This window comes from Brevibacillus sp. LEMMJ03, assembly GCF_007197875.1.
Taxonomy (GTDB): Bacteria; Bacillota; Bacilli; order Brevibacillales; family Brevibacillaceae; genus Brevibacillus; species Brevibacillus thermoruber.
The window spans coordinates 1-56,882 of the sequence record NZ_VKJN01000002.1; the positions used below are offsets into that span (position 1 = coordinate 1).

Genomic DNA, 56,882 nt, shown 5'->3' on the forward strand with positions numbered 1-56,882 from the left:
GAAGAGACCATCGCCAGCCATCAAGCCAGAGAAGCCGAATGGAATGAGACGCTGCTGCAGGTGAACCAGCAATTGGAAGCTTACCGGAATGCAAACGAACTCTCCGAAGCCCTATCCCAACAGCTTGAGGCCTACAAGCAAAAAGAAGCAGAATGGAATGCCGCGCTTGAAGAACTGCGGCAGCAGCTTGAATCTTCCCGGCAAAACGAGGAAGCGCTGACGCACTTGCTTCACCAGCGCGACGAAATCATCGCCCGCCATCAAACCCAAGAGGCGGAATGGAGCGACACCCTGGAAAAGCTGAACCAGCAGGTGAAGGCGTATCAACAAAAAGAAGCCGAGCAGACACAACTTCTCAGGCAGCAGGAAGAGACCATCGCCAGCCATCAAGCCAGAGAAGCCGAATGGAATGAGACGCTGCTGCAGGTGAACCAGCAATTGGAAGATTACCGGGATGCAAACGAACTCTCCGAAGCCCTATCCCAACAGCTTGAGGCCTACAAGCAAAAAGAAGCAGAATGGAATGCCGCGCTTGAAGAACTGCGGCAGCAGCTTGAATCTTCCCGGCGAAACGAGGAAGCGCTGACGCACTTGCTTCACCAGCGCGACGAAATCATCGCCCGCCATCAGGCCGATGAATCAGAATGGCAGCAGCAGATCGATGAATTGCAGCAAAAACTGATGCACGTATCGAATCAATTGGAGCGGGATGAAAAATACCAGCAGCAGCTCATGGAGAAGGAAGAAGCCATCTCCCGCTTGCAGGCGCAGGAAGCGGAATGGCAGCAGGAACTCCGGGAGTTGAAGCAGACCGTCAAAGAATTGCAGGAAAAAGAAGAAAAATACCGGCAGGCCATCCACGATTACCAGTCACGCGAATCGCGAAACAAAAAGGGGATGGAATCCCCCGCCAATACCCAGCAACAGCATCGGGCCGCAAGCGGCATGCCGGTGTTGAGACTGCCGTCCAGCAGCGCCCACGCCTCTTTTCTCAAACCGCACAACACGCCCGGATTCACCGCCTTTAATCCCTTTAAAAACGCGTAACCACGCTGCCAGACCGCCCGTCTTCCCCCCGACTGCACCCCGATGTGCAACCGCCGTTCCCTTCGTTTCCGGCGACGAATAAAACATAGTATACGTCGCAAAGAAAGGAAGGGATTTCCATGACACCGGATCAGATCCGCGCACTCTACAGACAACGGCAAACGAGGCCGGTTCAAACGCACCCCCATGTACCCAGCTACGGTCAGCCGCACGTTTCCCATCCAGGACATCCCGGGTGGAGCAAATCGCACATCGTCAAATCATTGCCGCAGGGAAAATCAGGCGGATGCTGCGGGAGGCGTTTCAAGCCGTAATCCTGCAGAGATCGTACTGTCGATGGCCGGACATGTGTGGCGCGAGATGGTCGTCCACTGCACAGCCGAACAGCCCTATGAAGCATGCGGGCTGTTGTCGGGAAGATGCGGACGCGCAGAGACCATCTGGAAGATGGAGAACGCCGATAGAAGCCCCTTTTCGTTTTCCATGAAGGAGGAGCAGATACGCAAGGCCTTTCTTCAAATGGAACAGAGAGGGGAACGCTTAGTTGCCATCTACCACTCTCATCCGGCCGCACCCGCCTATCCGTCGCCGCACGATATTGAACACGCCTATTATCCGGAGGCCGCCTATCTGGTCCTGTCCCTTGCCGGACAACAGCCGGTTCTGGGCTGTTTTCGCATCCATGGCAGACAGGTGACGCCGCTCAGGTGCATCCTCTATTGAGTGACGTTGGTCCTGATCGACCGGGCATGTCCCATCTCTTCACAGTCGCGAATCGGTACATGGAAAGAGAAAGAAGCGGGAGCGCTGACTCCCGCTTTTTTGTCGTTACGAAAACGGTTCCGCTTTCGTGAGCACGTCCGCTTTTTCCCAACTGACGAAGGTGTCCTCCCAGATCACCTGGTACCATTCCCCGTTCACCGCGATGACGATCCCTCTGGCCCCGTCGCGGGCGTAGACAACGCGTTCCCCCGGCTTAAACATGCTCCACCGTCCATTACCCCAGTCTGAAGATGATGCCGTGACCGCCCTTCGGGTATTCCCATCTGATGTTTTCGTACGGACAGCCGATCCGGCAGCTTCCGCACTCGTGACATCCCTCGTATCCCACATGCATGCGCACCTCTTCCCACTTGTACACTTCGGCCGGGCAAAAAATCGTGCACAGCTTGTCGGGACACTTGGTGGCACAGACGTCCGCATCCAGCACGTGCAGGTGCGACTTGGTGTCCGCCTTGAAGCGGACGAGGTACTGCTTTTCCTCGATCGATTGGCCTTTGGGCAGCTCTTTCATCACTTCATCACCCTCCATGCCTGCATCAGATCGCGGGCCATCTTCCATTTCTCCCTGGCCGTACCCAGGTCGCGCCAGATTTTCTTCTGCTTCTCCCACTTGGAACTGCCGTCCACGGTAAACATCTGGCTGGCCGCCCGGTTTATCATGGAGATGTACCGTTCGAAATACTGCGGAGAACGTTCGAAGTGATGCGTGGCGTCCTGGTACTTTTTCAGGTCCTGGCCGACGAAGCTGTCCAACAGCTTTTTGCGGTACGTATCCAGCGTCTTCTCCGAATAGTCTCCCGCCTCTTTCGCCTCCAGGATCGCTTCCGCCGCCAGCACACCCGAGGTCATCGCCATGTTGGAACCCTCGCGGTGGATCGCATTGACCAATTGGGCCGCGTCCCCTACCACCACCACGCCGTTTCCGACGATCTTGGGCATGGAGCGGTAGCCGCCCTCCGGGATGAGATGGGCCAGGTACTCCTGCTGCTCGCTGCCCTGGATGTAGGGGCGGATCATCGGGTGGTTTTTGACGTAGTCCAGCAGCGCGTGGGGCTTGAGCTTATGCTTGATCAGACCGGACAGCATCGCTCCCACGCCGATGTTGAGGCTGTCCTTGTTGGTGTACAGCCAGGCGGTGCCGAGAATGCCTTTGGTCGAGTCGCCGAAGATTTCGATGGTACAGCCCTGATCCCCTTCCAGGTTAAAGCGGTCCTCGATGATCCTGCGGTCCAGCTTGAGCACTTCCATGACGGCGAGGGCCACTTCGTCGGGCCGGAACTCCTTGTGGAAGCCGAGCGACTTGGCCAACAGCGAATTCACGCCGTCGGCCAGCACCACCACGTCGGCGAACACCTCCCCGTCCGGCCGGTCGGTGCGGACCCCCACCACGTTGCCGTTTTCCACGATGCACTCCAGCACGACCGTCTCGTTTACCAGCAGGGCCCCCTGCTGCACCGCCTTGTCGGCAAACCACTGGTCAAACTTGGCGCGCAGCACGGTAAAGTTGTTGTACGGCTCCTCGGCCCACTCCAGCCCCTTGTAGCTGAACGTCAGCGCCGATTGTTCGTCCAGCATCATGAACCGCTGCTCCACGATCGGCCGCTCCACCGGCGCTTCCTTGTAAAAGCCGGGGATGATGTCCTCCATCATTTTGCGGTAGAGCACCCCGCCCATGACGTTCTTGGAGCCGGGATATTCGCCCCGCTCCAGGAGCAGGACGCTGACGCCGGCCTTCGCCAGCGTGTAGGCGCACGCCGTGCCCGCCGGTCCGGCACCGACCACGATTGCGTCAAACTTTTCCGCCATACTGCACCTCCTTGTCCGATTCCGCCTGGAGCGCCTCGATCAAGAGCGGGACGATTTCAAACGCGTCGCCGACGAGGCCGTAGTGGCACGCCTGAAAGATCGGCGCGTCCGGGTCCTTGTTGATTGCGATGATCAGCCCGGAGTTCTGCATCCCGACCAGGTGCTGGATCGCGCCGGAAATGCCGATGGCAAAGTAGAGTTTCGGCGTCACCGTCACCCCGGTCTGCCCCACCTGATGCTGGTGGTCGATCCATCCCGCCTCGACGGCGTCCCGGCTGGCCCCGACCGTCGCGCCGATCGCCTCGGCGAAGCGGTGGATCAGTTGAAAGCCCTCCTTGCTGCCCATCCCCTTGCCCCCGGCGACGATGATGTCCGCCTCGTCCAGCCGCACTTTTTTGCTGGTTTCGCGGACGATTTTCAGCACTTTGGTGCGGATGTCTTCCTCCCGCAGGTGAATCCGCTCCTCCACGATCTGGCCGGAGCGGTTGGGATCGGGCGGCAGCGCTTTCATTACCTTGGGCCGGACGGTGGCCATCTGCGGCCGGTGCTTTTTGCACAGGATGGTCGCCATGATGTTGCCGCCGAACGCCGGACGGCTGGCTTCCAGCAGACCCGTCTCCTGATCCACGTCAAGCAGGGTGGTATCGGCGGTCAGCCCCGTCTCCAGATCGGTCGCCACGGCGCTGGCCAAATCCTTGCCGGTCGACGTGGCCCCGTAGAGCAGGATTTCCGGCTTGTGCTTCTGCACGCATGCGATCACGGCACGCATGTAGGACTCGGTCCGGTAGTCGCGAAAGATCGGGTCGTCGTAGAGATAGACGACGTCCGCCCCGTACTGGAAGGCGTCCGCCGCCAGTTCGCGCACCTGGTCGCCGATCAGCACGCCGGAAAGGGGCACGCCCCGCTTGTCGGCCAGCTTCCGCCCCGCGCCCAAAAGCTCCAGCGACACCGGTGCGATCCGGCCGTCCTGCTGTTCCAAAAACACCCAGACGCCGCGGTATTCCGCCAGGTTCATGCCCGTCCCTCCTTCGCCCGAAACAGTTCCTTCTTCTCCGCCAGGATTTCCATCAGCCGGTTCACCTGCTCGCGCGCGCTCCCCTGCAGCTTTTCGCCTCCCTTGGGCTTCTCCGGCGGCCACACCTTGGCGACGATCGTGGGCGAGCCTTTCAGCCCCAGCAGGCTCCGATCCACGTCCTCCAGGTCGTTGACGGACCAGATGACGGGCTGGTAGCGGGCGGCGCGCAGCATGTTGGGCAGCGGAGAGTACGGCACCTCGTTGATCTCCTTTTCCACGGAAAACAGACAGGGCAGCGTGGACTGGATCACTTCGTACCCGTCCTCCAGCTTGCGGTGGACGATGGCGTATCCCTGCTCCTTGTTGATCTCCACCACCTTTTTCACGCTGGTCAGTGGCGGCATGTCGAGCCGTCTGGCGATGCCCGGCCCCACCTGCCCGGTGTCGCCGTCGATCGTCATCTTGCCGCAGATGATCAGATCGATCGGCTTCTCCCTGGCGATTTTTTCCAGCGCCTTGGTCAGCGCATAGCTGGTGGCCAGCGTGTCCGCCCCGGCGAACGCCCGGTCGGTAATCATGTAGCCCTCGTCCGCCCCGATCTCGATGCACTTGCGAATCGCCTTGACGGCCGGCGGCGGCCCCATCGTCAGCACGGAAACGGTGCCGCCGTAGCGCTGCTTCAGCCGGACCGCCTCTTCCACGGCGTGGGCGTCATACGGGTTGAGAATCGCCGGAGCACTGGAGCGGTCCATCGTGTTGGTCTTCGGGTTCATCTTGATGATCTTCGTGTCCGGCACCTGCTTGATACAGGCGACGATATGCAGCATGCACAAATCCCCCCTCGCTGCCAGGTGCGGTTGGCATCGGAGTCCCGCACGGGTTGTCTCTTTTTTGGCGCTTCTCGGGCAGCGTGTTGTTCATGGTTATAACGTATTGCGGGGAGACGTCACTTAGACCTGGGAATGGGGGACACGGACGAAACATTTACACCGGATTGACAAAAGTTCAATTCAGCTATATATTTTTTCTGTCAAACAGCATATGTGATCGGATGAACCATTCAGGAAAAGATTGGAAACGATCTACCGACGGGGCAAGGGAGCTCATCCCGAAACTCTCAGGTCTTGGCAACAAGTGAAACTGAATGGGGACGAACCTCTGGAGAGACCCCCCTTTCCGCATCGGCGAGGGGCACGGGCACCGAAGGAGCAAATTCGCGCGGCGTACGCGAATGAATCTCTCAGGTAAAAGGACAGAGCGGACGACACTCACAAGACGACCGGAATGGCGGTTTGGCCGTGTGGATCCAAAGGCCCCCCATGAACGGGCCGTTTTGCGTCCATGCCCGCTCCAGAAACATTTCATCCGCGATGAAATGTTTTTTTCTTTTGTATGCACAAACAAGGAGGAACCAACATGGACAAGCTGATGCAGTGGCTGGATGTGATCAACGGCTACGTATGGGGACTGCCCACACTGGTGCTATTGGTGGGTACGGGCGTGATGCTGACGGTGAGGCTCAGGGGGCTGCAGTTCCGCAAGCTGTGGTATGCCTTGAGGCTGGCCTTTGGCCGGCAGGAGAGCGGCTCCGCCGGGGATATCAACCACTTTCAGGCGCTGATGACGGCGATGGCCGCCACCATCGGGATGGGCAACATCGCCGGCGTCGCCACCGCCATCGCCACAGGGGGCCCCGGCGCCCTCTTCTGGATGTGGGTCACCGCCCTGTTCGGCATGGCCACCAAGTATGCCGAAGCCATTTTGGCGGTCACATACCGGATTCGCGAAGCGGACGGCCGGTATTCCGGCGGCCCGATGTACTACCTCGAACGGGGGTTGAAGCAAAAATGGCTGGCCGTGCTCTTTGCCTTGTTTGGCACGCTGGCTTCGTTCGGGATCGGAAACATGGTGCAGGCCCACTCGGTGGCGGAAGCGCTGCAGTTGAACTTCGCCGTTCCCCCGCTCGCGACCGGCGCGGTGCTGGCGCTGTTCACCGCTTTCGTGGTGCTGGGCGGCGTGCAAAAGATCGGCCAGGTGACCAGTGTTCTCGTGCCGTTCATGGCCCTGTTTTACATCGCCGCCGGCCTTTGCGTCGTCCTGTTCCACCTGGACCGGGTGCCGCAGGCCGTATCCATCATTCTCGACGGGGCCTTCAACGGAACGGCGGCCACGGGCGGCTTTTTGGGGGCCACGGTGGCGATGGCGATTCAAAAAGGGGTGGCCCGCGGCGTCTTCTCCAATGAGGCGGGGCTGGGCAGCGCCCCGATCGCGGCCGCTGCCGCCAAGACCGACATGCCGGCCAAACAGGCGCTGGTCTCGATGACCGGCACCTTTCTCGACACCATCGTCGTCTGTACGATTACCGGTCTGGCCCTGGTGACGACCGGCGCGTGGGAAACGGGCAAATCGGGAGTGGAGGCGACGACCTACGCGTTCCAGACCGTATTTGGTCCGGCCGGCAGCTACGTGCTGGCCGTCGCCGTGATCCTGTTTGCCTACTCCACTATTCTCGGCTGGGCCTACTACGGCGAAAAGTGCTTTGAATACCTGGCGGGCAAAGGTTCCGGCCGCTGCTACCGCCTCGTCTGGGTGGCGATGGTGGGCGTCGGCGCGACGCTGAAGCTGGACCTCGTCTGGACGCTGTCCGACATCATGAACGGGCTGATGGCCGTCCCCAACCTGATCGGCCTGATCGGCCTCTCCGGCGTCGTCGTGGCGGAAACCCGGCGCTTTTTGGAACAGGAAGCGTCCGGCACCGCAAAACGAAAGCTGGCTGGCTGACTCGCTCCGCCCGTTGCGTCATGGACCTCGTTCACGAAAGAAACGAGCCGGTTACCCGCCGCTCGTGGTCGAGCAGCCATTCCTTGCGCCACAGCTCCCAGGCGTAGCCGCGGAGGCTGCCGTCGCTGCCGATGATGCGGTGGCAGGGGATGACGATGGCAAAGCGGTTTTGCCCATTGGCGCTGCCCACCGCCCTGACCGCTCCGGCCCGGCCCAGGCTGGCGGCAATGTCCCGGTAGACAGCCGTCCTTCCAAACGGAACCGTCTCGACCCGGCTCCACACCTGCCGCTGGAACGGCGTGCCGGTTCGTTTCAGCGGCACCTGAAACGCCGTTCGCTTTCCCTGGAAATACTCCTCCAACTGGCGAAGACAGATGTGAACGGCGTCGGCTGCCGTATCTGCCGCCTCCTCGGCGCGCGCGACGAAGCGGATGGAGGTCACCTCGTCGCGATCCCCCCTCACCTCCAGCAGTCCGATGGGGGAAGCGAAGTACCCTACGGCCATTCCTGTTCATTCCTTTCCGCACACGTGCGATATTGCGTCGGGGTTTGCTTTGTCTGTTTGTGAAACACGTGGGCAAAGTATGCCCCGGTCCGAAATCCCACCTGCATGGCCACCTCGGCGATGCTCAGCCGCGTATCCGCCAACAGCCTTTTGGCCGCCTCGATCCGCGTGTGGACGAGATACTGCGCCGGGGAGCAGTTCATGAGGCGGGTGAAGCACCGCTGCAGGTAATACGGGCTGACGTGCAGGCGCGAGGCGATTTCCCCCAGCGTCAGCGGCTCGGGAAAACAGTCGGCGATCAACTGCTTGACGCGCAGTGCGAGCTCCTCGTCGGGAGAGCGCCAATCCGCCCTGTGCGGCTGGCAGCGCTTGCAGGGGCGCAGGCCGGCGTGCAGCGCTTCGTCCGCGCTGGCGAAGATGCGGACGTGCTCCCGTTTGGGCGTCCGCGACTTGCACGAGGGCTTGCAAAAGATGCCCGTGGTCAGCACGCCGTAGAAAAAGCGGCCGTCACAGGACGGGTCGCACTCGACGATGGCCCGCCATTGTTCATCGTTCATCGCGCCTACCTCCTTCTCCGCGCATCTACCGACAGTATAACCTCGTCCGGCGCGGCACGGTAGGTGCGGGAAATGAGAGCGCAAGATTGCGAAAAAAGCCTCCCCGTTTCACACGGGAAGGCTTTTCGCACAGGTCAGGCCGTTTTCGGGTTCCGTTTGAATACGGTACGGGGGACCCTACTCGGCTGCCGTCGTCAGCAGCTTTTCCAGCGCCTCCAGCGCCTGCTGCTCGTCAGGTCCGTCAGCGGTCAGGGTCACCTGCTCACCCTGGGCAACGGTCAGCGACATGATGCTGATGATGCTTTTTCCGTTTGCCGTCTTTCCGTCTTTGCGCAAACCGATGTCACTGGCAAAAACGGAAGCCGTCCGGACGAATGCGGACGCGGGACGGGCATGCAGTCCCTGGGGAAGGTTGACGATCACTTGTTTTTCCATCATCGATGAATCCACTCCTATCTCTCTTTGCAGGCGTTACACGTGCGGCAGGGCGGCGATCAGCTCTTTCACCTGGTCCGTCCTGGTCAGCCCGGTCGCCTTGTCGACGATGGAGGTATAGATGTGCGGAATCACTTGTTGGACCCCCTCCTCCAGGCAGGTTTCCACCACACGCCGGATGGAGGATGCGTCGATGCCTCCGGTCGGTTCGAACACGGACAATCCGCAGCGGACCGCCGCGCGGGCCATCGCCCTCAGTTCGTCGAGGCGTTCGCATCCGTTCACCGGGTAAAATTTGACCGAATGCACGCCGATCTCCGCCAGCATCGCCGCAGCCGCCTCGCAGGAGACGGTCTCCTGCCAGGTTCCGCTCACGGGGCCGGTCGAGACGATGACCCGCCCGGGTGTGCCGCTGGGGGCGATCAGCGCGTTGACGAGTGTGTGGCCGCTCCCCGCCTGCTGCAGGCGGCCCAGCGTGTAGCCGGCGGCGGGAAACACCTGGTTGACGTGGGCCGGTTTTGTCCGGGCGGCCACCTCGGCCACCTTTTTCCACTGAGTCGGATCGCCGGCCCCCAATCCCACGGAGACGGGCACGTCGGCGCGCTGGAACGATTCCACGGCGGCAGCGGCGGCGTCCGCGTCAGGATACGCTTTTACCATCACGCCGATCAGCACCCGGCCGTCGGCTGCTTCGACGATCTCCCTGGCGTTTTCCACGTGTTTGGCGAGGACGTTGAGTCGGATGGTTGGCTTGTTCGTTGACACGGTTGCTCCCTCACTTCCTGTTGGTCCAAATCTCCCGGAGGCGGGCGGCGATGATCGCCTCCTGTCCGGGGCGCAGCGGTCTCGGGTCAAAGGCGATCACGCCGGTGTTGGCGTAGTGGTTGCGGGTGAAAATGGCCGGGTCGCCCGCTTCCAGGAGGCGAATCAGCTCCTGGGCCGTCATCCCTGCCGTCCGCTCGTCCACCTTTACCTGGGCGCGGTAGATGGCGCGCCCCGCTTCGTCCTGCACCACGGCGGCATGAAGCCCGGGCAGTTCGTTGATCGCCGCGACGAGCCGTTCGACCAGCCGAAGCTGCTCCCCGGCGTCGCCGCTGGCCGATTCGTACCGCTCAAGTGCAGCCAGCAGGCCGACGATCGCCTCCTTGCCCACCTTCATCGCCCGGCCGATGCCTTTGTACTGGGCGCGGCAGGCTTCCATCAGCTCGGCTTTGCCGCAGACAAACCCGGAGGTGGGACCGCCGATCGCCTTCCCGCCGCTGTAAATGACCGCATCCGCTCCCTTGGCGATGTACAGCCGGAGGTCTTCTTCAGCGGCGGCGTCCACGATGACGGGCAGTCCGTACTCCCTGCCCAGGGCGATCATCGTCTCCAGCGGCTGCATCCCTTTCTGCACGGCGTGGTGAGACTTCACGTACAGGAGCGCCGCCGTGCGGTCGCCGATCGCTTCGCGCAGGTGCGCTTCTTCCACATGGTTGGCATGGCCCGCTTCCACCACCTTCCCGCCGCCGAGGGCGATCATCTGCCGGACGGATGCCCCGAAGTGCACGGCATGCCCTTTTTGGATCACGATCTGGTTGCGCAGCCCCTCCGAGTCCGGAAGCTGTTCGATCAGGCGCAGGCTGCGGCCGGCGATGACGGCGGCGACGGCAATGGCGATGCCTGCGGCCGCGCCGGATGTCGGACACCCGTCCTCCGCTCCCGTCGCGTCGGCGATTTTTCGGCCGGCCGCTTTCATCAGCTCGGCGATTTCCACGTAGTCCATGGCCGCCTCGCCCATCGCCTGGGCGACGGAGGGATGGACGGCGCTGGCTCCGAGCGCCGTCATTTTGCCGCTGGCGTTGATCACCTGTTTAAGTCCGTATGATTGGTAGATGCCCATTTGGTTGTGGCACCCTCCTTCCCGGTGTGTTGTGCCCCAGGCGTCACTGCGGCGGGATGGGGAACATGGCTCCCAGAATCATCGCGCCGATGATCGCCCCGCCGGCAATCGGTTTTTTGAAGTAGTAGAAGACGGCTGCCCCGATGGTGGCACCGATGCCAACCGGAATGGACGCCATGATGGCAGAGATGACGATCAGCGGACCGAGATAGCGTCCGGCTGCGTTGCCCGCCCCCATCATCACGTCGGCGCCAAACGTGGACTGGGCCGCGTTGATCGTAAACGTGCGGATCAGGATGATCACCGCGCCGATGATCAGTCCCAGCAGCGCTCCCGTCGCCAGTGCCAGCGGGAACGAGAGCAGCGGGGCCGTCATGCCCGCACTGAGCATCAGCGCCGGAACGCCGATGCCGATGCCCGTCTGCAGCGATCCGCCAATGTCCAGGATGCCGACCAGCGGCCCTTCCAGGACGCGGGCGAACAGGAAGCTGGCGCCAAACGCAGCAGCCGCTCCGTACCCGCCGCCTTTTATCCCCGCTTCCAGCATGGCGACGATGGCGATGTCGTTGAAAGCTCCCACGTGATACACATAATACAGATGAGTCCCGGCAAAAATCCCGGAAGACAGGCACGCGACAAAGAGCGGAAACGCCCATTCCGAATACCAGAAGCCTTTTGCCTGACGTTCGTTCATCACTTTTTCACCACCGATCCAAACATCTCATGCAGATCAATCAACCACTGCGGAACCTCCACCTGGATGCTCTTCAACAGCGCCACGTCAAACGCGCGGAAGAACCCGCTCAGGATAAACAGCAGCACCACGGCCGTCACCAGGGTTTTGGTAATCCGGTTCCATCCGCTGTCGTCCAACCCTTTTCCGATCAGGATGCCGAGCACAATGCCCGGTACGGCGTTGCCCATGACCAGGTGGGAAAACCCGCCGAGGACGGTGCCCCAGACGCCGGTTCGCTTGCCCGCGTCCATCGCGGCCATCCAGAAGACGATCGGCATGATCGGATTGATCAGCCAGTTGGCGGCCGGAACCAGGACTTTCGTCGCCACGAGCTGCATCGACTGGGGAATGGCCGTCGCCGTGGAGTTGAGCAGCGTCACGACGACCGCGCCGACGGCCGCCCCGACGATCGCCATTTTTTTCGGGTCGTGCAGCGTCTCTTCCACGTTTTTGTTTTTCCACAGCAAAAGGGCGGCCGCCCAGTTGGGCAAAATCCGGTGGTCCACATCCTGGGTCAGCGCGCCAGCCCCGACCACGGACGCCCAGGCGTTGAAGAAGAAGCCCAATCCGAACGAAAAGTGGGAGATCGGGTCGCCGGCGCAGGCGTTCAGTTCGCCAAAGGTGCGAAACGCCCCCATTCCCTGCACGTTCGGCGCGTGAAACATCCGGGCCGCCCCCGCCCCCACGCCGAAGCCAACCAGCGCGCCGATCACCATCGATTTCAACGCAATCATCCATGTCACCATGAACGTTCCCCCTGTTTCTTTCTATCGCTGACCGAGCAGCTGCTTCACGCCGGTCGGCTGCTCGCTTTGCTGCCGGAACGGGATCTCCTGCAGCCGAACCAGTCCCAGCCGGACGCTTACGTCTGCGGTAATCTCGTATCGCGTGCGGGTGCGCGGGAAAAAGAGGCCGAACAGCCGCTCCCGGTACGACGTCTCCGTCGCGGACACCACCTCGACGGCGAGCGGCTCGATCCGCACCACCAGATCGGACGTCTCCCGCGCGATCGCGTGCTTGATCTGGGCGAAAATCTTGTTGAACGCCCCTTCCTTGGTCTCCGCGCTCCCCGTCAGTCTCAGCGTGCGAGTCACTTCCGTGTACATGCGCTACCTCCCCGCCAGTTTGATGAATTCTTCGGTCATCCGTCTGCCCAGCTCTTCCGTGTCCATAAACCCGAATCCGATCACCTTGCTGCCGTTTCGAAGCGCGGTAATGCCCGCTTCCACGGACCTGAGCCCGTATTCGACCGGGTAGCCGTACTTCGTCTTCGCGGTCAGCGCCCCTGCGCCGCCGCTGCCGCAAAACGACAGGCCGAAATCGGCGTTTTCCCGGTACATCACGTCCCCCACCTTCATGTCCGCGCCGACGCCGGGAATCAGGATCGCCAAGCCTCCCGCCGCTTCCACGCCTTTGGCCACGTTGTGTCCCTTGCCCAGCCGGTCGCCAATCACCACTTTTACCTTTGCCATTCGCATACCCTCCTCCATGTTCTACGGTTGTTCCTGCTGCAGCGCCCGTGCCGCTTCAAAATGGACGGCCATCAAAAACACTTCCGCATCCCCGGCCTCCCGTTCCGATCCGGCGGCGGCGAGCACGCGTCCGGCGAGATGCAGCATCTCGGGAGGGATCTCCGCATACAGCTCCTTCTCCACGGGCGGCAGCGTTTCTCCGCTCCGCATCCGCCGCAGAAATCCCAGCATGTGCACGCCCATCGCCAGCCACCTGTCCCGGGGGACCGTTAATCCCAAACGGGTCGTCTCGGCAAGGGCTGCCGTCATCAGGTTATTTAATTCAGAAACTTCAGATAAATTCGCATCCAACTGTTTGGCCACTTCTTGCACAATCGCGTTGATCATCTGCATGTCAGTACCTTTCCTGCTTTAATCGTCAGCTTGGCTGTGACCGACTCCTCCGCCGTGAGCTGCTCTCGTTCCGAGTCTGTCAGGACGACGGGGACGTTCGTCAGCTCCAGCAGGCTCAGATCGGCCACCGCACCCGGTCGCAGCGTCCCGATTTCATCCGTCATCCGCAAAACGGCGGCAGGCGCTGCCGTACAGGCGGCGATCACCTCCTCCAGCGAAAAGCCGAGCGCCACAAACTTCGTCATCGTGGTCGTCAGGCTGTGCACCGGTCCCGCCGCGTTCTGCCGGTAAATGTCGGTGCTGATCGTATGCGGCGCCAGGCCGAGCGCCCGCGCCTGCCGCATGGTGCGGAAGCTGAAGCTGGACGTGCCATGCCCCACGTCAAACAGCACGCCGCGCGCCAGCGCCTTTTCCGCTTCCGGAATCAGCCGGCCCCGGTCGTCCAGGATGCCGCCCGTTTTTCCGTGAAACGCGTGGGTCACCACGTCGCCGGCATCCAGCTCGCGCAAAATCTCCGGCAGGGCCGGCGGCGCGTTGCCGATGTGCACCATCAGCGGACAGCCCGCTTCCCGGGCCGCTTCCTTGGCGACGAGCAGCGGCTTGATGCCGTTTTCCCTGACGACCGACGCACTCATTCTCGCCTTGATGCCGCGGATCAGCGGCTGCTCCCGGATGAGCGCTACCGCTTCCCGAGGCGTGAGCCGGTCCATGTCCGCCAGCTCGGACAGCCCGCCGCACAATCCTTCCCCGGCGATGTTGAGAAACGCGAGCACGCGGGTCTCGGCCGGTTTGACGGCTTCGTCCAGGAAGGCTGCGAACGTGCGGGCACCGGCGCTGCCCGCGTCCACCAGCGTGGTCACGCCCTGTTCGACCCCTACGCGGTCCGCCTCGATGCCGAGCGGCGTCCGCCTCGGAAACACGTGGGCATGCAGGTCGATCAGTCCCGGGGTCACGATGGTTCCCGAGGCATCCAGCGTCTGCCTGGCGCCGCCGATTTCCGCCGGCAGCCGTCCCGGCTCCGCCAGCGCCGCGATCCTCCCGCCGCTGATCGCAATGTCGTACCGTCCGTTGATGGACTGGGAGGGATCAATCACCCACCCGCCCTGTATGAGCAAATCCGTTGTCACTCTCTGTCACCCCTTTCCCCGAAAAATATCGCATGATTGCCGTAATCTCGCTCTCCGGCACCGCAAGCCCGGCTTTTTCCACGAGGGTCTTCAGCGTTTTGCGCCATGCGGCGTAGTCTTCGCCCTCCGGCTCCGCTTCCGCCTGCCACTCCACGTAGGTGGAGCCGAACGTCAAGCGGTTGACCATCAGCAGGATGTGGAGCATAAGACCGCCTGCCGCCTGTTCGGTCAAGTGTTCGCGAAACGCCGCCATAATCGCTTGGCTCAGCTCGAATCCCTTGCAAATCACGTCCTGCGACAGCCGCTCCACCACCGGCAGGTCACGCTCGTGGAGGTCGGCGCAGAGATCGCTTCGCCACTGTCCTCCGCCTCCTCGGGACGCGGCCGAGTCGACCGGCGGGTGTGCGGTGATCGTTTGCAGACAGCTTTGAATCTTTTCGAGATCGTGCCGGGTGGGCAGGGCGTTGACGACGACGACCGGCACGTCCGCCTTTACCGGCAGAACGCTGACGATCAGGTCCACTTTGCGGCTGGCCAGGTACTTCTCCACCTCCAGGCTGCCGCACAGGCCGACGACGCGCAGCCCTTTCAGTTCCGCCTCCAACTGGGTTTTCAGGAAGCGGGACGTGCCCCGTCCGGTACCGCAAACGACCAGCGCGTTCACCTTTTTCTGCTCCATCCAGCGGTCCCAGGCGGCCTGAAAGTGCAGCACGATATAGGCGATGTCCGCGTCGAGAAGACAGATGCCGCTCGGCCACAACACGTCCTGGCAGGCCCGCTTGACCGCGGCGAACATCCGCGGGTACGAGCGGCAGATCTCGCCGGTCAAGGGATTGGGGTACAGCACCCCCTGCAGGTAGCGCATGATCCTGTCGTTCAGGTGGGCAAACAGGTGCTCGCGCAGCTCGGGATCGTCGGCAAACGGCACCTGCATCGCCTGGCTGACCGCTTCCGTCAGCCGGATGGTGACGTCGTAGATGTCGGGGGCCGGTCTGCCGCCGCCCACAGGCGTCAGGGGGTAATCCGCCCCCAGCAGGGGAAGGCAGCCGTACGCCAGCTCGTCGGGAGTGACCGCCAGTCCCAAGGCAGCAAACAGCCGGTTGGCCGTCTGCGCGAACAAGGGGTAGCCTCTCCACCCTTGCGCGGTTTGGACGGTTGTTTCATCGGCAGGCAGGACTCTCCCCTTGCGCACCCGGTGCACGAGAATGCACAGCCGGATGTGCAGGCTGATCAGCGTCCGGTCCGTCACGGCAAACGACAGCTGCGCCATCAGCTCTCGCACCGCCTGATCGATCAGGCGGATCTCCTCTTCGCCGAGCAGCCGCTGTTCCACGAGGGGGCCGGCTTCATCGGCTGCAGCGGAGTCCGTCGCACCGCCCTGCACCCGCCGCACCAGCCGGAACATCTCGTCACCTTCCGAGAGATCGTGCAGGAGACATTCCAGGGCAAAGCGCACCGACCGCTCTTCTCCGAAAATTCTGACTCCGTAGCGCGGCCTGCTGATCAGCTCCAGTCCCCATCCTGCGAGAAAACTCTCTGCTTCCCTGAGGTCGGATACCACCGTATTGCGGCTGACCGCCATCCGGTCCGCCAGATCGTTCAGCCGCACGTACCCGTCGGCGAGCAGCAGCATGAGCGCCAGGTGTTTGGCCCGTTCCTTCTGATGCAGGATCAGGTCGCTCCGCCCCCATCCCTCCAGGTGGCGGCGCAGGTCGGCCCGCTTTTCCTCGTTTTCGCTGATCCAGATGCCCTTGTTCGGCTGGGAATGCAGGGTGACGTGGCGCTCCTTCAGCCACGTGCGGATTGCTTCCAGATCGTACTTGATCGTCCGCTCGCTGACGCGAAAATCGCGGGCCGCTTCCCGGATTTTCATCGGCCGCGAGCTGTCCAGCAGCACTTTCAGCAACGCGCGGGAACGCGAGGTCAACTGCACCTTTCCTCCCCCTTCCCGTCGAATCTTGTCAGCGTTGGTTGAGTTCATTATAAGAAACCGTTTTCTTGGGGTAAAGCACGATTCTTTTCCCCATCAGATCGTGCAATTTTTGCAAGATTCCGTCGAACAAACGCGAAAAACCCCCTTGAACCCGTCAAGGAGGCCGTCCCTGACAGGACGGCCTCCTCACACGTGTCCCTTCGCCTTATTCAAAAATGTTCATGCTCAGATACCGTTCGCCCGTATCCGGCGCGATGCAGGCCACCCGCTTGCCGGAACCGAGCCGTTTGGCAACGGCAATCGCGGCAAAGACGGCGGCTCCGGCGGACGGTCCCACCAGGATCCCCTCTTTGGCGGCCAGCTTTCTCATCGTCTCCAGCGCCTCTTCATCGGCGATCTGCACGATCTCGTCGTAGATGCTCGTGTTCAGGATGGGCGGGATGAACCCCGGACTGGTCCCGACCAGCTTGTGCGGTCCCGGCTTGCCGCCGGACAGGACGGGCGACCCTTTGGGCTCCACCACGGCGATGTAGAGATCGGGGAGCTTCTGCCGCAAGGTTTCCCCCGTCCCCGTAATCGTCCCGCCCGTTCCCGCGGTGGCGACAAAGGCATCCAAACGCCCGTCCATCTGTTCGAGGATTTCCACGGCCGTCGTCGTCCGGTGGATGTCCGGATTTGCCTTGTTTTCAAACTGCTGCGGAATGAAACTGCCCGGAATCTCCTTTTGCAGCTCCAGCGCCTTGGCGATCGCCCCCGGCATGCGCTGCTCGCTCGGCGTCAGCACCACCTCGGCGCCGTACGCCTTCAGCAGGTTGATCCGCTCCTTGGACATGTTGTCCGGCATGACCAGAATCGCCCGGTACCCTTTGGCGGCGGCGTTCATCGCCAGGCCGATCCCCGTGTTGCCGCTCGTCGGCTCGATGATCGTGTCCCCCGGCCGAATCAGGCCTTCCGCCTCCGCGGCGGCGATCATGTTGTACGCCGCGCGGTCCTTGACGCTTCCGGACGGGTTGAACTTCTCCAGCTTGACGTACACCTCGGCCGCGCCGTCCGGCACAATGCGGTTGAGGCGGACCATCGGCGTGTTTCCGATCAGTTCGGTAATCGATTGATAGACGCTCATACAGACCTCCCGCTCCCTCGTTGTCGCACTCACGATGAATCGATCCGCGTTGCGAAAAACTAAGTAATACAGTAAGAATACTATATTTTTTGATTTCCGAGTAGGTTCAGTTCGTCATCTCTACCCTCTCCCCCCCATCTCCAGCCGTCATTCAAAAATGAAAGGCGATGATTCAAAAGTGAATAGAACTAGGCCGTTCGATTCTATTTTTCCAAAAATACAAATTGGTATAATATTTGCATACTTAAATCAAGCGCGGCACAACAGCAAAGGAGGAAACGTCGATGCAGCATGATTGAATCAGGTTTCGAGGTGTATGACACATACCAACAGAGGGGGTATCCATATGGCCCAACAGCATAGCAACACCTTGCAAAAAAAGCTGAAACCGCGCCATTTGACGATGATCTCGATTGGCGGGGTGATCGGTGCGGGATTATTTGTCGGCAGCGGTTCCGTGATCAATTCCACAGGTCCAGGTGCCATTCTCTCGTATGCCTTGGCCGGGCTGCTCGTGGTGCTGGTCATGCGCATGCTGGGAGAAATGGCCGTCGTCAATCCGGACAGCGGCTCCTTCTCCACCTACGCCCATCAGGCGCTGGGGCCTTGGGCAAGCTATACGATCGGCTGGCTGTACTGGTTTTACTGGGCCATCGTGATTGCCATCGAGGCGACGGCAGGCGGCGCCATCGTTCACGGCTGGATTCCGTCCGTGCCGGTCTGGTTGTTGAGTCTCATTCTTACCGTGTTGTTGACCGTTACCAACGTGCTGTCCGTGAAGTCCTTCGGCGAATTTGAATACTGGTTCGCCATGATCAAGGTGGTGGCGATCAGCCTGTTCATGTGCATAGGGGCTGCCATTCTGCTCAATCTGGTCCCCGCCATCCCCTCGCCGGGATTGTCCAACCTTTTGGGACAGGGCGGATTTTTGCCGAATGGCGCCTCGTCCGTATTCGTCGGGATCGTCGTCTGTGTCTTCTCCTTTTTCGGAGCGGAAATCGCGGCCATCGCGGCAGGCGAAACACCCAACCCGGAAAAATCCGTCGTCGTCGCCATCAAAAGCGTTGTCTGGCGCATTCTTCTCTTCTACATCGGCTCTGTCGCCATTCTGGTGATGCTTCTGCCCTGGAATGCCGCCGACCTGTTGAAGAGCCCGTACGTCACAATGCTGGACATGCTCGGCATCCCGGCTGCCGCGCAAATCATGAACGTGGTCGTGCTCGTATCCGTTCTGTCCTGCTTGAATTCCGCGCTGTACACCAACTCGCGGATGCTGTATTCCCTGGCGCGCAAAGGGAATGCGCCGCGCTCTCTCCTGCGGGTGAACAAAAACGGGGTTCCCGTTCGCGCCGTCCTGGCGAGCACCTTTTTCTCCTATGTCTGCGCGATTTTTCACTTTACGTCTCCGGACAAGATCTTTCTCTTTCTGGTCAACGCGTCCGGCGCCATCGCCATTCTGGTGTACCTGGTCATCGCCGTGTCGCACGTGCGGATCAGAAGAAAACTGGAGAGGGAAAATCCGCAGGCCCTCACCCTGAAAATGTGGGCGTTTCCCTATCTCACCTACCTGACGATGGCCGCGATGGTTCTCATTCTGGTGTCGATGCTCTTCCTGGAATCCATGCGATCCCAGCTCTACCTGACGATGCTGATCACCGTTCTCGTCGTCGCCTCCTACTTCCTGTTCAAGCGAAAACCCGCCGATACTACTCTGGAAGCCAGCGAGCAGGAAACGGGACACGAAAACCAGAGCGCCTCGTAATACCCAGCAAAAAATCCGTTAGCGCCCCGAGCGTTAACGGATTTTTTCACGCCAGGCCGCGGCATGCGCACATACCTGACCCCCACAGAAAAAACCAGCCGACACCTGCATGCAGGCATCGGCTCGTCCTCGCTGTGGGTATGAAATTGGCTGGTCGATTGCTACAGGCGATGAAAAATCACCAGTTTGCTTTCCGTCATCTCTTCCACCGCGTACCTGACGCCTTCACGGCCCAACCCGCTTTCCTTTACACCGCCGTACGGCATGTGGTCGACGCGGAAGGTAGGCGTATCGTTGATGATGACACCGCCGACCTGGAGCTTTTCGGCAGCCTCGAACGCCGTGTGCACATTCTCCGTGTAGATGCCCGCCTGCAGCCCGTACCGCGAATCGTTGACCAGCTCGATGGCTTCCTCCACGGATGCGACCTTGTTGATCAACACCACGGGCGCAAACACTTCCTGGCAGGACACTTTCAGCGTCGGCGCCGCGTCCAGAATCACCGTGGGCAGGAGGCAGTTGCCCTCCGCCGTACCGCCGGTGACCACCCTGGCGCCGTGCTGCACCGCTTCGTCAATCCAGGCCAGGACCCGCTGTACTTCGCGCGGGGCGATCAAGGCGGAGATGTCCGTCTCGGGCAGAAGCGGGTCGCCCACTTTCAACTTCTTGGCGGCCGCGATGAATTTTTCGACAAACTCCTCATACGCCTCCTCGTGGACATAGATGCGCTGCAGCGAAATGCACACCTGCCCCTGGTAGGAAAACGCGCTGGTTACGCAGCGGTTGATGATCTTGTCGATGGTTACGCCCTTGTCGACGATCACAGCCGCGTTGGAGCCCAGTTCCAACACGACGCGTTTTAACCCGGCCTGGTTGCGAATCGCCTTGCCGACCGCGGCGCTGCCGGTGAAGCTGATCATGCACACGCGCTCGTCGGTTACGATCTGTTGGCCCACTTCCCCGCTGCCCGTAACGATGTTCAGCGCGCCGTCCGGCAGCCCCGCTTCCTGCAGCAGCTCGGCCAGGAAGAACGCCGACAGCGGCGTCTGCGGGGCGGGTTTCAACACCACGGTATTGCCCGCCGCAATCGCGGGCCCCACCTTGTGGGCGACCAGGTTCATCGGAAAGTTGAAGGGGGTGATCGCTCCAATCACGCCCAGCGGCTCCCGGGTGGTATACGCTACGCGCCCTTCCCCGCCCGGCGCCGCGTCAAGGGCAATCGTCTCCCCGTGGATGCGCTTGGCTTCCTCCGCGGCAAATTTGTACGTCGTGATGGTACGCTGAACCTCCGCTCTGGCCGTCGTGATCGGTTTGGCCGCTTCCCGCGCGATGATGACCGCCGCTTCTTCCTTTCGGTTCTCCAGCAGGGTCACCAGCTTTTCCAAAATGGCGGCGCGCTGGTGGGCCGGCATTTTCGCCATGGTTTTTCGGGCCTGGTACGCCGCCTCAATCGCCCGTTCCACCTCGGCTGCTGTCGCCATGGGAATCTCCGCAATCGTCTCTCCGGAATACGGAGAAAAAAGGGGGGTGTAAGCCGCGGCTTCCACCCATGCTCCGTTGATAAACAATTTCTGTTTCGTCATCTGTGCTCCACTCCCTCATGCGAATTTACGGCGTGACGAGTTCCCCCAGGACTTCTTCGATAATGTCAAGGCCTTCGTCCAACTGCTCATCCGTAATCACCAGCGGCGAGAGAAAACGCAGAACATTGCCGTACAGCCCCGCGCTTAACAGAACCAGCCCGCGCTGAATGCACTCCTGCACGATCCGGCCGGTCAGTTCCTTGTCCGGCTCCTTGGTGACCGGATCCTTGACCAGCTCAACCGCACACATGGCTCCCAGACCGCGCACGTCGCCGATCACCGGATACGTCTGCTGCAGGCTGCGGAAGCGGTTTAGGATGCGTTCCCCAATCGCGTTTGCCCGGTCCGGAATGTTTTCCCGTTCAAACATCTCAATCACTTTCAAGGCCGCCACGCATCCGAGCGGGCTGCCGGCATAGGTGCCTCCCACTTCGCCGGGGTTGGGCGCGTCCATGATTTCCGCCCGCCCGGTCACGGCGCTGATCGGAATGCCGGCCGCGATGGACTTCGACATCGTCATGAGATCCGGCACGACGTCAAAATGCTCCATGGCAAACATCTTTCCAGTGCGGCCGAAGCCGGTTTGCACCTCATCGGCGATGAACAGAATCCCGTGCGCTTCGCAGATGCGTTTTACCCCTTGGACAAAGGTTTTGGAGGGAACCACGAATCCGCCTTCCCCCTGCACCGGCTCCATGATAATCGCAGCCACGTCTTCGGCAGGCACTTCGGTCAGGAAAAAGGTCTCCAGCCGCTGCAGAAGCTGCCGGTCCAGTTCGTCGGGGGTCAACCCGTCGGCGCGGTAGTAGTACGGGTAGCTCATCTTGTAGGTGTCGGGGGCAAACGGACCGAAGCCGTACTTGTACGGCTTTACCTTGCTGGTGAGCGACATGCCGAGCAGCGTGCGGCCGTGGAAGCCCCGTTCAAAGGAGATGATCGCTTTGCGGCCGGTGTACTTCCGGGCGATCTTCACCGCGTTTTCCACCGCTTCCGCCCCGCTGTTCAGAAACATGGTTTTCTTTTCATGCGAACCCGGGGTGATCTGGTTCAGCTTCTCGGCCAACTGTACATACGATTCGTACATGAACACATTGAAGCCGGTGTGAATGAACCGGTCCAACTGCTCCTTGAGCGCAGCCACAACGGTGGGGGGACAGTGTCCGGCGTTCAGCGTTCCGATCGCCCCTGCAAAATCGATAAAGGTATTGCCGTCGACATCCGTAATCAGCGCACCTTCCGCCCGATCCGCGAACGAATACACCGTATGGGAAAGTCCGCGCGTCACGTTCTTGTCCCGTTTTTCCAGGATTTCCCTCGCTTTCGGACCGGGGATGGCCGTGTTCACTTTGACAAAGGTTCGGGTGGTGGTCTTCATGGTAAACCCTCCTCGGAAGTTCGTTTCTGTCACGATTTTACCCTAGCAAGGATCGTGCCAACCCGAAAGCATGGGGGCGAACGGCTGTCGACACCGTGCCATCCTGCCGGTTATTCAAAAATGAATGACCGTTATTCAATGCTGCCGGTGTCCCCGGTGCCGTTCGCAAAACCTGCGCCGGAAGCGTATTCTGATGTGCCGTCAAAAAAACCTTAGCCGGCTGATACCGGACTAAGGTTTCGTCTCCTGCTTCCTGTTTCGGCTGATTTTCTGAAACCGCCTGCTGAGTGTGGGCTGGCTTACTTCCAGCACCTCGGCCACCTTCGTAATCGTCTTGTACTTGGCCAGGGCCAACTGAATGAGCTGCGATTCCGTCAGCTCCACCGCTTCCTTCAGCGGGATAATCCGGTTGACCTGGACGGGAGGCTGGTCCTTCTCCGCCCGATGGCTCAGAATGCTGGTCAGTTCATTCGCGGTAATCAGGTTTCCGGGGGAGATCACCATCGCCCGTTCGATCACGTTTTGCAGTTGTCTCACGTTTCCCGGCCAGTGGTACGCGTTCAACATGTCGATGGCGTCCTCGGAAAAATACTTGCGGGTCGAAAACTTTTTGTTGAATTTCTCCAGAAACGCGTAGACGAGCGGCTCCACATCCTCGATCCGCTCCCGCAGCGCCGGGATGTACAGGGGAATCACGTGCAGGCGGTAGTACAGGTCTTCCCGGAACTGCCCGCGCTGCACCATCTCCTCCAGATTTTTGTTGGTGGCGGCGATGATCCTCACATCGACGGGAATCGGACGGGTTCCTCCCACCTTCAGGATTTCCCTTTCCTGCAGGGCCCGAAGCAGCTTCACCTGCAGGTTGAGCGGCATCTCGGCAATCTCGTCCAGGAACAGGGTTCCTTCGTGCGCCAGCTCAAACAAGCCCTTTTTCCCCTGCAGGCTGGCACCGGAAAAGGCTCCCTTTTCATACCCGAACAATTCGCTCTCCAGGAGGTTTTCCGGAATGGCCCCGCAGTTGATTTTGACGAACGGCTTCTCCCGTCTTGCGCTGCTGTTGTGAATGGCATTGGCGATCAGCTCTTTTCCCACGCCCGATTCGCCGTACAGAATCACGGTCGATTCCACAAGCGCGATCCTCTTCACCTGCTCCATCACCCGGGCCATGGCCTCCGACCGGTAAATCACCTCGTTTACGGCAACGAACTGGTGATTTCTCAGCTCATCGATTTCTTCCTTGTATTTTTGGGTCAGGCTCTTGGCTCGCTGCAGCTCGTTTTTCAACTCGGTCACTTCGGTAATATCCCGCGACGCGATGACAATTCTCTCCAACTGCCGTTTCTTGTTGAAGATCGGGTTGCCGACCGCCAGGATTTTGCGTCCGAAGCGATTTTGCTGCACGATGGAAATCTTGCGCTTTTCCTCCAGCACCTTGCGCGTGACGGACGGCTTGAACCAGCCTTTTTCCTCCAGGTCGAGGATGTTCTTGCCCACCACCGTGGACAGGTGAACCCCCCATAAATTGTTCGCGCTGCGATTGGACACGCGCAGGATCGTCCCTGTCGCGTCTACGACCAGGATTTCATCGTAGATGGAATCCACGATCGCTTCCAGGTCTTTTGTCAATTCCGTCACATCCTGTGACAGCTTTCGTTTCATCAGGACGTTTTCCATCGTCACCGCGTCCAGCCAGCCAATGATCTCCCCCCGCTCGTTCTGGATGAGCCAGAAGGACGCCTGGTCGGGCCGCTGCTGAAACAGCGCCTCTTCGTCCACCACGGCAAAGGGTTCGCTGCAGGCCAGCTCTGTAGTTCCCTTCCCGAGCTGCCGAAGGAGTCCGTGCGCGTCGCACACGCCCACGATTTCCCCGCGGCTGCGCACGACCAACAGGCGAGCCCCGCTGCTGTGGACCTGTTTCAGGGCTTCCTCGACGGTAACGGGATGTTCCACGATCACAAAATCGTCGTATATCGCTGCCATACGCTCCACAGTCATCTTCCTTGTGATCCAAAATGAACGTGCTCGTTTCGTTCGCCGTCCGATGGTGGCCCGATCACGTGCGGCAGAAAGGAGCACCTTGTAGATGAAGTCTACCACAAAGCGTTCAAAAGGCCAAAGCGTTCCTTTCCACAAAAAAAATCCTCCCTTCCATTCGCAAGGGAAGAAAAGGGAGGCCGGGTGGACTGGGTTCAAATCTCTAACTCACCAAGTCGAACGAGTTCGACTACTGCTTGAGATCGACCTTTGACACCTAATTTCTGCATGACATTGCTGATGTGATTGCGTACGGTCTTTTCGCTGATGAAGAGTTGTCCGGCAATCTCTTTCGTCGTCTTATCCTGGACCAAGAGTTCAAACACTTCTCTTTCTCGATTTGTCAACAACGGCTTGGTTTGGTCGCTACCCTTCAATCGTGCCACCCCTCCTTGTGGGCTCTACAGGAACAAGGTTGAGGGATTACAGAGTCACCTTATCCTATGTAGGGGGGTGGGTGGTGGTGCCGGAATTACAGGGATTTTAGGCTTTTGCCTTACATCTTATTCAGAAAATGGGCGATGGGTTCCGGGGGAGAGGGGGAGCGGAAAAGGCCTCCAACAAATTAAAATACGCCCTCGGCTTGGAAGTCTTGTGCTCTGCAGAAGGCGTTTCCGATCAGGCGTTGTAACCCGTTTCCCGCCAATAGGCAGTCCACTTCGATCACGGTTTCTGAAGCATAACCTCACCCGTTCGAAACGAAAGGGTAATTCTCTTGCCAGCCTCATCCTGGGAGATGTGAATGGTCTTGTCCGCATCACTTACTTCCACGAACATTTCACCATCTGCTTGAAAAGACGCTTCATTGTCAGTCACCTCAACTGACCATCCCTCAGGTTGAGTGAGGTTCGGTATCGCCCGGGGTTGCCATTGCTCTTCACGCAATGTCCACGTGGCGAGAAAAACAGGGTGTGGTTTCTCTACGGTCAGGTAGCCGGTTAGACCAATGAATAGCCCATCTTTCGCTTTGGTCACGACAAAATCGTTGGTGATTTCCGCTCCTTGTTCGATCAGGGTTTGCGCATGCACCTTACCGTTTGCGTCTTTCCATTGGACAAAGGTCCAGTTTCGCTCTAATGTCCCCAACAGCTCGGGTAGGCCGGCATAGTGAACGATCCGAAAGCTGGTTCCATTTTCCACTTTTGTCTTGACCACGATCTGCTGATCAAGTTTTTGTGAAAGATCCTGGTCTGAGTATGCCATGCTTCCTTCGGATTGAAGAAACGATTCCACCCCTTTCAGAAACGATTCGAGCGCTTGCGAGCGTTCGTCAGTGGAGCGATTTGTGTCGCCAATCGTACTCAACATTCCCTTCAACTCACGCAGCGCTTGTTCAAGCTGCTGAGTGTGCCCTTGAGAAGGTTCCTTGCCCGGTTCCTCGACAGGTTTAGGCACTGGTGTTATCGTCTGGGCAGTCAGCTCTGGTTTCACAGCCACCACTTTTGTGACCGTGTTTTCATGCACCGGTTGGGAAGCTTGTTTTTGAGCGCATCCCGCCAAGAGACCTGCCAGAATAAAGGCGACAAGCCAGGATTGTTTAGGAGCTGCCATCATGATCCCGCCTAGTTCCAAATTTTCCTAGCAGATATCATTATAGAATACCTTCAATGGTGAAAAAAGATTATCGCTTGATTTTGCGGTCCGACAGGCCATATTGTTTCGCCAGATCATACTTCTTCCCGTGGACGGTGCCTCCCCCAATGACAATAGTCATTTTGCGGCTGAGTACGTCATCACGCCAGCGCGGATTGGACGCATCGGCAACTTCCTTGGCGATTATACGCATTTTTTCAATGTGGCTCAGCTTTTTACCTCTGATTTGCCGTTCGATTTCTTTTGCCGCTGAATTTTTGATTCCGCCGTTTTGCACCGCAATATCGAAGGCCAGCGCCAGGTGCTTCCTTCGAACGATTCGGTTATACTCCCCGTTTTTTCTTTGCAACCTCAAGGGCGGCAGATTGTTCAGATTGTCCGGTTTGTGCGTACACTCCAGAAGTAGTGTCTAAAGTGACTCGATTTGGTAATTTAATTCTCTAGTCGAGAGGAATTTACACACAAATATGGACTTGATCTTTTTTCCACCCCTTTCACTGTAAATAACGAAGGATGAAGCGGAACATGTGACAGCCAGCATAAAAAAATTCCACGGCGGTTGTAATCCGTTTGGTTAAGATCCCCTGTACTCCTCTCCGCCAAGCAAAAAGCCGCCCGACCGGTATCGAGCGGCTTTCCTGTTTGCTTGACACTATCATCGTACCATCGCGAAACGAAAAAGGTGTATCGTTCCTGTCTCAAAAACGGATCACATCTGTCTCGCCCTCTCCGATCAGATATACGGCGTGCGCTGGTACGTCTCGCGGAAGTGATCGCGCAGGCCCTTGGCGAGCAGGGAAAACGACCCGACGGCAAACATGAAGGCGGCCAGCGGAATGGCGAAAACCCAGGGGGTGTTGCTGTAGACAAAGCCGCGGTAGGAGCCGAGCAGGCCGGCCCACTCATGCGTCATGGAGTGGAAGAGAACCGGGTCGTACGTCATCTTCGTGCCGCCGATGAACAGGTCAAACATGCCCAACAGCCCCATCAGCGTCATCACGGCCACCGTCTCCGTCACCAGGATGACGATCACCTGTTCTTTGATGTGCGGCAGGACGTGGCGAAACAAGATTTGCTCCCGTCCCGCTCCCATGGAAACGGCGGCCAGCACAAACTGCGTCTCTTTGATTTGCTCCGTCTTCTGCCGGATGGACGAAGCGACGCTGGGCACTCCCAGCACCGCCGCTGCGCCGATAAACAGCGCGACCAGGGTGGAGGTGGGCAGCTCCGGATTGATGCTGACCCCTCGCAGCAAAAAATAGACCGGGATGAACAGCGGCAGGTAGCTCCAGGCGTTTTCCACCGACAGCCACCAGCGCTGCGGCTTGTCCTGGATGCCGATGTACAGGCCGACCAGCGTGCCGAGCAGCACCCGGAGCAGGGCGACGGCCAGCGTGACGAAAATCGTGTACGGCGCCCCGTGAAGCAGCAGCGTCAGCAGGTCGTAGCCCCACTTGTCCGTTCCCAGCCAGTGCTCCGCGGACGGCGCAAGCGGCGGCATGACGATCACCGTTTTGCCGTTCACCGTCTCGCTGTGCAGCTTTTCCTGAAAATCCAGCTCGTACGGAGCGATGTGCGGCCCGACGATGCCCAGCACCACGAGAAACGACACCAGGACCGTCCCGATCCGCAATGGCCAATTGGTTCGACGTATCTGCATGACAAAACCTCACTCGTGTGCATCTAAACGCTCATTTGTAGACGAACGCCCGCTCAAACAGGTACAGGATGGCCCGGATCAGCACATAGACGAGGATGGAGAGCAAAACGATGCTCATCAGCCCCATCACGGCCGCGTTGAACTCAAAGCCGCCGTCCTTGCTGAAAATGAACCGGGTCAAGCCGACGACGTTCAGCAGGTATTCGACGACAAACAGGTTGGCCACCGTGATCGCGATCGTCTTTTTCAGGTCGGCCACCAGGAACGGTTTGACGTTCTTGTAGACGTGGTGGACGAGAATGTGCCAGATGCCCATTCCTTTGGCCAGCGCCGTACGGATGTAGTCCTCTCCCCCGATCTGGGCGTACTTCAGGCTGACTCCCTTCATCAGGAAGATGGTGGGCCCGATGGCCAGGATGGTCAGGGGAAACCAGTTGTTGTCCGCGTCGCTGAAGGGCGAGAGCGTGATGATGCGGATGCCGGTCCACTTGTAAAACTGGATGGCGGCCAGGATGGCCAGCATGATGAGGACGAAGTCGGGCACGGTGGCGATGACGTCCAGCGCCCGCTGCAGTTGGTGAACGGCCCCGAACCGCTGCAGGAACAGCCCGAACAAAAGACTGACGGCGACCGCGATCAGGACGCTGAAAAACAGCAGTTCAAACGTGCTCAGCGCAAACGGCCCGATGTCCTGGGCGATGCTGCGCTCCGTATTCCCCACCCAGTACGTGCCGAGCGAACCGTCGGCGATCTGCTCCAGCAAATACACCGTGCGGACGATCACGTTTTCCGGGGAAACGTGCACCTCGTCCTTGTCGGTGTAGAGCATGAACGGCGCGCCGCAGACGGCGACCACGAGCAGAAACATCCCGATCAACTGCCTGACGTAGGACAAGCGGATCAGCCCTCCTTCCTATTTCCAACAATACACGATCTGGAAGAAATCAGCCAGACAATCGCGAGTATTTTCCGTTTTCACAAAATTCCGGGTGCCCCTGGAGAAGGGCCGCCATGACGCGACGTAAAAAGGCGTGCCGCCTCCTGACGCACGCCTTACCCCTATTTCACCACGATAACCTGTATCTCCATCCGCCCCATGTCGCTCAGATCCAGCGGGGCCGACAGGGCCGGGCCGCTCACCGCCAGCATGTCACGGTGCTGAATCAACTGCGGCGGCGTGATGTCAATTTCGACGCCCTGGCTGTACAGAATCGTGCTGGCGTTGCCGGAGATCATGTTGCCCAGTTCGGAAATCGCGCTTTTTCCCAGCTCGTCCAGTTCACTGACGGGAAAACCGCCCATCATGGCCGAGACGATTCGCAGCGCGAGGTCGTTGTGCAGGCCGAAGAAGACGTGGCCTTCCAGATGGCCGGTCATGCCGATGCGAATCCAGGTATGGTCGTCCCGGTAGTCCCACTCAGTCACGGCCAGCTCTCCCCGCGTGACGGTCACGTTGCAAAACTGTTGAATGACCGCGGAGGCCGACTCCAGAAACGGATTGAGGTATTGGACGTTCATGATAGTTCCATTCCTTTCCCGGGCAAAATCTTCCTGTTTGTGCCCATTATAATGTCGAAATTTGACAGTTACAAGAGATTTGCAAAAAAATTGTAATGCTTTAGTCCCGGATAACGAGAACACCAGGAAAGAGGTCCCTGATCTCGGCGGCGGTATCCGTCCGCACCGTGTAGATCCGCACGCACGCCCGCACATCCAGCACCTCCACCCCCACCTCGTGACGGCTGAGCTGCCACAGCGGCCCCTCCAGCCGTTCAAAGGCAAACACCGTATCCCCAAAGGAGAGACACTCCCGGACGCACCGCTCCGGCGGATAGTCCGGTCCCGCCTCCAGCAGGTGGACGGGTTCGAGGCCGAACTGCTGCAGCAGATGAAGCCGGTCGGCCAACTGGTCGCCCCGTTTGCGCGAAACGCTGCGGCGCGGCGAGAGCAGCGGATACGCCTCCCGTACATATTCCCACTTGATGCCGTGAAAAAACATGGAAATCTCCTCCTAACCCAGAAACGCTCCCGCGGCAATCCCCGCTATGCCGGCATGGGCGCGGAAGCGGTTCCCTTGCAGCGAAAAAAGGATGTCACAAAGACATCCTTTATCCGCCTTTCCCGACGACGGTGATCTCGCCGTGGGCCTCCCGTCCCAGTGCGTCGGTGGCCACCACCGTCAGTTTCTGCTTGCCTTCCCGGACGCCGTCCAGCAGCACGCGAAACTCGCCCCGGTCGTTCACGTCCGCCGGGACCCGGCGATCGCCGTAGACGATCTGCAGCCGGACGACGCCCGCAGCCGTCACTTTTCCGGAGACGGGAACCGATGCCCCGACGCGGGCTTCCAGGCTGTTATGTTCCAGTTTCAGCGTCGGAGCGGGCAGCGCTCTGGCCGTGTAGGTGAGCCGCTGCTCCCCGTGATGCAGCACCAGCGAACCGGCATGGGCGTCGACGTACGCGTAGATCACCAGCGAGGATTGGTTGCCGGCCCCGTCCTTGCCTTCCAGCAGGATGCGGTTTTCCCCGTGCTTCAGGGGCAGCGTGTGCGTGAACTGCTTCCAGACCGGCTTTTCCAACTGGTCTTCTTCCCAGCTCGCGACGATCTGCCCGTTGACGCTGGCCTGCCCCTTGTACGTCAGGTCGCGGTAGTGGAAGCGGATCGGGACGAGCATGCGCTTGGTGCCCCCATCGTACAGAATGTCTTCGGAGCCGTCGTTTGCCAACTGCAGGAGCGGCGGAGCCGTGTCCACGATGACCCGCTGCGTAAACTGCCGGGTGTTGCCGTACATGTCGCTCGCGCTGTACGAGACGTAGTTCAGCCCCTCCGGCAGGCGCAGGACGGTGTGAAACGCTCCGTCCGCCTCCACCTCCACCGGGGTTTTGTTGATGACGAGCCGCACGCGGTCCAGCATGTCTTCCCCGCTGATCCGTCCGCTGATCGCCACTTCCGGCTGGCGGGAAATCAGCACGTAGCGGAACAGGTCGTTGGGGAACTGTACATACGGCGGAACGACGTCGCTTTTCCCGTTGAGGTGGACGATGCTGAAGTTGCCGGCGTAATCGTAGGCGACCAGCGTGACCTTTTTGTCCGGCTGGCTGACCACCGTGCCGGTGACGTTGGCCGAGTACGGTCCTCCCGTCTTTTTCCCGCCCACGTACAAGAGGTAGCCCTGCACATCCTTGTCCCTAGTGCTCCACTGGACGCGGTTGCCCGACAGGGAAGCGGTCACGGCGGGCGCTTTGGTATCCACCCGGACGGGCAGGGTCAGCGTCTGCCAGTTGGCGTTGCGCCCGTCGATTTTGGCCCGGACGACGAACTGGTAGGCGCCGTCCGGCACCGGCTCGTACGTGCCTTTTTCCGGGGAGTACGTCCTGCCGTCCCAGCTCCACTCCTCCCGTTCCGTGTAGTAATAGGGAATGCCCAGCTTGGACTGGTCGTACTTGCTCACCTTTTCGTCGCGGACCAGCGAGCGGATCGGTTTGCCCGTGCTGTCCGTCACGTCCACCATGACCTGCCGGGCGTTGCGCAAAAAGGTGATCGACGGGGCGGCCGTGTCGTAGTGGCCGTCGCCGTTGGGAGAGAACGCGATCTTCGCCGGGTCCACCTGGACCGTCCCGTCTTCGCTCACCCCGACGACTCCCAGGTAATCGCGGTATTTCCACTTGTCGTTTTCCTTGTCGTGATACCAGGCTGTCTTCACGCCGGTTCGCTTTTCCTGGCTGGCTTCCTCCCACATGGGGGAGTCCATCACCCGCGGCTCGTCCCAATCGCCGTAAAAGCCGTAGTACGGTACGCGCAGGACGGGCTCGTCGCCATTCACCGGCTCAAAGGCGATAAACCCTTCGGCAAAGAGGTTGCGCGCCGTCTCCGGGGGAATGTGCAGCGTCACCTTGACCTCCGCCCGCTCGCCCGGCCGGACGGTCACCTGCTGGCTGGAAAATTGCAGCCGCGCCCCTTTCAGCGGGGTTTCCGTCAGCAGGTTGAGCCCGTTCTGACGCAGGTCGGTCAGCACGCCGAACTCGTCCTTGATCCGGTAGGTGAGCGGCTTTTTCCCGAACTTGTTGTCCACGAAGAGCGAAAACGTCGTCCGGGCGCCGATCTCCCCGAGCGAAACGCCCGCCTTTCCTTTGGCATCGGTGACAATCGCCGGCGTCTTGATCGCCTTGGCGATCTGCAGCAGCCCTGCTCCCTGGACGCGCGGGCTGTACGGCAGCTTTCCCGGACGGCTGCCGTCGGAAACGGCAGCGATTTCGCGCGGGTCGAGGACGGGAGCGGCCGTATTCATCGCGGCGGCCTTCAGCGTCTCCACCAGCGCCCGCCCTTGCAGGCTGCGCCCCTGCTTCAGATACGCCTGCTTGATGAGCGCCATCCCTCCCGCGACGTGCGGGGTCGCCATTGACGTGCCGCTTTTGACCGCGTAGTCCGACTCCCGCACCGTCGACAAGATCCCTCCGCCCGGTGCGGCAATCTCCGGCTTGAACTGCAAATCGGGCGTCGGCCCCCAGGAGGAAAAGGCGGAGATGGTGCCCCCGTCCGGATACGGCATCGGATTTTGCGCGTACTGGCCGTCGAAGCTGATCGTAACCTTTTTGCCTTTTTTCAGCGCCTGGGCCAGCCGCTCGCCCGTCTGCTTCAAAATGGATACCGCGGGAATCTGTTTGGCGTTCTCCGCGCTGATGATCAGCGGCCCCGACTGGTTGTTGTAGATGATCACGCCGGCCGCTCCCGCTTCCCGGGCCAGCCGCAGTTTCTCGTCAAAAGGGATGTCGCCCCGCTCCAGGAGCACCACTTTTCCCTTGACGGAGACATTGTAATCTTCCTTTTTCCCCTTGCCCATGTAGATCAGCTCGTACGGTTTGATCAAGGCCTGGACGGGGTTGATCACGCTGCCCCCGGCGGCGTGGCCGTGCAGGTAGACCACCCGCTCCAGCCCGGGAACCCCCTGTACGGAAAAGCTGTAGCCGGCCAGGGCCGTCGCATTGACCGACGCGACGGAGAAGGCGTCCGGCGCCAGACCGGGAGAGCCGATCATGGAGACATCGGGATTTTGCGCCTTTACCTTGTCGCTGCCAAAGTAGGCGTCGTTGCCCGCCGCCGCCACCACGATCACGCCGCTGTCCACCGCCCGCTTGACGGCAAATTGCTCCGTGTTGGTCTCGTCCACGTACCCGGCGGCTGAGCCGAGGCTCAGGTTGATCACATCCGCTTTTTTCGCGATCGAATCGTTGATCGCAAACAGGATCGATTCGCTCAATCCCGGCACTTCCCCCTGGTAATTGCTGAATACTTTCTGGCTCAGCAGTTGGGCTTCGGGCGCCACGCCCTTCAGCTTGCCGTTTGCGGCCACGATCCCGGCGACGTGCACGCCGTGCTGCGATTCGCCCACGTCCTCGGTCGTCTGGTTGCGGTCTGCCCAGTTGTAGCCGGGGATGACCTTTTGCGTCGAACCGGATTTTTGCTGGGCAAGCCGCTTGTCGCGCGGCGCAGGCAGATCGGGGTGCCTGCCGTTGATGCCGGTGTCGATCACCGCCACCAGCATGCCTTCCCCTTTGACGCCGGCTTCCTGCCACGCTTTCGGCGCCTCGATCATCTCCAGCCCGGAGGCAGGGGGCTGTGCCACCTGTTCACCCTGCAGCACATGCTCCGCCGCGTTCCACTCGTCTGCGCCGGCAGCATGAATCCCGCCGCGCTCCGGTTGAGGCAGAGCCGCCTTCGCCTGCCAATGGGCATCGCGAAGATCCTGACGCACCTGTTTGGCAAAAGCGGCATCCTGCCCGCGTTGGTTGGCCTCTGCCTTCCACATCTCCACCGTCTGCGCCGGAAGCAGGGATAGCGCCATCCCGATGCACAAGATCCGTTTTTTCATCGTCTGCCCCCCAAAAAACATCCATTTCCTTCAGTTTTCCTTTGAAGGGAGATTCGTATTCCCATAAATCGGATGGCCGCGCAGATTGACAAATGGATTCACGCACTTTATATTTAAATACGTTAAATATTAATCCCGATAAATTTTAACGGCAGGAAATGAAGAGCCGGCGATGATGGAAGGTGTGCGTCATGGATCAGAAGGACTTGGATCAAGCGATCGAGCGGCTTCAGATCGCCTTTTCCACGACGATGAGAAAACTGGGACCGGAACTGGCGGAATCGTCCGCGGATCTGACCGGCCCGCAGTTTTACATCCTGAGTCTTCTCTCCAAAAAGGGACCGCGTTCGGTGACCGAACTGGCGGACAACATGTGCGTCAAACCGAGCGCGATCACGGCGATGGTGGACCGGCTGCTGAAGCACGGATTCGTCCAGCGCGACCGGGACGAGCACGACCGCCGCGTCGTGACCATCCGGTTGACCGAACAGGGGGCGGCCATTCTGCAGCAGGCCCAACGGAAGCGAAAAGAGGTTGTCCAACGCTATCTGCGCCATCTGACCCCGGATGAGCTGGACGCGCTCGTCCGCCTTTTCGAAAAGCTGGCCCGCATCGCAACACATGAGAAGGAGTGACATCTTATGCAGGAACAACAGGAAAAACGAGGACTTCTCATTGTCGGACTGTTAGTGGCAATGTTGTTTGCGTCTCTGGACAATACGATTGTGGGAACCGCCATGCCGCGCATCGTCGGCGAACTGGGCGGCTTGGGGGTCATGACCTGGCTGACCACGGCCTACATGCTGACCTCCACGGCCGTCGTGCCGATCACCGGCAAATTGGCCGACTTGATCGGCCGCAAAGTGGTCTATGTGACCGGCTTGATTCTTTTCATGGCCGGTTCCGTTCTCTGCGGGGCCCCCCAGACGATGAACCAGCTCATCGTCTTCCGCGCGATCCAGGGCATCGGCGGCGGCATCATGATGCCGATGGCGATGATTATCGTCGGCGATCTGTTTACCGGCGAGCAGCGGGCCAAATGGCAGGGGGTCTTTGGCGCCGTCTTCGGACTCTCCTCCATTCTGGGGCCGCAGGTTGGCGGGTGGATCGTCGACACGCTGAACTGGCGATGGGTCTTTTACATCAATCTGCCGGTCGGCATTCTCGCCGTCATCCTGATTGCGCTGGCACTCAAATCGCAGCGGATCAGCGGACCGGTCAACATCGACATCTGGGGCATGTTCACCATGACCGGCGGCGTCGTCAGCCTGCTTCTCGCCCTGACGTTTGGCGGAAAGGACTTCCCCTGGACGTCGTGGCAGATCCTCTCGCTGTTCGGGCTGTCGGCCGCGTTTCTGACCGCTTTCGTGATCGTGGAGTCGAGAACGGCCGAGCCGATTCTGCCGCTGCATCTGTTTCGGAACAAAACCTTCTCGCTGCTGAACGGCATCGGGTTTCTCATGTCGGTCGGGATGTTTGGCGCCATCATGTTCGTACCGCTGTTCATGCAGGGCATTGTCGGCATCAGCCCGTCCGAGTCGGGGACCATCATGGTGCCGATGATGCTGGCCATGATGCTGACCAGCATCGCGGGAGGCCGGATCGTAAAGAAAATCGGCGTCCGCACGCAGATGCTGATCGGGATGATCACGATGGCGGCCGGCTTCTGGCTGCTGTCTACGATGGTCGTAACCACCTCCAAATGGGAAGCGATGTCGTACATGATCGTGCTGGGACTGGGGATCGGGCTGGTGATGCCGCTGATTACCATCGCGCTGCAGGAATCCTTCCCCAAATCGGAACGGGGGGTCGTCACATCCTCGAGCCAGTTCTTCCGTCAAATCGGCGGAACGTTTGGCATGACCGTTCTGGGAGCGGTCATGAACCATCGCTCGACCGCCCTGCTGACGCATGACCTCATGCCCCGTTTGGAAAAACTGCCGCAGCAGGCTCACGGCATGGCGGAGCAGTTTTCCGCGATGATTCAGACAAACCCGCAGGGCCTGTACTCCATGCTGCTGAGCCCGGAAGCGCTGGCCTCCATTCCGGCCGGCATCCGGCAGACCCTGCTGCCGATTCTCAAGACGGACATGGTCGCCTCGCTCCATGAGGTGTATCTCGTCGGACTTGTCTTTATCCTGGCGGGCGCCGTGCTTGCCATGATGCTCGGCAAAATCAAGCTGTCCCCTCCGGAGCAAAAGGCGTCCGCTCAAAAAGCCGCGTAAACATCGCGCTGCGCTCGTTCGGAAAAAGGCACGATCATCGATCCAGGCAGACGCCAACATGCAAACAGGCGTGCAAACCACGGTAACGGTTTGCACGCCTGTTGTCTGTCATCCCCTGCACGAGAAATCAGGAGAAGAAGAATTTCTTCAGAGCGTATTTGGTCGTCTCTTTGTTCATGTGAGCGATGGAGGTGGTCAGCGGAATGCCTTTCGGACAGGCTTGCACGCAGTTTTGCGAGTTTCCGCAGTCGGCGATGCCGCCGTCTTCCAGCAGCGCTTCCAGACGCTCGTGCTTGTTCATCGCACCTGTCGGGTGCTGGTTGAACAGACGCACCTGGGAGATGGCGAACGGACCGATGAACGCCGATTTTTCGTTGACGTTCGGGCACGCTTCCAGGCAGACGCCGCAGGTCATGCACTTGGACAGTTCGTACGCCCATTGGCGTTCCACTTCCGGCATCCGCGGACCCGGACCCAGATCGTGGGTACCGTCGATCGGAATCCATGCCTTGACGCGTTTCAGTGCGTCAAACATGCGGCTGCGGTCAACGGACAGGTCGCGCTGAACCGGGAAGGTGCTCATCGGTTCCAGACGGATCGGCTGCTCCAGCTTGTCGATCAGAGCGGAACACGCCTGGCGCGGTCTGCCGTTAATCACCATGGAGCACGCGCCGCACACTTCCTCCAGGCAGTTGGATTCCCAGTTGACCGGCGTCGTTTTTTGGCCTTGCGCGTTCACCGGATTGCGCTGGATTTCCATCAACGCCGAGATCACGTTCATGTTCGGGCGGTACGGAACCTTGAATTCTTCCTTGTACGGAGTGCTGTCAGGGCTGTCTTGACGGGTGATAATCAGGTGGACAAACTTTTCGGCCATGATCAGTTCCCTCCCCTCTTACTTCTTCTTCTTGTCGGACGTGTAGTCCCGCTTACGCGGCGGAATCAGCGATACATCCACGTCTTCGTAGTAGATCTCCGGCGCGGTGGTCTCCGGATTGTATTTGGCCATCGTCGTTTTCAGGAACTTCTCGTCGTTGCGCTCCGGGAACTCCGGTTTGTAGTGAGCGCCGCGGCTTTCGTCGCGCATCAGCGCACTGATCGTGATTACGCGGGCAAGCACCAGCATGTTCCACAGGTGACGGGTGAAGGCTGCGCCGGAGTTGCTCCACTTGCTCGTGTCGTTGATGTTGATCCGCTTGTAGCGCTCCATCAGTTCCTGGATCTTTTCGTCCGTCTTCTTCAGGCGGTCGTTGTAGCGCACGACGGTCACGTTGTCGGTCATCCACTCGCCCAGTTCCTTGTGCAGGAGGTACGCGTTCTCGGTGCCGTCCATCTTGAGAATGTTGTCGTATTTCTCCTGCTCCTTCTTCGTGTAGCTGTCGTACAGCGTGGAGGGCAGAACGTCGCAGGACTGCTCCAGACCGTTCATGTACTCGATTGCCTTCGGACCTGCCACCATGCCGCCGTAGATCGCGGAAAGCAGGGAGTTGGCGCCGAGGCGGTTCGCACCGTGCTGGGAGTAGTCGCACTCACCCGCAGCGAACAGACCCGGGATGTTGGTCATCTGGTTGTAGTCTACCCACATGCCGCCCATCGAGTAGTGCACGGCCGGGAAGATTTTCATCGGTACCTTGCGCGGGTCCTCGCCCACGAACTTCTCGTAGATCTCGATAATACCGCCCAGTTTGACGTCCAGCTCTTTCGGGTCTTTGTGGGACAGGTCGAGATACACCATGTTTTCGCCGTTGATGCCCAGCTTCAGATCCACGCAGACGTGGAAGATTTCGCGGGTGGCGATGTCGCGCGGCACCAGGTTGCCGTAGGCCGGGTACTTTTCTTCGAGGAAGTACCACGGTTTGCCGTCCTTGTAGGTCCAGACGCGTCCGCCTTCACCGCGAGCCGACTCGGACATCAGGCGCAGCTTGTCGTCGCCCGGGATGGCGGTCGGGTGAATCTGGATCATTTCGCCGTTGGCGTAAATGACGCCCTGCTGGTACGCCGCAGATGCCGCGGTACCGGTGTTGATGATCGAGTTGGTCGATTTGCCGAAGATGATGCCGGGTCCCCCGGTCGCCAGGATGACGGCATCGGCGCGGAAGGATTGGATCTCGCCGTTGCGCAGGTTCTGCGCCGTGATCCCCCGACAGGTGCCGGCGTCGTCCAGAACAACCCCAAGGAAGTCCCAGTATTCGTACTTGGTCACGAGACCTTCCGTTTCAAAGCGGCGCACTTGCTCGTCCAGCGCGTAGAGGAGCTGCTGCCCGGTCGTTGCGCCGGCAAACGCGGTACGGTGATGCTTGGTCCCCCCGAAACGGCGGAAGTCCAGCAGACCCTCCGGCGTACGGTTGAACATGACGCCCATCCGGTCCAGCATGTAGATGATGCCCGGAGCCGCGTCGCACATCGCTTTGACAGGCGGTTGGTTCGCCAGGAAGTCGCCGCCGTAAATGGTATCGTCGAAGTGCTCCCAGGTGGAGTCGCCTTCCCCTTTGGTGTTCACCGCGCCGTTGATGCCGCCCTGCGCACAGACGGAGTGGGAACGCTTAACCGGAACCAGGGAGAACAACTGTACGGGAACGCCCTTTTCTGCTGCTTTGATGGTAGCCATTAATCCGGCAAGGCCGCCACCGACAATGATCAGTTTACCTTTTGCCATGAATGAGTCCCCCTATCCCTACAGAATGAATGCAGACATCGCCCGCAAGCCGATGAGCGAAACGATTACAAAAATGCCCATGGTCAGATAAGTGGCGAAACGCTGGGAACGTGGACCGACGGTGATGCCCCAGTGTACGAGGAACGACCAGAGACCGTTGGAAAAGTGAAACACGGTGCTGAGAATCCCGATGGTGTAGAAGACGACCATCAGCGGATCGCTGAGAATGTTGGCCATCATGTCAAAGTTCACTTCGGCACCCAGCGCTTTTTGAATGCGCGTTTCGTACACGTGCCAAGCGATAAAGATGAGCGTGATGATACCCGTAAGGCGCTGCCAGAGGAACATGTGGTTGCGGAAATGTCCGAAGTTGCCCACATTGTGTTTCGCCTGGAAGGCAATGTAGATCCCGTACACGGCATGGAACAGGATGGGAATGTAGATGAAGATGAATTCCACGGCGAGCAGGAATGGAACGTGTTCGATCATTCCTACCACCTGGTTGAAGGCTTCCGGTCCCCGGGTTGCCTGATAGTTCGCCGTCAAGTGGAACAAGAGGTACAGCCCGATTGGGAACAAACCGAGAAAAGAATGCAGCTTGTGGTTCAGAAAGCTATGGCCTTTCGCCATACAATGGTCCCCCTTTCAATTGTATGTAGCGTTCTTTGCTAGATCTTTTCCCCACTATCCTAACCCATTGCCCCGCCGGTTAGACATGAACCGCAGCAGCCTGCCGTCCCTGCCGCCCGGCTTGGCAAATTGTGTCGGAAAACGGAAAAAAGTTGGGCAAAACGTTGAACCACAACCAATTGTACTCCTGTCTCCTAGGAGCGTCAAGACAGTGAATAGACTAATTCCATTGTTGGATTACACGTATCAATCGTCCGATTTTTCTATGAATCTGTCATAGACGCGGCCGCTCTCTCATAGTCTGGTACCAAACAGGTTGACCAATCGGCTGCAAAAGACCGGCGTCCGCAGGAGGGTCCGACAGCGGACAAGCCATCGCGCGGCCTGCAGCCGGGAAGGAGGATCGCGAAATGAAAGAACCGGATCAACTGGGAGCCCTGCTGCCTTCCCGCGTCATCGCCGATATCGAGCGCATCCACATGCCCTATCTTGGCTATCACTTGCTGCGGGAGCACCTCACCCGCACGCTGCTGGGCGAAAGCGAACCGCCCATTCTCCACTGGCTGGGAAAGGAAATGGGGCGGCAGATTCCCATCCGCTCCGCCAACGGCCTGGTGTTTCCCTTTATCCGCCTGGGGCTGGGCAAACTGGACCTGCTGGAAGACGGGGAGCGGCAGCTTCGTTATCGCCTGACCCATACCATCTATCGCTACATGTCGCCCGAACGGATCAACCGTTCCCTCTCCCTGGAGTGCGGCATCATCGCCGGCGCTGTCGGCCGCTGGAAGGAGCAGGAGACGGAAGCCCGGATGGAGGCGGAGGAGACGGGCAGCGTCCTGATCACGGTCCGCTGGTAAGGCCTTGCCGGGACGGGTACGGGCCGGACGGACAAAATTCGGATGGAGAGGCACCGTATCGCCGCCGCAAAAAGTTCCCCCGTAAAAAATCCTCCTGTAAAAAATCCCCCTTTTTCCGCGGCGAAAAAAAGGGGGGAGGCAGCATGTGGCGTCGCTATTGGTTTGTCAGCCGGGTTACACCCCGTGCACGACCGCTGTTTCCGCCACGTCGAGGCCGTATGCGGTGTGCAGGCTGCGCACGGCCCGCTCGGTGTGTTCCGCCGGGATGACGCAGGACACCTTGATGTCGGACGTGGAGACCATTTTGATCGTGATCTCCTGCTCGGCCAGCACGCGGAACATCTCGGCGGCCACGCCCGGATTGTGTACCATGCCGGCTCCGACAATCGAGACCTTGGACAGGCCCTCTTCGTACTCCACTTTTTCAAAGCCGAGCTGATCCCGGTGGGCGTTCAGCGTGTCGAGCGTCTTTTTCAGGTCGCTCCCCGCCACCGTGAAGGAAATGTTGGTCACGGCCGCGTCGTACGAGCTTTGGATGATGATGTCCACGTTCACCTGGTGATCCGCCAGCGTGTTGAACAGACGGGACAGCGTGCCCACGCGCGCGGGCATTCCCACAACCGTCACCTTTGCGACGTCTTCGTCGTGGGCGACGCCGCTTACTACTCTTCCTGTTTCCATATGCGCAACCTCCTCTACGTACGTGCCTTCTTCTGTCGTAAAGCTGGAGCGGACGACCAGCCGGACCTTGTGGGTCTTGGCCGCCTCCACCGAGCGCGGATGCAGCACGCCCGCCCCCAGGTTGGCCAGTTCCAGCATCTCGTCATAGGAAATGCTGTCCAGCTTGCTCGCCGTCGGAACCACACGCGGGTCGGCGGTGTAGACGCCGGCCACGTCTGTGAAAATTTCGCATTTGTCCGCGTTGAGGCTGGCTGCCAGCGCCACCGCGGACGTGTCCGAACCGCCGCGGCCCAGCGTGGTGATCTCGCCCGCTTCGCTGACTCCCTGGAATCCAGCCACGATGACGACCCGGCCGCGCGCCAGCTCCTTCCGAATCCGTTCCGTCTCGATATGGGTGATCCGCGCCTTGCCGTGGATCGATTCGGTCGTCACTCCCGCCTGCCAGCCCGTCAGGGAAATGGCGTCATACCCTTTTTGGTGCAGCGCCATCGCCAAAAGCGCAATCGACACCTGCTCGCCTGTCGCCAGCAGCATGTCCATCTCCCGCTCCGACGGGTAGGGGGAAATCTGTTTGGCCATGTCCACCAGCACGTCCGTGGACTTGCCCATCGCCGACACGACGACGACCATGTCGTGTCCCGCTTCCTTATATTGTATAATCCGGTCCGCTACTTTCATAATCCGTTCGATGGTACCTACGGAGGTGCCTCCGTATTTATGCACGATCAACCCCATGCGGCTTCTCTCCCTTTTCCTATTCAACATGATTTCTCGTTTGATTCTTCTCTGTCAGGCCATCTTCGTTCCATTTCCTGTTGGAACATGCCGTTTTTCTCACTCTTGCAAAAAAGGCAGCGACGAGGATACACCTGTCACTGCCTGCCAGTTCGACATACCGGTTCCTCCTTCCCTTGACCACGTGAACAGTTGAGCATGACGGAACACACCCTGTTCCATCCTCAACCGACATCGTGAGATAGCTCTCCATCCGGCAACGGGTGATTGCGCGGATGACAGTCCTGCGCTTGTTCAACGCAGGCCCAGCACGGAGGAAGCGGGCCTTTCTCCGTACTTCGGCGAATTCCCCTTTCCCGTACCCGTCACAGATGCCCGATCTCAGGGAGGTACTCATGGTTTTCGCGCCTCTACCTCACTCCAAACGGGAAGTGAGGCTTGTTATGCTGTTTGTATGGGATTATACCATGAAGCCGCCTCGGGTTCAACGACCTTTTTGGCGTTACGTTTCCATCTGCCGAAGATGGCGGATAATCTCGCGGGCCAGCTTGTCGCCGATACCGATCTGCCGGAAGTCCTCCACCGTCGCTTCTCGCATCTTTTTCAGCGAGCCAAAATGCTGGAACAACAGCTTGCGCCGCTTTTCGCCGACACCGGGAATCTCGTCCAGCCGGGACGAGAGCATCGTCCTGCTGCGCGCCTGCCGGTGAAACGTGATGGCAAAGCGGTGCACCTCGTCCTGGATCCGCTGCAGCAGGTAAAACTCGTAGCTGTCCCGGCGAAGCTCCACCGGTTCCGGCGGATCGCCGTAGAGCAGTTGGGCCGTCCGGTGCTTTTCGTCCTTGGCCAGGCCGCAGACGGGGATGTAGAGCCCCAGCTCGTTTTCCAGCACGTCCATCGCCGCGCTGATCTGCCCTTTGCCGCCGTCGATGACGATCAGGTCGGGCAGCGGCTGGTTTTCCTTCAGCAGGCGGGTGTAGCGGCGGCGGATCACTTCCCGCATCGCCCCGTAGTCGTCCGGCCCCTCGACGCTTTTGATCTTGAATTTGCGGTACTCTTTCTTGTCCGGCCGGCCGTCGGTAAAGACGACCATCGCGGACACCGGTTCCGTGCCCTGAATGTTGGAGTTGTCAAACGCCTCGATGCGGTGCGGCGTGCCAATTCCGAGCACGTGCCCCAGATTGTGCACCGCCTGGATCGTCCGTGCATCGTCCTTGGACATCAGCGCAAATTTTTCCTGCAGGGCAATCCGCGCGTTTTCGGAGGCCATCTGCACCAGTTCCCGCTTTTTGCCCCGCTTGGGCGCGTACACCTTGACGCCCAGCCACTCCGCCAACAGCTCCGGCTCGCTCTGCTCCGGCAGCAAAATTTCCTTGGGCAGTGCGTTCTGCTTGTCGTAGTAAAACTGGGTGACGTAGGACATAAAGTCCTCCGCCTCGTCGCCGTAGTACGGAAACGACGTCGTCTCCCGCTCGATCATCTTCCCCTGCCGCATGTAGAAAATCTGGACGCACATCCAGCCCTTGTCGACGGCAAAGCCGATGATGTCACGGTCCACCGTGTCGGTAAAGGTCACCTTCTGCTTCTCCATCACGGCTTCGATGCTGCGGATCTGGTCGCGAAGCTCCTTGGCCCGCTCAAACTCCATGTTTTCCGCCGCCTGCAGCATCTTTTCCGTCAGCTCCCGCTTCACCTCCTCGTGGCCGCCGTCGAGAAAGCGGCAGATCTCTTCCACCAGCCGCTGGTTCTCTTCCGCGGGCACCTCATGGACGCAGGGAGCCAGGCACTGCCCCAGATGGTAGTACAGACAGACCTGCTTCGGCAGCGTTTTGCACTTGCGCAGCGGGTAGAGGCGGTCCAGCAGCTTCTTTACCTCGGATGCCGCCCCCGCGTTGGCGTAGGGACCAAAATAACGCGCCTTGTCCTTGACCACCTTGCGGGTGATTTCCAGGCGCGGATGTTTTTCGTTGGTGATCTTGATGTACGGATAGGTTTTGTCGTCCTTCAGCATCACGTTGTAGCGCGGATTGTGCTGCTTGATCAGGTTGCACTCCAAAATCAGCGCTTCGATCGCCGAGGAGACGACGATGTATTCAAAGTCGGCAATTTCGCTGACCAACAACTGCGTCTTGCCGTCGTGACTGCCCGTAAAGTAGGAACGGACGCGGTTCTTCAGCACCTTTGCCTTGCCCACGTAGATGATGTCTCCGTCCTTGTTTTTCATCAGGTAGCAGCCCGGCTTCTCCGGCAGGACGGCCAGCTTGTCTTTCAAGGAGCTGTTCACGGCTGCCCCCTCCTTTCTTCATGTCCGGCCCATCGGCCCTTCCCGCACGGGCGGGAATGTACGTTCCGTCCCCATGTTACCACGTTTTTCGGCGAAACACGACTGTTTCTCGCTGGCACAAAAAAATCAGCATCCGCGCAGTGCGAATGCTGATGACGGACCCTGCCCGGCTTAAGCGGCCAGGCAGGTGTTGATCCGTTTTCCTTACAGGTGTTTGCCCAGCGTGCCCATCAGCGCTTCCTTCGGTTGGAAGCCGATTACCTTGTCGACCGGCTGACCGTCTTTAAACACGATCAGCGTCGGGATGGACATCACGCCGAAGCGGCCGGCGGATTCCGGATTCTCGTCCACGTTTACTTTAACGATTTTCAGCTTGGTCCCCACTTCGCTGTCGATCTGCTCCAGCACCGGCGAGATCATTTTGCAGGGGCCGCACCACGGAGCCCAGAAGTCAACCAGGACAGTGCCGCCTTGCTCCACTTCCTGGGAAAAGGTTTGATCGGTTGCATGTACAATTGCCATGGTATCGTTACCTCCTTCTATTCGGTACGCCAAAAGGTTCCATACGCCCTACAGTATATCATTCTCCACCGGAAATGACTACGGCGGACGACACTTTGCCGCGCTTTCCACGTTAGTCTGTCCGGAATCGCCGCACTCTATTGCCCCATGTGCTTCAGCCGGTTGATCTCCCGTTCGTGGTCGCACACTTTGCGGTGCATGAGGTCAAAATCGGATTCCAGCAGTTGATGATGCCGTTCCAGGCGGTCAAAGCGGCGGTTGGTTTCGTCGCGAAACGCGTACATGTCGTCGCGAAACACATACATCTCCTCGCGAAACGTGTACATCTCCTCGCGAAACGCGTACATTTCACGTTTGAACTCGCGCAGCTCCTCGACCGATTCCTTGACGATGCGGTTGTTTTCCGCCACCATGTGGATCAACTGCCGCAGCAGTTCCTCACTCATTCCGACCACTCTCCCTTTTCCTTGTTATTATAGCGGACAGGACAAGCGTACGACAGCGGGGGCGGACAAAAAAACGGTGCGCAGCCATACCGCGACCGCCGCTTGGCGCACCGCTCCCGGGACAGCAAAAACGGCGCCCCGTACAGGGCGCCGCAGCCGTGCCGCTCGATTACACGAGCACTTTTTTGAATTCGGCCGTGAGCAGCGGAACCACTTCAAACAAATCGCCGACAATGCCGTAGTCCGCCACCTGGAAGATGGGAGCTTCCGGGTCCTTGTTGATGGCGACGATCACTTTGGAGTTGGACATGCCTGCCAGGTGCTGGATCGCCCCGGAGATGCCGCACGCGATGTACAGGTCGGGTGTGACCACCTTCCCTGTCTGGCCGATCTGCATGGAGTAGTCGCAGTAGTCGGCATCGCACGCGCCGCGGGACGCGCCCACAGCCGCACCGAGTACCTCCGCCAGTTCGTAGAGCGGTTTGAAGCCGTCCGCGCTCTTGACGCCGCGTCCGCCGGAGACGATGATCTTGGCCTCGGAGAGATCCACTTTGCCGCTCGTTTTGCGGACCACTTCCTTGACGATGGAGCGCAGATCCTTGATCTCCACGTCAAACGGCACCACCGTGGCCGTTTTGCCGGTGTCAGGCGCTGCGGCGGGGATGTTGTTGGGCCGGATCGTGATCATGATCGCGCCGTCGGTAAACGTCCGTTTTTGGAACGCCTTGCCCGCGTAGATCGGCCGGGTAAAGACCGGACCGGCCTCCAGACCCGTCACGTCGGAGATCAGGCCGTACCCGAGACGGGCGGCCACTCGCGGCGCCACGTCGCGGCCGATCGCCGTGTGACCCAGCACCACCGCGTCGGGAGAGACGAAGTCGATCAACTGTTTCAGCGCTTGGGCGTACGCGTCCGGCGTATACTGCGCCAGCGCGGCATGATCCGCCACGTAGACCGTACCGGCGCCGTGATGTCCCAGGACCGCCGCATGCGCGCCGCTGTCCGGTCCGAACAGGGCGGCCACCACTTCGCCGCCTTCCGCCAACACGTGCGCGGCGGCCAGCGCTTCCAGGGACACGTTGCGCAGTTGACCGTCGCGCGTTTCTGCCAATACCAGTACCTTTTTCATCAGGATCCTCTCCCTCTCGCTTAGATCACTTTTGCTTCGTTACGCAACAATTGGACCAATTCGGACACTTGCGCCGCCAAGTCGCCGGAGAGAATGCGGCCCGCCTGCTTCTTCGGAGGCAGGGACTGGTCGACGATGACGGTCTTCGCCTGCACGTCCTGGGCGGACAGGCCGAGATCGTCCGCGGAGAGGCGATCCAACGGTTTTTTCTTGGCTTTCATGATCCCCGGGAGGGACGGGTAACGCGGTTCGTTCAGCCCCTGCTGGGCGGTGATCAGCACCGGCAGGCTGGTTTCCACCACTTCCAGATCCCCTTCGACGTCGCGTTCCACGCGCACCTGGGTGCCGTTGATCTCCAGTTTGACGGCGGTGGAGACGTGGTTGATGCCCAGCTCTTCGGCCAGACGGGGCCCGCCTTGTCCAGCGCCGGAGTCGACGGCCATCTGTCCGCCGAGGATGATGTCGTATCCCACTTTGCGGGCGACGGCAGCCAGCACCTTGGCCGTCGTGTACTCGTCTCCGAACAGGGATTCGTCGTTCACCAGAACCGCCTTGTCCGCTCCCATCGCCAGCGCGGTGCGGAGCGCGTTTTCCGCCCGGTCCGGACCGATGGAGACGACGGTCACTTCGCCGCCGTGCTCCTCCTTCAGCTTGATCGCCTCTTCCACCGCGTACTCGTCGTACGGGTTGATGATGAATTCCACGCCGTCTTCCGAGATTTTGCCATCCTGGATGACGATTTTTTCTTCCGTGTCAAACGTCTGCTTCATGACAACCAAAATGTTCATGGGATTCCCTCCTTCTAGGTGGCGCGATTCCGATACCGGCTAGCGGTCGGCAAACTGCGGCCTGCGCTTTTCCAGAAACGCGGCGACGCCTTCCTTGACGTCCTCCGAAGCGAACGCTTCGCCGAACAGTTCGGCTTCGCGCTGCATGCCTTCCGCCTTGCCGAGCACCGTCCCGGCGTGCACCGCCTCCAGTGCCAGCCGCAGGGCGACGGCGCTTTTTTGGGCGATGGCGCCGGCCAGCTTTTTCGCTTCGTCCAGGAGCTGGTCCAGCGGATGGACCGCTTCCACCAGCCCGATGCGCAGCGCCTCTTCGCCGCCGATCATTTCGGAGGTGAGGATCATCTGCGTCGCCTTGCCCCGGCCCACCAGGCGCGGCAGCCGCTGCGTGCCCCCGTATCCGGGGATGATGCCCAGGTTGAGCTCGGGCAATCCCAGCTTGGCTTCGGGCGCCGCCAGCCGAATGTGGCAGGCCATCGCCAGTTCCAGACCGCCGCCCAGGCACGCCCCGTTGATCGCGGCAATGATCGGTTTCGGGAAGGTTTCCAGACGCTCAAACAATTGCTGACCGGCTTTCGCCAGCGCTTCCGCATCCGCGGACATCAGTTGGGTAAACTCCTTGATATCCGCCCCGGCGATGAAAAAACGGCCTTCGCCGGTCAAGACGATCGCTTTTACCTGGCCGTCCCGTTCCAGCTCGTCCAGAAGCGCTGCCAGCTCCGTCAGCGCCGCCTGGCTCAGCGCGTTGGCCGGCGGACGGTTGATGGTGACGACGGCGACGCGGTCTTCCTTTTGCACATGCCAATACGAATACATCCCTCTCCCCCCTGCTTACGTCGAGTCATGAAGCATCCGCCATCTGAACGAACGCTCAGTCTTTACGTTTTTATTGTAACAAACGGAATCTTGCAAAAAAAGCGTTTTCTTTTGTCATTTTCCCTTCATACCGTACAGGAAGAGGTTATGAATGGGGTCAACATGGGAGACAAGATCGTACTTGCATTGTTTCATGACCCAGGACGTCGTCACTTCGTCCAGCGTGCCAAAAATCATTTTCCGCGCCACGCGGACATCGATGTCCGGGCGGAACACGCCTTTCTCCATGCCTTCGCGGATCACGTCGTCAATCAGGTTGAAGTACTGCTTCATCACGGCGCCGATGCCCTCGCTGATTTCCGGATTGGACTGGCGCAGCTCGATCTGCGTCACTTTTGCCAGTTCCGGGTCTTGGGCCAACTGGCTCAAATGGGTGTGGACCAGGACGTACAGTTTTTGCTCGACCGACTCCGCTTCGGCGATGCGTCCCCGGCAGGTTTCGATAAAGGTTCCCATCTTTTCGTTGAACAGGGAAATGAGAATGTCATCCTTGTTCTCAAAGTAGAGGTAGATGGTGCCGTCCGCTACCTTCGCCTCTTTCGCAATTTTGGAAACCTGGGCGCTGTGATAGCCCTGACGAGCGATGACGCGAACAGCCGCATCAATAATGGCTTGATATTTCTCCCCCGTTTTTTTCGCCATACGTACCTCCACGTTTGCTTCGACTAGATGTTGAAATGAATGATCGTTCATTCATGTGTAAAGTGTAATACAGGTTCCAGCCTCTGTCAATCCCTCGTCCGCCCGGGCCAAAAGCGAACGGCAGGTGGTCTGCCCGGAGAAGTCCCTCACGAAAAAGCCGGTCCGATCGAAGCCGTACGCCCGTCCGACAAGAAAAAGGCCGCTCCCGATCAGGAGGGCGGTTCGGGACAGCATTCACGGTCGACGGGATGGTCCCGACGCGGCAGTTGCCGCCTGTTTTTCCTCGCGTTTCCGGATGGCCTTCAGCTCGTCTTCACCTGGTCTTCGGCGGCGCTCCGTTTCTTTTCCTCCTCCAGCAGTTGGCGGCGCAGTACCTTGCCCACCATCGTCTTGGGCAGTTCTTTCCGGAACTCGTACATCCGCGGAATCTTGTAGGCGGCCAGGCGCTGGCGGCAGTGACGCTCCAGCTCTTCCTCGCTCACCTGCGCTCCTTCCTTCAGCACGATAAACGCCTTGACCGTCTCGCCCCGGTAGGGGTCCGGCACGCCGATAACGGCCGCTTCCTGGACGGCGGGATGCTCAAACAGCACTTCTTCCACCTCACGCGGGTAGATGTTGTATCCGCCGGCGATGATCATGTCCTTCTTGCGGTCGACGACGTAAAAGTATCCGTCTGCGTCCATGTAGCCCATATCTCCGGTCAGCAGCCACCCGTCCCTCAGGACGGCCGCCGTTTCTTCCGGCCGGTTCCAGTATCCGAGCATCACCTGCGGCCCTTTGACCGCCAGCTCCCCAATCTCTCCCTGGGGCAGCTCTTCCCCGGTCGACGGGTCAACGATGCGGCAGTCGGTGTCCGGCCAGGGCAGGCCGATGCTGCCGCTGATCCGCTTTCCCCAGATCGGATTGGAGTGGGTGACGGGAGACGCTTCCGTCAGGCCGTACCCTTCCACCAGCCTGCCGCCGGTCAGTTCTTCAAACCTGCGCTGGACCTCCACGGGCAGCGGTGCGGAGCCGCTGACGCAGGCGGCAATGGAGGACAAGTCGTATTTGGGCAAGTCAGGGTGGTTGATCAGTCCGATGTACATCGTGGGTGCGCCGGGAAACAGGGTGGGTTTGGTCTTGTCGATCAGTTTGAGGATTTGCTTGACGTTGAATTTGGGGACGAGAATGATTTCCGCCGCGATGGAAATGCCCTTGTTCATCACCGTGGTCATTCCGTAGACGTGGAACAGCGGCAGGGCGGCGAGGATCCGTTCCCGCCCTCTGACGAACTTGTACATGACAGCCTGGCACTGCAGCGCGTTGGCGACGAGGTTGCGGTGCGTCAGCATGACGCCCTTGGCCAGGCCGGTGGTGCCGCCGGTATACTGCAGAAGCGCGATGTCCTTTTCCGGGTCAACCTCAGGTGTGACAGGATTGATAGCGCTTTCTTTCAGCACGGAAAGAAAAGGCTCAACATCACCGCCGTAGGTTATCTGCGGATGGTGGCCCTGCTTCTTCTGCACCAGCGGATACAGCATCTTTTTGAAAAAGGGAAGAAAATCCCCCACACTCGTAATCATCAGGCGTTTCAGCGGGGTGGAGGCCTTCACGGCCGCAACGCGGCTGTACAACAGGTCCAATGTGATGATCGTCTCGGCTCCCGAGTCGTTCAACTGGTGAATCAGTTCCCGTTCCGTGTAAAGCGGGTTCGTCATGACCACCGTCGCTCCGGCCATCAGCGAGCCGTAGTAGCCGATGACTGCCTGGGGGGAGTTGGGCAGCATGACGGCGACGCGGTCCCCTTTTTTCACGCCGCGCTTGATCAGCGCGTTGGCGAACTGATACGACATCGCCAAGAGCTCCCGGTAGGTGATCCGCCTGCCCATGAAGTACAGCGCAGGATGATCGGGAAACTCGGCGGCCGCCTGTTCCAGAAAATGCGTCAGCGGAACACGGGGGTATTCCAGTGACGGTGCGGTCTCGGGCGGGTAACTGGCAATCCAAGGCTTGGCGTTTGACATGGGCAAATTCCCTCCAATCCCTTATTGGCCTTACCTCTCCCGTACGATCCACATTCATAACCTCTTCCTGCTTCCATTCTAGTCGAAAGATAATTAATTTTCCAACGAAAAATACACAAACCTGACCATTTTTTTGCAGGAAATGGCAGCCGCCTGTCCGGGGCGGGATGGGGGTGCCGTTCTTGCTGGCGACGGGCTTTTTGCGACGGGCTTTTTGCGACGGCCGTCCGGGGGCGTCGCGGGCTTGTCCGGCCGTTGATCTCCTCGCGTCTACGCCTGGCGGGCGGGCATGGTTGACGGGCGGGCATGGCGGACCGGCCTCCCGCCAAGAGGCCTGCCGCTCCGGAAAAGCGGCCGCGGAATCTCCCGCTCCAACCAGCGCCGTGCAGGGGGCCAGTGCCCGTGGTCAAGGGGCAATTTCCGTGGTCAAGGGGCCAGCGCCTCCATCAGCAGTTGGCGGACGCGGGACCGCTCCTCTTTTGGCACCAGATGGTACCAGCCGAGGACGCCGTTGTGCCAGATCCGCTCGTCCGCCCCCGTGAGCGTGTCCGTCTGCACCGTATTGGGCTCGGGGTCGCCGTACGCCAGCAGGAGGGAGGCGATCTCCTGGTCGGTCAGATCGGTCTTGACGTGGCTGCCGAGAATGTCCATCAGCGAAAACGCCTTGACCAGCGTCTGCGCCGACGTGCCCTTGTCGGCCAGGGCCCGGACGATCTCCTGCTGCCGGGCGATCCGTTGGTAGTCGCTGTCTTCCCGCCCCAGATCGCTTTTGCGGTAGCGGGCGTAATCGAGCGCCTGTTCGCCGCTCAGCGTCTGCAGTCCCGGCTTCAGGTCGATGTGGGTGTCGTCGCTCGGATCGGTGTACTTCATCCGTTTTTTCACCTCGATCTGCACCCCGCCCAGCTCGTCCACCACCTGCCGGAATCCTTCGAAGTCGATCGTCACGTAGCGGTCGATCTTGAGGTTGAAAAAGCGCTCCAGCGACTGTTTGACCAGCTTGGGGCCGCCGTAGGCCATGGCGTGGTTCAGCTTGTCGTAGCCTGTTCCGGGCAGTTCCATGTAGCTGTCCCTGGGGATGGAGACGAGATGCACCCGCTGCTTGGCGGGATGCACGGCCGCCAGCATCATCGTGTCCGAGCGGGCCTGCTCCCCGTCCCGGCTGTCCGTCCCGATGACGAGCAGGAGAAACGGTTTGAGCGTTTTGGCCTGGGCCAAAAGCGCGCCGGGCAGCCGTTCCCCCGTCTGCTCCAAAGGCGCTCCCGTTTCCGCCTCGAGCGGGGCGTACCATTCCCGGGTCATCCGCTTGTAGTGGTAGGCGGCAAAGGAGACCGCCACCAATAAGCCGATCGCCACGAGGGCCGCCCCGTACCGGGCGATCCGCTTTCCGTATCTGCGCAAATAAGACAACATGTTCATGAACGAGACCTCCCTTTGACGAACAGGACCCCATCTCTGCTGCGGCATCGATGGGGTCCTGCTTCCATTGTTGACCGGGGAGGCCTCGTTTAAACCTGTACGCCGGCCGCTTCAGCCCCTTTCCACGACCATCGCCATGCCCATTCCGCCTCCGACGCAGAGCGTGGCCAGCCCGCGCTTGACCTGGCGGCGCTTCATTTCGTGCAGAAGCGTGACGACGATGCGGCAGCCCGTGGAGCCGACCGGATGGCCGAGCGAGATGCCGCTGCCGTTGACGTTGGTGATGTCGCGCGGCAGCTCCAGCAGCTTTTCCACCGCCAGATACTGGGCGGCGAACGCTTCGTTTACTTCGATCAGATCGATGTCGGCCAGCGTCAGGCCCGCTTTGGCCAGCGCCTTTTTCACCGCCGGCACCGGTCCGTATCCCATCAGATCGGGCTCCACCCCGGCCCAGGCGTACGAGACGATCCTGCCCAGCGGAGTGATGCCCAGCTCCCGCGCCCGGCTCTCCTTCATCAGCACGACCGCCGACGCCCCGTCGTTCAACCCGGAGGAGTTGCCCGCCGTCACGGTCCCGTTTTCGCGGAAGCCGGGCTTCAGCCTGGCCAGGCCCTCCAGCGTGACGTCGCGGCGGGGATGTTCGTCCGTCTCCACCATTACCGTCTCTCCCCGCTTTGTTACCGGAACGGGAATGATTTCCTCGCGAAACAGGCCGCTGTCGATGGCCCGCACCGCGTTTTGCTGGCTGCGCAGGGCGATTTCATCCTGTTCGGCGCGGCTGATGCTGTAGCGCTCCGCCAGCCGTTCCGCCGTTTCCCCCATCAGGATGCCGTGATGGGGATCGGTCAGGAGTTCCCACATCGCGTCGGTCATCTCCCCGTGGGTGAGGCGTTTGCCCCAGCGGGCGTTTTTCAGAACGTACGGCGCGTTGCTCATGCTCTCCACGCCGCCGGCGATCACCACCTCGCTCTCCTCCAGCAGAAGCTGCGCGGCCCCGCTGGCGATCGCCTGCATGCCGGAGGCGCACTGGCGCTGCACGGTAAAACCGGTCACCCGGTTGCCGAGCCCGGCGTCAAGGGCTGCCACGCGGGCAATGTTGGCTTCGTCAGTCCGCTGGATGCAGTTGCCGAGGATCACTTCATCAATCAGCGACGGATCCACTCCCGATTTGGCGATGACGCCGCGGATCACCGTTTCCGCCAGTTTGCGAGCGCTTACATCTTTCAGAACGCCGCCGAACGTGCCGATCGGCGTGCGTCCGGCTGCGGCAATGACGACTTGTTCCATGCCGGTTTCCTCCTCCGTGTTCGTTTCTCCCATTGTGACACAGGTCCGATCCGGCGTAAATCGTTCCCGTACCATCTCTACTCCCGGACGTCCCTCATCATGACCGTCACCCACTCGTCACTGTGCCGCTCCGCCACCGGGGCGAATCCGGCCTGTTCGTAAGCGGTCAGCACCTTGCCGCGATTCCACTGCACGATCCCGGAAAGGATCACCGTTCCCCCCGGAGCGATCCGCTCCCGCACCAGCGGCAGCATCGCCACGTCTTCGTCACCGCCGATATTGACGAGGATGAGATCCGCCTCCCGGGGCAGCCGCTCCTGTACGTCCGGATCCAGCGCGTCGCCCATCACGATTTCCACCGCTTCCTCCGACAGGTCGTTGTTGGCCAGGTTTACCCGGATCTGGTATTCGCTTTGCGGATTGAGATCCACCGCCCAGACCGGCTGCCGGGCCCCGTTTTTGACGCAGAACAGCGACAGGATGCCGGAACCGGCGCCGATGTCCAGCACTCGTTTGCCGGCGGGAGGCCGCTCCTGCAGCATCAGCAGGATGTCCTGGGTGGTGCCGTGGTAGCCGGTGCCAAACGCCGCGCCGGGATCGATCCAGAGCACGTGCCTGGCTTGGGCCAGCGCTTCCGGCGGGGTCCACGTGGGCGCAATCCACCAGTCGCCCACCTGCACCTCGCGGAATGTCTCCTTCCACGATTCGTTCTCCTCCGCCACCGTCTCCACCTCCTGCAGGCGGACCTTCTCCCCCCAGCGGCTGAGATAGTCCCGCAGCCGCTCCGCATGCTCGGCTTCGCTGTCCCTGAGCGGCTCAAACAGGTAGGCGATCACCGGGCCGTCCGTCTTTTCCGCGTAATCGTAGCCGTTTTCCGTCGTCAGCACCTCGATCTGCGGCTCCACCCAGCCGAGCGTGTAGGCGCTCGCCAGCACCTCGCTGACAAACGCGTCTTCCGCATCCCGCTCTACCAGCAGGATGTACTTCAGCCATGTTTGTTCCATCGTCTGCCTGCCCCTTTCTCCCATTTGATCCTCTGAATGGATGGCGAGGATGTGCGCTTGCATGGTATGATAGTAGAATGGATGAAAACCCGTTTTGGAGGCTTGCCATGTTTGACGAATTTTTTTACCGGCGGCGCAAGAACAAGGGGATGCTGGTCCTGATGATCGCCCTGATGCTCATGGGGGCCGGTCTGTTCGCCCTGGGCTTCCTCTATTTGTTCTAGGGTTGCTTTACTTCCCCGCATTTACTCGATTATACTTGAGAATGTGTTTTTCCTGTACGTTTGATATAGAAAGAAGGTTCACTCCATGTCGCGTATTCTCATCTCCGGGTACTACGGCTTTAACAATGCCGGAGACGATGTGGTCCTGTATGGCATCATCAGCGCGCTGCGTCGGGAACAACCGAATATGTCCCTGGCCGTGTTGTCCAACCAGCCGGAGCGAACGACGGCCCTGTTTGGCATTCCGGCGTACAACCGCTGGAGCCTGCCGACCATCGTGCGCGAGTTGATGCGAAGCGACATGCTGGTGATGGGCGGCGGAACACTGATGCAGGACGTGACCAGTCCGCGCAGCGTGCTTTACTACCTGGGGATCGTCTCGATCGCCAAGCTGCTGGGCAAACCGGTCGTGTTTTACGCCCAGGGGTTTGGTCCCGTCCAGAAGCCGATCAGCCGCCTGTTGATCAAGCGGGTGGTGAACCGGGTAGACGTGATCACCGTGCGCGACTTTGAATCAGGCGAAGATTTCAAGGCGTGCGGAGTGAGCAAGGCGCCGGTCTACGTGACGGCCGATCCGGCGCTGACCATTTCGCCGGACGACGTGTCCGACGAGCGGGGGCGCCAGCTTTTGGCGGACAAGTTTGCCGACCTGTCCAAGCCGCTGGTCGCCATCTCGGTCCGCGACTGGAAACAGGAGCAGCGGTTCAAGCAGGCCATCGCCCGGGCGGCCGACCTGTTTGCCGAGCGGGGATGGAACGTGCTGTTTCTGCCGATGCACTACCCCAGCGACCTGGCTCCCTCCCGCGACATCATCGGGATGATGCGGCAGCCGGGGGCGCAGCTCCTGGACGAGCCGGTCACCTTTCACGACATCATGTCCGTGCTGAAACAGTGCGAGTACGTGCTGGGCATGCGGCTGCACTCCCTGATTCTCGCCTGCATGCTGCAGACGCCGTTTACCGGCATCTCCTACGACCCGAAAATCGACCGGTTTGTCGAGCGGGCCGGCATGCCAAGCGCCGGCCATATCACCCGTCTGGACGAATCGGCGCTCCTTGCCCTCTTGAACGAGCGGCTGGCCAACCTGGAGCGGGAAAAGCGCGTGATTGCCGAACGCTCGCGGCTGCTCGCCCAGGAAGCCGCCAAAAGCAGCGAACTGGTGCTTCAGGCGCTGCGCCGCAAAACGTAAGCGGACGGCCGGACGGAGCGCCCGCAGGGGGAGGGCTCCCTGCAACGCGGACGAAAGGAGGACGTGCAGATGTCCGTTTCTTCCCAGCTTCTGATACGTTTGAACAAGCTGTTTCCGCTTCCCGTTCACCCGTTCAACCTGGCGAACGACGGGACGATGAGCTACACCGAGTGGCAGTTCCAAAAAGGGGACCAGACGATCCAGTTTTTCCTCTCCTATCATTCGCAGGAGCAGATGTTCCGCGACAAGACGGTCCTGGACATCGGCTGCGGCGGCGGAGGCAAAACCTGCTACTACGCCACATTCGGTCCCAAGCAGATGATCGGCATTGACATCGTGCCCCATTACGCCGAGGAGGGAAACGCCTTCGCCCGCGAAAAAGGGCTGGCGGACCGGGTCGCGTTCATGACCGCGGACTCGGCCGAACTGCCGTTTGACGACAACACGTTCGACACGATCATCATGAACGACGCGATGGAGCACGTCGACCGGCCGGAGCAGACGCTGGACGAATGCTTCCGCGTGCTGAAGCCGGGCGGCCACTTGTACATCAACTTTCCGCCCTACTACCACCCGTACGGCGCCCATCTCTCCGACGCCATCGGGATTCCCTGGGTGCACGCGTTTTTCTCCGAGCAGGCGCTGATCGACGCCTACAAGCAGTTGGTCCGCCACCTGCCTGACGGCGAGGAGCGGATCTCCTTCCGCTTCGGTCAGGGGCCGGACGGCAAAGAGACCATTTCCTACATCAACCGGATGACGATCAAGCGCTTTCGCCGCATCCAGGAGGGCGTCCCCCATCCGGTTGTCTACCAGCGGGAAGTGCCGCTGCGACCGGTCGTCTCCGGACTGGCCAAGCTGCCGTTCCTGCGCGAGTTTTTCGTCAAGATGGTAGTCTGTGTCTATCAAAAGCAAGCATAGCTGACCGCCAAGCGTGAAGCCGTCCCGGATTACGGGGCGGCTTTTTTGCCGGGGACAGGGCCGCGCCGGTCCGATCCATCGAACAGACGAAAAGGGCTGTGCCGTAATCGGAGGTGTTCCGTTTACGGTACAGCCCTTGTTTGATGCCGACAGGCCGAGGTCAGCGGAAATCGGTCGGCGACTCTTTCCGGCGCAGCAGGTTCATCAGGCCGCGCAGCCGGTTGCCTCCGGGCAGCCACTCCAGCTCTTTTTCGTCGATCAGCGGAATGGCGAGCAGCATGCCCAGGTAGACGAGCATCCCCGTCCCGACCCCGATCACCGTTTCCGCCGCGCCCACCAGACGGGCTTTCCCATGCAGCAGGAAGTCGACCGCCTCCGTCGCGCCCCAGGCCAATACCAGCATCAGGTTGGCGACGAGCAGCGGATACAGCGTGTCAAAGCGCCACTGGAACTCCACCTTCACCAGCCGGTTGATCGCCCGCATGTTCAAGGCGCAGACCAGGGCGGTGGCGCACAGCCAGGATACGGACAGCCCGTCCATGCCCATCAGGGAGGTGAACAGGATCGTCGTCCCGATCTTGGCCAGCACGCCCCACAAGAGGTGCAGCGCCGGCACTTTTTCCCGGCCCAGCCCCTGCAGAATGCCGTTGGTGGCCAACAGCAGGGAAAGCGGAATGGCGCTGACGCCCAAAATCGCCATCGCCCGGGTCCCCTCCACGTCGCCGTACAGCGCCAGGTTGGCCCCTTCGGCCACGGCGGTCAATCCCAGACCCGCCGGCAGGCCGATCAGCCAGGCAAAGCGCAGGGAGAGCTTGGTCAGCGTGGTGACCCGCTCCTCGTCACGCTGCTGCCGCGCTTCGGCGATGGCGGGAACGATCGACAGGGCGATGGACGAGCCGAA

Annotated in this window: 54 protein-coding genes and 2 riboswitches (1 of these 56 running past the window's edge); of the genes, 9 read left to right on the forward strand and 45 right to left on the reverse strand. The window is 60.2% G+C overall.

Annotation, left to right across the window (positions count from 1 at the left end; all coding sequences use genetic code 11):
- A partial coding sequence (locus tag FOI68_RS23245) for a coiled-coil domain-containing protein (RefSeq protein ID WP_185973855.1) occupies positions 1-1,047 on the forward strand: 1,047 nt, incomplete at its 5' end.
- 336 nt (positions 1,048-1,383) lie between these two features.
- Positions 1,384-1,770 (forward strand): M67 family metallopeptidase, encoded by a 387-nt coding sequence (locus tag FOI68_RS02635; protein ID WP_143862247.1) that lies wholly within the window; start codon positions 1,384-1,386, stop codon positions 1,768-1,770.
- A gap of 105 nt (positions 1,771-1,875) precedes the next feature.
- On the opposite strand, the gene FOI68_RS23250 is transcribed toward FOI68_RS02635, so the two are convergent.
- From FOI68_RS23250 to FOI68_RS02655, 5 genes are read right to left on the reverse strand one after another with little or no spacing between them, the layout of a single operon-like run.
- Positions 1,876-2,031: a hypothetical protein gene (locus tag FOI68_RS23250; RefSeq protein WP_162836711.1), complete on the reverse strand. Its 156-nt coding sequence runs from the start codon at positions 2,029-2,031 to the stop codon at positions 1,876-1,878.
- 13 nt (positions 2,032-2,044) lie between these two features.
- Positions 2,045-2,341 (reverse strand): ferredoxin family protein, encoded by a 297-nt coding sequence (locus tag FOI68_RS02640; protein ID WP_029097560.1) that lies wholly within the window; start codon positions 2,339-2,341, stop codon positions 2,045-2,047.
- The gene (locus FOI68_RS02645) at positions 2,341-3,636 is read right to left on the reverse strand and encodes an FAD-dependent oxidoreductase (RefSeq protein ID WP_143862248.1); all 1,296 of its coding nucleotides are present in this window, start codon (positions 3,634-3,636) and stop codon (positions 2,341-2,343) included. Before FOI68_RS02645 ends, FOI68_RS02640 begins: the two co-directional genes overlap by 1 nt.
- Positions 3,620-4,651, reverse strand: a complete 1,032-nt coding sequence (locus FOI68_RS02650) for an electron transfer flavoprotein subunit alpha/FixB family protein (protein ID WP_143862249.1) — start codon at positions 4,649-4,651, stop codon at positions 3,620-3,622. The genes FOI68_RS02645 and FOI68_RS02650 overlap by 17 nt, the downstream gene beginning before the upstream one ends.
- Positions 4,648-5,478, reverse strand: a complete 831-nt coding sequence (locus tag FOI68_RS02655) for an electron transfer flavoprotein subunit beta/FixA family protein (RefSeq protein WP_029097563.1) — start codon at positions 5,476-5,478, stop codon at positions 4,648-4,650. Before FOI68_RS02655 ends, FOI68_RS02650 begins: the two co-directional genes overlap by 4 nt.
- 321 nt (positions 5,479-5,799) lie before the next feature.
- Positions 5,800-5,917, forward strand: a riboswitch (glycine riboswitch).
- 150 nt (positions 5,918-6,067) lie between these two features.
- Between FOI68_RS02655 and FOI68_RS02660 the strand changes: the two genes are divergently transcribed.
- Positions 6,068-7,432, forward strand: coding sequence for an alanine/glycine:cation symporter family protein (locus FOI68_RS02660; protein WP_143862250.1), 1,365 nt, complete (start codon positions 6,068-6,070; stop codon positions 7,430-7,432).
- A gap of 31 nt (positions 7,433-7,463) precedes the next feature.
- Here the strand turns inward: FOI68_RS02660 and FOI68_RS02665 are convergent, their stop codons facing one another.
- The 13 genes from FOI68_RS02665 to cysK all read right to left on the reverse strand — a co-directional run bounded on the left by FOI68_RS02665 (position 7,464) and on the right by cysK (position 17,595).
- Positions 7,464-7,937 (reverse strand): methylated-DNA--[protein]-cysteine S-methyltransferase, encoded by a 474-nt coding sequence (locus FOI68_RS02665; protein ID WP_044897517.1) that lies wholly within the window; start codon positions 7,935-7,937, stop codon positions 7,464-7,466.
- The gene (locus FOI68_RS02670) at positions 7,928-8,494 is read right to left on the reverse strand and encodes a bifunctional transcriptional activator/DNA repair enzyme AdaA (RefSeq protein WP_143862251.1); all 567 of its coding nucleotides are present in this window, start codon (positions 8,492-8,494) and stop codon (positions 7,928-7,930) included. The genes FOI68_RS02665 and FOI68_RS02670 overlap by 10 nt, the downstream gene beginning before the upstream one ends.
- 177 nt (positions 8,495-8,671) lie before the next feature.
- Positions 8,672-8,932 (reverse strand): HPr family phosphocarrier protein, encoded by a 261-nt coding sequence (locus FOI68_RS02675; RefSeq protein WP_035300376.1) that lies wholly within the window; start codon positions 8,930-8,932, stop codon positions 8,672-8,674.
- 33 nt (positions 8,933-8,965) lie between these two features.
- Positions 8,966-9,694: a KDGP aldolase gene (locus FOI68_RS02680; protein ID WP_044897514.1), complete on the reverse strand. Its 729-nt coding sequence runs from the start codon at positions 9,692-9,694 to the stop codon at positions 8,966-8,968.
- A gap of 10 nt (positions 9,695-9,704) precedes the next feature.
- The gene (locus FOI68_RS02685) at positions 9,705-10,811 is read right to left on the reverse strand and encodes a DgaE family pyridoxal phosphate-dependent ammonia lyase (protein ID WP_143862252.1); all 1,107 of its coding nucleotides are present in this window, start codon (positions 10,809-10,811) and stop codon (positions 9,705-9,707) included.
- A gap of 43 nt (positions 10,812-10,854) precedes the next feature.
- Positions 10,855-11,505 (reverse strand): DUF4310 family protein, encoded by a 651-nt coding sequence (locus FOI68_RS02690; protein WP_029097570.1) that lies wholly within the window; start codon positions 11,503-11,505, stop codon positions 10,855-10,857.
- On the reverse strand, positions 11,505-12,293 hold the full coding sequence (locus FOI68_RS02695; protein ID WP_029097571.1) for a DUF4311 domain-containing protein: 789 nt from the start codon (positions 12,291-12,293) through the stop codon (positions 11,505-11,507). The genes FOI68_RS02690 and FOI68_RS02695 overlap by 1 nt, the downstream gene beginning before the upstream one ends.
- Before the next feature lie 21 nt (positions 12,294-12,314).
- Entirely contained in the window at positions 12,315-12,653 is a 339-nt protein-coding gene (locus FOI68_RS02700) for a DUF4312 family protein (RefSeq protein ID WP_029097572.1), read from the reverse strand.
- A 3-nt stretch (positions 12,654-12,656) separates the two neighbouring features.
- Positions 12,657-13,019: a glycine-rich SFCGS family protein gene (locus tag FOI68_RS02705; RefSeq protein ID WP_029097573.1), complete on the reverse strand. Its 363-nt coding sequence runs from the start codon at positions 13,017-13,019 to the stop codon at positions 12,657-12,659.
- A 21-nt stretch (positions 13,020-13,040) separates the two neighbouring features.
- Positions 13,041-13,412 carry a hypothetical protein gene (locus tag FOI68_RS02710; RefSeq protein WP_029097574.1) on the reverse strand — a complete coding sequence of 124 codons (372 nt, stop codon included), beginning with the start codon at positions 13,410-13,412 and terminating at the stop codon, positions 13,041-13,043.
- A complete protein-coding gene (locus tag FOI68_RS02715; protein ID WP_143862253.1) occupies positions 13,403-14,539 on the reverse strand; it encodes an amidohydrolase/deacetylase family metallohydrolase in 1,137 nt (378 codons plus the stop codon). The genes FOI68_RS02710 and FOI68_RS02715 overlap by 10 nt, the downstream gene beginning before the upstream one ends.
- Positions 14,499-16,472 carry a BglG family transcription antiterminator gene (locus tag FOI68_RS02720; protein WP_255433334.1) on the reverse strand — a complete coding sequence of 658 codons (1,974 nt, stop codon included), beginning with the start codon at positions 16,470-16,472 and terminating at the stop codon, positions 14,499-14,501. Before FOI68_RS02720 ends, FOI68_RS02715 begins: the two co-directional genes overlap by 41 nt.
- A gap of 205 nt (positions 16,473-16,677) precedes the next feature.
- A complete protein-coding gene (cysK, locus tag FOI68_RS02725) occupies positions 16,678-17,595 on the reverse strand; it encodes a cysteine synthase A (protein WP_143862255.1) in 918 nt (305 codons plus the stop codon).
- A gap of 346 nt (positions 17,596-17,941) precedes the next feature.
- On the opposite strand from cysK, the gene FOI68_RS02730 reads away from it, so the two are divergent.
- Positions 17,942-19,357 (forward strand): amino acid permease, encoded by a 1,416-nt coding sequence (locus FOI68_RS02730; RefSeq protein WP_143862256.1) that lies wholly within the window; start codon positions 17,942-17,944, stop codon positions 19,355-19,357.
- Between the two features lie 161 nt (positions 19,358-19,518).
- On the opposite strand, the gene FOI68_RS02735 is transcribed toward FOI68_RS02730, so the two are convergent.
- The 11 genes from FOI68_RS02735 to FOI68_RS24180 all read right to left on the reverse strand — a co-directional run bounded on the left by FOI68_RS02735 (position 19,519) and on the right by FOI68_RS24180 (position 33,469).
- Entirely contained in the window at positions 19,519-20,940 is a 1,422-nt protein-coding gene (locus FOI68_RS02735; RefSeq protein ID WP_143862257.1) for an aldehyde dehydrogenase family protein, read from the reverse strand.
- A gap of 25 nt (positions 20,941-20,965) precedes the next feature.
- On the reverse strand, positions 20,966-22,315 hold the full coding sequence (gene gabT, locus FOI68_RS02740) for a 4-aminobutyrate--2-oxoglutarate transaminase (protein WP_044897509.1): 1,350 nt from the start codon (positions 22,313-22,315) through the stop codon (positions 20,966-20,968).
- Between the two features lie 231 nt (positions 22,316-22,546).
- Entirely contained in the window at positions 22,547-24,295 is a 1,749-nt protein-coding gene (locus FOI68_RS02745) for a sigma 54-interacting transcriptional regulator (protein ID WP_255433363.1), read from the reverse strand.
- A gap of 209 nt (positions 24,296-24,504) precedes the next feature.
- The gene (locus tag FOI68_RS02750; protein ID WP_003387736.1) at positions 24,505-24,726 is read right to left on the reverse strand and encodes a helix-turn-helix domain-containing protein; all 222 of its coding nucleotides are present in this window, start codon (positions 24,724-24,726) and stop codon (positions 24,505-24,507) included.
- Between the two features lie 286 nt (positions 24,727-25,012).
- Entirely contained in the window at positions 25,013-25,903 is an 891-nt protein-coding gene (locus tag FOI68_RS02755) for a hypothetical protein (RefSeq protein WP_143862259.1), read from the reverse strand.
- Positions 25,904-25,970: 67 nt separating this feature from the next.
- Positions 25,971-26,291 carry a hypothetical protein gene (locus FOI68_RS02760; protein WP_143862260.1) on the reverse strand — a complete coding sequence of 107 codons (321 nt, stop codon included), beginning with the start codon at positions 26,289-26,291 and terminating at the stop codon, positions 25,971-25,973.
- A gap of 384 nt (positions 26,292-26,675) precedes the next feature.
- The gene (locus tag FOI68_RS02765) at positions 26,676-27,602 is read right to left on the reverse strand and encodes an ABC transporter permease (protein WP_029097584.1); all 927 of its coding nucleotides are present in this window, start codon (positions 27,600-27,602) and stop codon (positions 26,676-26,678) included.
- Positions 27,603-27,633: 31 nt separating this feature from the next.
- Positions 27,634-28,497 carry an ABC transporter permease subunit gene (locus FOI68_RS02770; protein ID WP_029097585.1) on the reverse strand — a complete coding sequence of 288 codons (864 nt, stop codon included), beginning with the start codon at positions 28,495-28,497 and terminating at the stop codon, positions 27,634-27,636.
- A 164-nt stretch (positions 28,498-28,661) separates the two neighbouring features.
- Positions 28,662-29,120, reverse strand: a complete 459-nt coding sequence (locus FOI68_RS02775; RefSeq protein WP_029097586.1) for a chemotaxis protein CheX — start codon at positions 29,118-29,120, stop codon at positions 28,662-28,664.
- 100 nt (positions 29,121-29,220) lie between these two features.
- Positions 29,221-29,601 carry a hypothetical protein gene (locus FOI68_RS02780; protein WP_143862261.1) on the reverse strand — a complete coding sequence of 127 codons (381 nt, stop codon included), beginning with the start codon at positions 29,599-29,601 and terminating at the stop codon, positions 29,221-29,223.
- A 109-nt stretch (positions 29,602-29,710) separates the two neighbouring features.
- Positions 29,711-33,469, reverse strand: a complete 3,759-nt coding sequence (locus FOI68_RS24180; RefSeq protein WP_143862262.1) for a S8 family serine peptidase — start codon at positions 33,467-33,469, stop codon at positions 29,711-29,713.
- A 191-nt stretch (positions 33,470-33,660) separates the two neighbouring features.
- Here FOI68_RS24180 and FOI68_RS02790 point away from each other — a divergent pair, with 191 nt between their 5' ends.
- Together FOI68_RS02790 and FOI68_RS02795 are read left to right on the forward strand one after the other, a co-directional pair.
- The gene (locus FOI68_RS02790; protein WP_035300435.1) at positions 33,661-34,104 is read left to right on the forward strand and encodes a MarR family winged helix-turn-helix transcriptional regulator; all 444 of its coding nucleotides are present in this window, start codon (positions 33,661-33,663) and stop codon (positions 34,102-34,104) included.
- Positions 34,105-34,110: 6 nt separating this feature from the next.
- Positions 34,111-35,694 carry an MDR family MFS transporter gene (locus tag FOI68_RS02795; RefSeq protein ID WP_143862263.1) on the forward strand — a complete coding sequence of 528 codons (1,584 nt, stop codon included), beginning with the start codon at positions 34,111-34,113 and terminating at the stop codon, positions 35,692-35,694.
- Between the two features lie 127 nt (positions 35,695-35,821).
- On the opposite strand, the gene sdhB is transcribed toward FOI68_RS02795, so the two are convergent.
- From sdhB to FOI68_RS02810, 3 genes are read right to left on the reverse strand one after another with little or no spacing between them, the layout of a single operon-like run.
- Entirely contained in the window at positions 35,822-36,571 is a 750-nt protein-coding gene (gene sdhB, locus FOI68_RS02800; RefSeq protein WP_044897495.1) for a succinate dehydrogenase iron-sulfur subunit, read from the reverse strand.
- 18 nt (positions 36,572-36,589) lie between these two features.
- Positions 36,590-38,350, reverse strand: coding sequence for a succinate dehydrogenase flavoprotein subunit (gene sdhA / locus FOI68_RS02805; RefSeq protein ID WP_029097592.1), 1,761 nt, complete (start codon positions 38,348-38,350; stop codon positions 36,590-36,592).
- Between the two features lie 18 nt (positions 38,351-38,368).
- Positions 38,369-38,980: a succinate dehydrogenase cytochrome b558 subunit gene (locus tag FOI68_RS02810; protein ID WP_029097593.1), complete on the reverse strand. Its 612-nt coding sequence runs from the start codon at positions 38,978-38,980 to the stop codon at positions 38,369-38,371.
- 410 nt (positions 38,981-39,390) lie between these two features.
- Here FOI68_RS02810 and FOI68_RS02815 point away from each other — a divergent pair, with 410 nt between their 5' ends.
- Entirely contained in the window at positions 39,391-39,837 is a 447-nt protein-coding gene (locus tag FOI68_RS02815; RefSeq protein WP_143862264.1) for a DUF2507 domain-containing protein, read from the forward strand.
- Between the two features lie 174 nt (positions 39,838-40,011).
- Here FOI68_RS02815 and FOI68_RS02820 read toward each other — a convergent pair whose 3' ends face one another.
- From FOI68_RS02820 to FOI68_RS02875, 12 genes are all read right to left on the reverse strand, one after another.
- Positions 40,012-41,253 carry an aspartate kinase gene (locus tag FOI68_RS02820; protein ID WP_029097595.1) on the reverse strand — a complete coding sequence of 414 codons (1,242 nt, stop codon included), beginning with the start codon at positions 41,251-41,253 and terminating at the stop codon, positions 40,012-40,014.
- Between the two features lie 234 nt (positions 41,254-41,487).
- A riboswitch (Lysine riboswitch) is annotated at positions 41,488-41,674 on the reverse strand.
- Positions 41,675-41,755: 81 nt separating this feature from the next.
- Positions 41,756-43,537 carry an excinuclease ABC subunit UvrC gene (uvrC, locus tag FOI68_RS02825; protein ID WP_035300440.1) on the reverse strand — a complete coding sequence of 594 codons (1,782 nt, stop codon included), beginning with the start codon at positions 43,535-43,537 and terminating at the stop codon, positions 41,756-41,758.
- A 204-nt stretch (positions 43,538-43,741) separates the two neighbouring features.
- Positions 43,742-44,059, reverse strand: coding sequence for a thioredoxin (gene trxA, locus FOI68_RS02830; protein WP_029097597.1), 318 nt, complete (start codon positions 44,057-44,059; stop codon positions 43,742-43,744).
- Positions 44,060-44,196: 137 nt separating this feature from the next.
- Entirely contained in the window at positions 44,197-44,505 is a 309-nt protein-coding gene (locus FOI68_RS02835; RefSeq protein WP_029097598.1) for a hypothetical protein, read from the reverse strand.
- Positions 44,506-44,674: 169 nt separating this feature from the next.
- The gene (locus tag FOI68_RS02840) at positions 44,675-45,634 is read right to left on the reverse strand and encodes an electron transfer flavoprotein subunit alpha/FixB family protein (protein ID WP_044897491.1); all 960 of its coding nucleotides are present in this window, start codon (positions 45,632-45,634) and stop codon (positions 44,675-44,677) included.
- A gap of 20 nt (positions 45,635-45,654) precedes the next feature.
- On the reverse strand, positions 45,655-46,422 hold the full coding sequence (locus tag FOI68_RS02845) for an electron transfer flavoprotein subunit beta/FixA family protein (protein ID WP_029097600.1): 768 nt from the start codon (positions 46,420-46,422) through the stop codon (positions 45,655-45,657).
- Positions 46,423-46,461: 39 nt separating this feature from the next.
- Positions 46,462-47,235, reverse strand: coding sequence for an enoyl-CoA hydratase (locus FOI68_RS02850; RefSeq protein WP_143862265.1), 774 nt, complete (start codon positions 47,233-47,235; stop codon positions 46,462-46,464).
- 114 nt (positions 47,236-47,349) lie between these two features.
- Entirely contained in the window at positions 47,350-47,937 is a 588-nt protein-coding gene (locus FOI68_RS02855) for a fatty acid metabolism transcriptional regulator FadR (protein ID WP_029097602.1), read from the reverse strand.
- A 302-nt stretch (positions 47,938-48,239) separates the two neighbouring features.
- On the reverse strand, positions 48,240-49,940 hold the full coding sequence (locus FOI68_RS02860) for a long-chain-fatty-acid--CoA ligase (RefSeq protein ID WP_029097603.1): 1,701 nt from the start codon (positions 49,938-49,940) through the stop codon (positions 48,240-48,242).
- A gap of 426 nt (positions 49,941-50,366) precedes the next feature.
- On the reverse strand, positions 50,367-51,356 hold the full coding sequence (locus FOI68_RS02865) for an LCP family protein (protein ID WP_143862266.1): 990 nt from the start codon (positions 51,354-51,356) through the stop codon (positions 50,367-50,369).
- A gap of 111 nt (positions 51,357-51,467) precedes the next feature.
- On the reverse strand, positions 51,468-52,643 hold the full coding sequence (locus tag FOI68_RS02870; protein ID WP_143862267.1) for a thiolase family protein: 1,176 nt from the start codon (positions 52,641-52,643) through the stop codon (positions 51,468-51,470).
- 77 nt (positions 52,644-52,720) lie between these two features.
- A complete protein-coding gene (locus tag FOI68_RS02875; protein WP_035300448.1) occupies positions 52,721-53,647 on the reverse strand; it encodes a 50S ribosomal protein L11 methyltransferase in 927 nt (308 codons plus the stop codon).
- A 309-nt stretch (positions 53,648-53,956) separates the two neighbouring features.
- On the opposite strand from FOI68_RS02875, the gene csaB reads away from it, so the two are divergent.
- Entirely contained in the window at positions 53,957-55,060 is a 1,104-nt protein-coding gene (gene csaB, locus FOI68_RS02880; protein WP_029097608.1) for a polysaccharide pyruvyl transferase CsaB, read from the forward strand.
- A gap of 63 nt (positions 55,061-55,123) precedes the next feature.
- The gene (locus FOI68_RS02885; RefSeq protein WP_255433338.1) at positions 55,124-55,981 is read left to right on the forward strand and encodes a class I SAM-dependent methyltransferase; all 858 of its coding nucleotides are present in this window, start codon (positions 55,124-55,126) and stop codon (positions 55,979-55,981) included.
- Positions 55,982-56,141: 160 nt separating this feature from the next.
- Here the strand turns inward: FOI68_RS02885 and FOI68_RS02890 are convergent, their stop codons facing one another.
- Positions 56,142-56,882, reverse strand: the 3' end of a protein-coding gene (locus FOI68_RS02890; RefSeq protein ID WP_143862269.1) for a putative polysaccharide biosynthesis protein. It continues 891 nt past the right edge of the window; only the last 741 of its 1,632 coding nucleotides appear in the window; its start codon lies beyond the right edge, outside the window; the stop codon is at positions 56,142-56,144.

Bases quoted from the DNA above. Each gene is read 5' to 3' on its own strand.
- sdhA (WP_029097592.1), bottom strand. From the start codon at position 38,350: ATGGCAAAAGGTAAACTGATCATTGTCGGTGGCGGCCTTGCCGGATTA.
- FOI68_RS02815 (WP_143862264.1), top strand. From the start codon at position 39,391: ATGAAAGAACCGGATCAACTGGGAGCCCTGCTGCCTTCCCGCGTCATC.
- FOI68_RS02670 (WP_143862251.1), bottom strand. From the start codon at position 8,494: ATGAACGATGAACAATGGCGGGCCATCGTCGAGTGCGACCCGTCCTGT.
- FOI68_RS02710 (WP_029097574.1), bottom strand. From the start codon at position 13,412: ATGCAGATGATCAACGCGATTGTGCAAGAAGTGGCCAAACAGTTGGAT.
- FOI68_RS02820 (WP_029097595.1), bottom strand. From the start codon at position 41,253: ATGGGGTTGATCGTGCATAAATACGGAGGCACCTCCGTAGGTACCATC.
- FOI68_RS02705 (WP_029097573.1), bottom strand. From the start codon at position 13,019: ATGGCAAAGGTAAAAGTGGTGATTGGCGACCGGCTGGGCAAGGGACAC.
- FOI68_RS02850 (WP_143862265.1), bottom strand. From the start codon at position 47,235: ATGTATTCGTATTGGCATGTGCAAAAGGAAGACCGCGTCGCCGTCGTC.
- FOI68_RS23250 (WP_162836711.1), bottom strand. From the start codon at position 2,031: ATGTTTAAGCCGGGGGAACGCGTTGTCTACGCCCGCGACGGGGCCAGA.
- FOI68_RS02755 (WP_143862259.1), bottom strand. From the start codon at position 25,903: ATGATGGCAGCTCCTAAACAATCCTGGCTTGTCGCCTTTATTCTGGCA.
- FOI68_RS02745 (WP_255433363.1), bottom strand. From the start codon at position 24,295: ATGGCAGCGATATACGACGATTTTGTGATCGTGGAACATCCCGTTACC.
- FOI68_RS24180 (WP_143862262.1), bottom strand. From the start codon at position 33,469: ATGAAAAAACGGATCTTGTGCATCGGGATGGCGCTATCCCTGCTTCCG.
- FOI68_RS02860 (WP_029097603.1), bottom strand. From the start codon at position 49,940: ATGTCAAACGCCAAGCCTTGGATTGCCAGTTACCCGCCCGAGACCGCA.
- FOI68_RS02660 (WP_143862250.1), top strand. From the start codon at position 6,068: ATGGACAAGCTGATGCAGTGGCTGGATGTGATCAACGGCTACGTATGG.
- FOI68_RS02780 (WP_143862261.1), bottom strand. From the start codon at position 29,601: ATGTTTTTTCACGGCATCAAGTGGGAATATGTACGGGAGGCGTATCCG.
- FOI68_RS02635 (WP_143862247.1), top strand. From the start codon at position 1,384: ATGGCCGGACATGTGTGGCGCGAGATGGTCGTCCACTGCACAGCCGAA.
- FOI68_RS02665 (WP_044897517.1), bottom strand. From the start codon at position 7,937: ATGGCCGTAGGGTACTTCGCTTCCCCCATCGGACTGCTGGAGGTGAGG.
- FOI68_RS02700 (WP_029097572.1), bottom strand. From the start codon at position 12,653: ATGTACACGGAAGTGACTCGCACGCTGAGACTGACGGGGAGCGCGGAG.
- FOI68_RS02640 (WP_029097560.1), bottom strand. From the start codon at position 2,341: ATGAAAGAGCTGCCCAAAGGCCAATCGATCGAGGAAAAGCAGTACCTC.
- FOI68_RS02875 (WP_035300448.1), bottom strand. From the start codon at position 53,647: ATGGAACAAACATGGCTGAAGTACATCCTGCTGGTAGAGCGGGATGCG.
- FOI68_RS02730 (WP_143862256.1), top strand. From the start codon at position 17,942: ATGGCCCAACAGCATAGCAACACCTTGCAAAAAAAGCTGAAACCGCGC.
- FOI68_RS02870 (WP_143862267.1), bottom strand. From the start codon at position 52,643: ATGGAACAAGTCGTCATTGCCGCAGCCGGACGCACGCCGATCGGCACG.
- FOI68_RS02840 (WP_044897491.1), bottom strand. From the start codon at position 45,634: ATGAAAAAGGTACTGGTATTGGCAGAAACGCGCGACGGTCAACTGCGC.
- FOI68_RS02655 (WP_029097563.1), bottom strand. From the start codon at position 5,478: ATGCTGCATATCGTCGCCTGTATCAAGCAGGTGCCGGACACGAAGATC.
- FOI68_RS02645 (WP_143862248.1), bottom strand. From the start codon at position 3,636: ATGGCGGAAAAGTTTGACGCAATCGTGGTCGGTGCCGGACCGGCGGGC.
- FOI68_RS02810 (WP_029097593.1), bottom strand. From the start codon at position 38,980: ATGGCGAAAGGCCATAGCTTTCTGAACCACAAGCTGCATTCTTTTCTC.
- cysK (WP_143862255.1), bottom strand. From the start codon at position 17,595: ATGAGCGTCTATCAATCGATTACCGAACTGATCGGAAACACGCCGATG.
- FOI68_RS02735 (WP_143862257.1), bottom strand. From the start codon at position 20,940: ATGACGAAACAGAAATTGTTTATCAACGGAGCATGGGTGGAAGCCGCG.
- csaB (WP_029097608.1), top strand. From the start codon at position 53,957: ATGTCGCGTATTCTCATCTCCGGGTACTACGGCTTTAACAATGCCGGA.
- FOI68_RS02845 (WP_029097600.1), bottom strand. From the start codon at position 46,422: ATGAACATTTTGGTTGTCATGAAGCAGACGTTTGACACGGAAGAAAAA.
- FOI68_RS02865 (WP_143862266.1), bottom strand. From the start codon at position 51,356: ATGAACATGTTGTCTTATTTGCGCAGATACGGAAAGCGGATCGCCCGG.
- FOI68_RS02765 (WP_029097584.1), bottom strand. From the start codon at position 27,602: ATGCAGATACGTCGAACCAATTGGCCATTGCGGATCGGGACGGTCCTG.
- FOI68_RS02690 (WP_029097570.1), bottom strand. From the start codon at position 11,505: ATGAACGAACGTCAGGCAAAAGGCTTCTGGTATTCGGAATGGGCGTTT.
- FOI68_RS02695 (WP_029097571.1), bottom strand. From the start codon at position 12,293: ATGGTGACATGGATGATTGCGTTGAAATCGATGGTGATCGGCGCGCTG.
- FOI68_RS02790 (WP_035300435.1), top strand. From the start codon at position 33,661: ATGGATCAGAAGGACTTGGATCAAGCGATCGAGCGGCTTCAGATCGCC.
- FOI68_RS02685 (WP_143862252.1), bottom strand. From the start codon at position 10,811: ATGGGCATCTACCAATCATACGGACTTAAACAGGTGATCAACGCCAGC.
- sdhB (WP_044897495.1), bottom strand. From the start codon at position 36,571: ATGGCCGAAAAGTTTGTCCACCTGATTATCACCCGTCAAGACAGCCCT.
- FOI68_RS02835 (WP_029097598.1), bottom strand. From the start codon at position 44,505: ATGAGTGAGGAACTGCTGCGGCAGTTGATCCACATGGTGGCGGAAAAC.
- trxA (WP_029097597.1), bottom strand. From the start codon at position 44,059: ATGGCAATTGTACATGCAACCGATCAAACCTTTTCCCAGGAAGTGGAG.
- FOI68_RS02795 (WP_143862263.1), top strand. From the start codon at position 34,111: ATGCAGGAACAACAGGAAAAACGAGGACTTCTCATTGTCGGACTGTTA.
- gabT (WP_044897509.1), bottom strand. From the start codon at position 22,315: ATGAAGACCACCACCCGAACCTTTGTCAAAGTGAACACGGCCATCCCC.
- FOI68_RS02775 (WP_029097586.1), bottom strand. From the start codon at position 29,120: ATGAACGTCCAATACCTCAATCCGTTTCTGGAGTCGGCCTCCGCGGTC.
- FOI68_RS02675 (WP_035300376.1), bottom strand. From the start codon at position 8,932: ATGATGGAAAAACAAGTGATCGTCAACCTTCCCCAGGGACTGCATGCC.
- FOI68_RS02855 (WP_029097602.1), bottom strand. From the start codon at position 47,937: ATGGCGAAAAAAACGGGGGAGAAATATCAAGCCATTATTGATGCGGCT.
- FOI68_RS02650 (WP_143862249.1), bottom strand. From the start codon at position 4,651: ATGAACCTGGCGGAATACCGCGGCGTCTGGGTGTTTTTGGAACAGCAG.